This is a genomic window from Variovorax sp. CCNWLW235 (assembly GCF_037204085.1).
Classification (GTDB): domain Bacteria; phylum Pseudomonadota; class Gammaproteobacteria; order Burkholderiales; family Burkholderiaceae_C; genus Variovorax.
In genome coordinates this window covers 57,672-113,436 of the sequence record NZ_JBBCBW010000019.1, presented here as the reverse complement: position 1 = coordinate 113,436, position 55,765 = coordinate 57,672, and the positions used below count along the sequence as shown (strand labels likewise).

53 protein-coding genes and 2 riboswitches (1 of these 55 running past the window's edge) are annotated in these 55,765 nt (G+C 65.1%); of the genes, 15 read left to right on the top strand and 38 right to left on the bottom strand.

All coding sequences use genetic code 11. The annotated features are described in order from the left end of the window. Window positions 1-102: 102 nt before the first annotated feature. From V9L21_RS19900 to V9L21_RS19870, 7 genes are all read right to left on the bottom strand, one after another. The gene (locus V9L21_RS19900) at window positions 103-3,756 is read right to left on the bottom strand and encodes a hydantoinase B/oxoprolinase family protein (protein ID WP_337314663.1); all 3,654 of its coding nucleotides are present in this window, start codon (window positions 3,754-3,756) and stop codon (window positions 103-105) included. A gap of 72 nt (window positions 3,757-3,828) precedes the next feature. Further along, window positions 3,829-4,791, bottom strand: a complete 963-nt coding sequence (locus tag V9L21_RS19895) for a TRAP transporter substrate-binding protein (protein ID WP_337314662.1) — start codon at window positions 4,789-4,791, stop codon at window positions 3,829-3,831. A gap of 36 nt (window positions 4,792-4,827) precedes the next feature. Then, complete coding sequence (locus V9L21_RS19890) at window positions 4,828-6,126, bottom strand: TRAP transporter large permease (protein ID WP_337314661.1); 1,299 nt, start codon at window positions 6,124-6,126, stop codon at window positions 4,828-4,830. Window positions 6,127-6,147: 21 nt separating this feature from the next. Then, window positions 6,148-6,657, bottom strand: a complete 510-nt coding sequence (locus tag V9L21_RS19885; RefSeq protein ID WP_337314660.1) for a TRAP transporter small permease — start codon at window positions 6,655-6,657, stop codon at window positions 6,148-6,150. Between the two features lie 89 nt (window positions 6,658-6,746). Next, the gene (locus tag V9L21_RS19880; protein ID WP_337314659.1) at window positions 6,747-7,724 is read right to left on the bottom strand and encodes a TRAP transporter substrate-binding protein; all 978 of its coding nucleotides are present in this window, start codon (window positions 7,722-7,724) and stop codon (window positions 6,747-6,749) included. A 77-nt stretch (window positions 7,725-7,801) separates the two neighbouring features. Then, the gene (locus V9L21_RS19875; protein ID WP_337314658.1) at window positions 7,802-8,617 is read right to left on the bottom strand and encodes a putative hydro-lyase; all 816 of its coding nucleotides are present in this window, start codon (window positions 8,615-8,617) and stop codon (window positions 7,802-7,804) included. 91 nt (window positions 8,618-8,708) lie between these two features. Then, entirely contained in the window at window positions 8,709-9,614 is a 906-nt protein-coding gene (locus V9L21_RS19870; RefSeq protein ID WP_337314657.1) for a LysR family transcriptional regulator, read from the bottom strand. A 100-nt stretch (window positions 9,615-9,714) separates the two neighbouring features. Between V9L21_RS19870 and denD the strand changes: the two genes are divergently transcribed. From denD to gcvP, 8 genes are all read left to right on the top strand, one after another. Continuing rightward, window positions 9,715-10,731 (top strand): D-erythronate dehydrogenase, encoded by a 1,017-nt coding sequence (gene denD, locus V9L21_RS19865; RefSeq protein WP_337314656.1) that lies wholly within the window; start codon window positions 9,715-9,717, stop codon window positions 10,729-10,731. A gap of 70 nt (window positions 10,732-10,801) precedes the next feature. Further along, on the top strand, window positions 10,802-11,773 hold the full coding sequence (locus tag V9L21_RS19860) for a TRAP transporter substrate-binding protein (RefSeq protein ID WP_337314655.1): 972 nt from the start codon (window positions 10,802-10,804) through the stop codon (window positions 11,771-11,773). Between the two features lie 87 nt (window positions 11,774-11,860). Continuing rightward, on the top strand, window positions 11,861-12,355 hold the full coding sequence (locus V9L21_RS19855; protein WP_258507572.1) for a TRAP transporter small permease: 495 nt from the start codon (window positions 11,861-11,863) through the stop codon (window positions 12,353-12,355). Next, entirely contained in the window at window positions 12,352-13,629 is a 1,278-nt protein-coding gene (locus tag V9L21_RS19850; RefSeq protein WP_337314654.1) for a TRAP transporter large permease, read from the top strand. The genes V9L21_RS19855 and V9L21_RS19850 overlap by 4 nt, the downstream gene beginning before the upstream one ends. 158 nt (window positions 13,630-13,787) lie before the next feature. Then, window positions 13,788-14,351 (top strand): hypothetical protein, encoded by a 564-nt coding sequence (locus V9L21_RS19845; RefSeq protein WP_337314653.1) that lies wholly within the window; start codon window positions 13,788-13,790, stop codon window positions 14,349-14,351. Between the two features lie 22 nt (window positions 14,352-14,373). Next, a riboswitch (glycine riboswitch) is annotated at window positions 14,374-14,464 on the top strand. 12 nt (window positions 14,465-14,476) lie between these two features. Then, a riboswitch (glycine riboswitch) is annotated at window positions 14,477-14,588 on the top strand. 45 nt (window positions 14,589-14,633) lie between these two features. Next, a complete protein-coding gene (gene gcvT, locus V9L21_RS19840) occupies window positions 14,634-15,809 on the top strand; it encodes a glycine cleavage system aminomethyltransferase GcvT (RefSeq protein WP_337314652.1) in 1,176 nt (391 codons plus the stop codon). 49 nt (window positions 15,810-15,858) lie between these two features. Then, entirely contained in the window at window positions 15,859-16,230 is a 372-nt protein-coding gene (gene gcvH, locus V9L21_RS19835; RefSeq protein ID WP_055805573.1) for a glycine cleavage system protein GcvH, read from the top strand. Window positions 16,231-16,280: 50 nt separating this feature from the next. Next, complete coding sequence (gene gcvP, locus V9L21_RS19830) at window positions 16,281-19,187, top strand: aminomethyl-transferring glycine dehydrogenase (RefSeq protein ID WP_337314651.1); 2,907 nt, start codon at window positions 16,281-16,283, stop codon at window positions 19,185-19,187. Window positions 19,188-19,204: 17 nt separating this feature from the next. Here gcvP and V9L21_RS19825 read toward each other — a convergent pair whose 3' ends face one another. From V9L21_RS19825 to V9L21_RS19810, 4 genes are all read right to left on the bottom strand, one after another. Further along, complete coding sequence (locus tag V9L21_RS19825; RefSeq protein WP_126746783.1) at window positions 19,205-19,453, bottom strand: hypothetical protein; 249 nt, start codon at window positions 19,451-19,453, stop codon at window positions 19,205-19,207. Window positions 19,454-19,562: 109 nt separating this feature from the next. After that, window positions 19,563-20,471: a DUF3014 domain-containing protein gene (locus V9L21_RS19820; protein ID WP_337314650.1), complete on the bottom strand. Its 909-nt coding sequence runs from the start codon at window positions 20,469-20,471 to the stop codon at window positions 19,563-19,565. 135 nt (window positions 20,472-20,606) lie between these two features. Next, on the bottom strand, window positions 20,607-21,296 hold the full coding sequence (locus V9L21_RS19815) for an alpha/beta hydrolase (RefSeq protein WP_337314649.1): 690 nt from the start codon (window positions 21,294-21,296) through the stop codon (window positions 20,607-20,609). A gap of 15 nt (window positions 21,297-21,311) precedes the next feature. After that, on the bottom strand, window positions 21,312-22,364 hold the full coding sequence (locus V9L21_RS19810) for an NAD(P)H-dependent flavin oxidoreductase (protein WP_337314648.1): 1,053 nt from the start codon (window positions 22,362-22,364) through the stop codon (window positions 21,312-21,314). Between the two features lie 109 nt (window positions 22,365-22,473). Here V9L21_RS19810 and V9L21_RS19805 point away from each other — a divergent pair, with 109 nt between their 5' ends. Continuing rightward, complete coding sequence (locus tag V9L21_RS19805) at window positions 22,474-23,943, top strand: sensor domain-containing diguanylate cyclase (RefSeq protein ID WP_337314647.1); 1,470 nt, start codon at window positions 22,474-22,476, stop codon at window positions 23,941-23,943. An 18-nt stretch (window positions 23,944-23,961) separates the two neighbouring features. Here V9L21_RS19805 and V9L21_RS19800 read toward each other — a convergent pair whose 3' ends face one another. The 4 genes from V9L21_RS19800 to V9L21_RS19785 form a co-directional block, all read right to left on the bottom strand. Further along, entirely contained in the window at window positions 23,962-24,813 is an 852-nt protein-coding gene (locus V9L21_RS19800; RefSeq protein ID WP_337314646.1) for a hypothetical protein, read from the bottom strand. Between the two features lie 101 nt (window positions 24,814-24,914). Then, on the bottom strand, window positions 24,915-26,252 hold the full coding sequence (locus V9L21_RS19795; protein WP_337314645.1) for a glycosyltransferase: 1,338 nt from the start codon (window positions 26,250-26,252) through the stop codon (window positions 24,915-24,917). Window positions 26,253-26,495: 243 nt separating this feature from the next. Then, window positions 26,496-27,365, bottom strand: coding sequence for an NmrA/HSCARG family protein (locus V9L21_RS19790; RefSeq protein ID WP_337314644.1), 870 nt, complete (start codon window positions 27,363-27,365; stop codon window positions 26,496-26,498). A 37-nt stretch (window positions 27,366-27,402) separates the two neighbouring features. Beyond that, on the bottom strand, window positions 27,403-28,332 hold the full coding sequence (locus tag V9L21_RS19785; RefSeq protein ID WP_337314643.1) for an NADP-dependent oxidoreductase: 930 nt from the start codon (window positions 28,330-28,332) through the stop codon (window positions 27,403-27,405). Between the two features lie 104 nt (window positions 28,333-28,436). Between V9L21_RS19785 and V9L21_RS19780 the strand changes: the two genes are divergently transcribed. Then, a complete protein-coding gene (locus tag V9L21_RS19780; protein ID WP_337314642.1) occupies window positions 28,437-29,312 on the top strand; it encodes a LysR substrate-binding domain-containing protein in 876 nt (291 codons plus the stop codon). Between the two features lie 8 nt (window positions 29,313-29,320). Here V9L21_RS19780 and V9L21_RS19775 read toward each other — a convergent pair whose 3' ends face one another. Beyond that, window positions 29,321-29,980: a TetR/AcrR family transcriptional regulator gene (locus V9L21_RS19775; protein WP_337314641.1), complete on the bottom strand. Its 660-nt coding sequence runs from the start codon at window positions 29,978-29,980 to the stop codon at window positions 29,321-29,323. 97 nt (window positions 29,981-30,077) lie between these two features. Here V9L21_RS19775 and V9L21_RS19770 point away from each other — a divergent pair, with 97 nt between their 5' ends. Then, window positions 30,078-30,674: an NAD(P)H-dependent oxidoreductase gene (locus tag V9L21_RS19770; protein WP_337314640.1), complete on the top strand. Its 597-nt coding sequence runs from the start codon at window positions 30,078-30,080 to the stop codon at window positions 30,672-30,674. Between the two features lie 30 nt (window positions 30,675-30,704). Here the strand turns inward: V9L21_RS19770 and V9L21_RS19765 are convergent, their stop codons facing one another. Next, a complete protein-coding gene (locus tag V9L21_RS19765) occupies window positions 30,705-31,100 on the bottom strand; it encodes a RidA family protein (RefSeq protein WP_337296275.1) in 396 nt (131 codons plus the stop codon). A 149-nt stretch (window positions 31,101-31,249) separates the two neighbouring features. Here V9L21_RS19765 and V9L21_RS19760 point away from each other — a divergent pair, with 149 nt between their 5' ends. Beyond that, window positions 31,250-32,182 (top strand): LysR substrate-binding domain-containing protein, encoded by a 933-nt coding sequence (locus tag V9L21_RS19760; protein ID WP_337314639.1) that lies wholly within the window; start codon window positions 31,250-31,252, stop codon window positions 32,180-32,182. On the opposite strand, the gene V9L21_RS19755 is transcribed toward V9L21_RS19760, so the two are convergent. The 12 genes from V9L21_RS19755 to V9L21_RS19700 all read right to left on the bottom strand — a co-directional run bounded on the left by V9L21_RS19755 (window position 32,172) and on the right by V9L21_RS19700 (window position 44,901). Beyond that, window positions 32,172-32,855 (bottom strand): DsbA family oxidoreductase, encoded by a 684-nt coding sequence (locus V9L21_RS19755; RefSeq protein ID WP_337314638.1) that lies wholly within the window; start codon window positions 32,853-32,855, stop codon window positions 32,172-32,174. The genes V9L21_RS19760 and V9L21_RS19755 overlap by 11 nt on opposite strands. Window positions 32,856-32,912: 57 nt before the next feature. Further along, window positions 32,913-34,322, bottom strand: coding sequence for an MFS transporter (locus V9L21_RS19750; protein ID WP_337314637.1), 1,410 nt, complete (start codon window positions 34,320-34,322; stop codon window positions 32,913-32,915). A 29-nt stretch (window positions 34,323-34,351) separates the two neighbouring features. Then, window positions 34,352-36,250, bottom strand: a complete 1,899-nt coding sequence (locus V9L21_RS19745) for a bifunctional sugar phosphate isomerase/epimerase/4-hydroxyphenylpyruvate dioxygenase family protein (protein ID WP_337314636.1) — start codon at window positions 36,248-36,250, stop codon at window positions 34,352-34,354. Window positions 36,251-36,392: 142 nt separating this feature from the next. Then, entirely contained in the window at window positions 36,393-37,157 is a 765-nt protein-coding gene (locus V9L21_RS19740; protein WP_337314635.1) for an alpha/beta fold hydrolase, read from the bottom strand. After that, window positions 37,154-38,374, bottom strand: coding sequence for a multidrug effflux MFS transporter (locus V9L21_RS19735; protein WP_337314634.1), 1,221 nt, complete (start codon window positions 38,372-38,374; stop codon window positions 37,154-37,156). The genes V9L21_RS19740 and V9L21_RS19735 overlap by 4 nt, the downstream gene beginning before the upstream one ends. Further along, window positions 38,371-38,799: a carboxymuconolactone decarboxylase family protein gene (locus V9L21_RS19730; protein ID WP_281148614.1), complete on the bottom strand. Its 429-nt coding sequence runs from the start codon at window positions 38,797-38,799 to the stop codon at window positions 38,371-38,373. Before V9L21_RS19730 ends, V9L21_RS19735 begins: the two co-directional genes overlap by 4 nt. Beyond that, a complete protein-coding gene (pcaB, locus tag V9L21_RS19725) occupies window positions 38,796-40,007 on the bottom strand; it encodes a 3-carboxy-cis,cis-muconate cycloisomerase (protein ID WP_337314633.1) in 1,212 nt (403 codons plus the stop codon). Before pcaB ends, V9L21_RS19730 begins: the two co-directional genes overlap by 4 nt. A 99-nt stretch (window positions 40,008-40,106) precedes the next feature. Continuing rightward, window positions 40,107-40,940: a shikimate dehydrogenase family protein gene (locus tag V9L21_RS19720; protein WP_337314664.1), complete on the bottom strand. Its 834-nt coding sequence runs from the start codon at window positions 40,938-40,940 to the stop codon at window positions 40,107-40,109. Between the two features lie 28 nt (window positions 40,941-40,968). Further along, window positions 40,969-41,973: a TRAP transporter substrate-binding protein gene (locus V9L21_RS19715; protein WP_337314632.1), complete on the bottom strand. Its 1,005-nt coding sequence runs from the start codon at window positions 41,971-41,973 to the stop codon at window positions 40,969-40,971. 64 nt (window positions 41,974-42,037) lie between these two features. After that, window positions 42,038-43,318, bottom strand: coding sequence for a TRAP transporter large permease subunit (locus tag V9L21_RS19710; RefSeq protein WP_337314631.1), 1,281 nt, complete (start codon window positions 43,316-43,318; stop codon window positions 42,038-42,040). A gap of 1 nt (window position 43,319) precedes the next feature. Next, complete coding sequence (locus V9L21_RS19705; protein WP_337314630.1) at window positions 43,320-43,922, bottom strand: TRAP transporter small permease; 603 nt, start codon at window positions 43,920-43,922, stop codon at window positions 43,320-43,322. Window positions 43,923-43,977: 55 nt separating this feature from the next. Then, window positions 43,978-44,901 (bottom strand): shikimate dehydrogenase family protein, encoded by a 924-nt coding sequence (locus tag V9L21_RS19700; protein WP_337314629.1) that lies wholly within the window; start codon window positions 44,899-44,901, stop codon window positions 43,978-43,980. Window positions 44,902-45,101: 200 nt separating this feature from the next. On the opposite strand from V9L21_RS19700, the gene V9L21_RS19695 reads away from it, so the two are divergent. Both V9L21_RS19695 and V9L21_RS19690 read left to right on the top strand, forming a co-directional pair. Then, window positions 45,102-45,896: an IclR family transcriptional regulator domain-containing protein gene (locus tag V9L21_RS19695; protein WP_157614602.1), complete on the top strand. Its 795-nt coding sequence runs from the start codon at window positions 45,102-45,104 to the stop codon at window positions 45,894-45,896. A gap of 69 nt (window positions 45,897-45,965) precedes the next feature. Then, entirely contained in the window at window positions 45,966-46,976 is a 1,011-nt protein-coding gene (locus tag V9L21_RS19690) for a Bug family tripartite tricarboxylate transporter substrate binding protein (protein ID WP_337314628.1), read from the top strand. A gap of 30 nt (window positions 46,977-47,006) precedes the next feature. On the opposite strand, the gene V9L21_RS19685 is transcribed toward V9L21_RS19690, so the two are convergent. Further along, window positions 47,007-47,750, bottom strand: a complete 744-nt coding sequence (locus tag V9L21_RS19685) for a hypothetical protein (protein ID WP_337314627.1) — start codon at window positions 47,748-47,750, stop codon at window positions 47,007-47,009. Window positions 47,751-47,847: 97 nt separating this feature from the next. On the opposite strand from V9L21_RS19685, the gene V9L21_RS19680 reads away from it, so the two are divergent. Then, window positions 47,848-48,345 (top strand): hypothetical protein, encoded by a 498-nt coding sequence (locus V9L21_RS19680; RefSeq protein ID WP_337314626.1) that lies wholly within the window; start codon window positions 47,848-47,850, stop codon window positions 48,343-48,345. A gap of 20 nt (window positions 48,346-48,365) precedes the next feature. On the opposite strand, the gene V9L21_RS19675 is transcribed toward V9L21_RS19680, so the two are convergent. The 8 genes from V9L21_RS19675 to V9L21_RS19645 form a co-directional block, all read right to left on the bottom strand. Further along, window positions 48,366-49,601, bottom strand: a complete 1,236-nt coding sequence (locus V9L21_RS19675; RefSeq protein ID WP_337314625.1) for an ROK family transcriptional regulator — start codon at window positions 49,599-49,601, stop codon at window positions 48,366-48,368. Continuing rightward, a complete protein-coding gene (locus V9L21_RS19670) occupies window positions 49,594-50,400 on the bottom strand; it encodes an ATP-binding cassette domain-containing protein (protein ID WP_126746754.1) in 807 nt (268 codons plus the stop codon). Before V9L21_RS19670 ends, V9L21_RS19675 begins: the two co-directional genes overlap by 8 nt. After that, window positions 50,400-51,365 (bottom strand): ABC transporter permease, encoded by a 966-nt coding sequence (locus V9L21_RS19665; protein ID WP_337314624.1) that lies wholly within the window; start codon window positions 51,363-51,365, stop codon window positions 50,400-50,402. Before V9L21_RS19665 ends, V9L21_RS19670 begins: the two co-directional genes overlap by 1 nt. A gap of 20 nt (window positions 51,366-51,385) precedes the next feature. Beyond that, window positions 51,386-52,390, bottom strand: coding sequence for a sugar ABC transporter substrate-binding protein (locus V9L21_RS19660; protein ID WP_337314623.1), 1,005 nt, complete (start codon window positions 52,388-52,390; stop codon window positions 51,386-51,388). A 336-nt stretch (window positions 52,391-52,726) separates the two neighbouring features. Continuing rightward, window positions 52,727-52,870 carry a DUF7710 domain-containing protein gene (locus V9L21_RS26390; RefSeq protein WP_443305228.1) on the bottom strand — a complete coding sequence of 48 codons (144 nt, stop codon included), beginning with the start codon at window positions 52,868-52,870 and terminating at the stop codon, window positions 52,727-52,729. Continuing rightward, window positions 52,830-52,997 carry a DUF7710 domain-containing protein gene (locus tag V9L21_RS19655; protein WP_337314622.1) on the bottom strand — a complete coding sequence of 56 codons (168 nt, stop codon included), beginning with the start codon at window positions 52,995-52,997 and terminating at the stop codon, window positions 52,830-52,832. Before V9L21_RS19655 ends, V9L21_RS26390 begins: the two co-directional genes overlap by 41 nt. 113 nt (window positions 52,998-53,110) lie before the next feature. Then, entirely contained in the window at window positions 53,111-53,770 is a 660-nt protein-coding gene (locus tag V9L21_RS19650; protein WP_337314621.1) for a hypothetical protein, read from the bottom strand. Beyond that, a protein-coding gene (locus V9L21_RS19645) for an RHS repeat-associated core domain-containing protein (RefSeq protein ID WP_337314620.1) crosses the window boundary here: on the bottom strand, window positions 53,767-55,765 show its final stretch. The gene runs 2,684 nt beyond the window's last position; the window shows 1,999 of its 4,683 coding nt (coding positions 2,685-4,683); the start codon falls outside the window, past its right edge; the stop codon is at window positions 53,767-53,769. The genes V9L21_RS19650 and V9L21_RS19645 overlap by 4 nt, the downstream gene beginning before the upstream one ends.

Below are 55,765 nucleotides of genomic sequence, written 5' to 3'. Positions count from 1 at the left end.
CTTGCGCAGCGAAATAAAGGAGGAGGCCGCAGGCCGGGGGACATTCGCGGAGAAAGGTACCCCGTCGGCGGGGGCGCCCCCCCGCCCGCGAACACGCGCAATTCAGCGCTGACCTTCGCCCCACCCGCCCCCGCCAGGCGTCTCGATCACGAACACGTCCCCTGGTGCCATCTGCACCTGCCCGATGTGGTCCAGCCGCTCGACAGTGCCATCGGCCCGCTCCACGCGGTTGATACCGACTGCACCTGGCTCGCCACCTGCGCCACCGAACGCTCCGTAGAGCCGGCCATTGCTGAGGATCGATGCCGTCATCGGCGCCAGGAAGCGCACGCGCCGCACGCCGCCCTCGCCGCCGCGCCAGCGCCCTGCCCCGCCTGAGCCGGCGCGCAGGCGATAGCTGTCGAGCCGCACCGGGTAGCGGAACTCCAGCACCTCTGGGTCGGTGAGCCGCGAGTTGGTCATGTGGGTCTGCACCACGCTCGTGCCGTCGAAGCCGGGGCCGGCGCCAGAGCCGCCCGAAATGGTTTCGTAGTACTGGTGCTCGCCGTCGCCGAAGGTGAAGTTGTTCATGGTGCACTGGCTTGCGGCCATGACGCCGAGCGCACCGTAGAGCGCGTTGGTCACGCAGCTCGATGTTTCGACATTGCCCGCCACCACCGCGGCCGGCGGCAGTGGGTTGAGCATGCAGCCGCTTGGCACGATCACTTCGATGGGCTTCAGGCAGCCGGCGTTGAGCGGAATGTCATCGTCGACCAGCGTGCGGAACACGTAGAGCACGGCCGCCATGGTGATGGCGCGCGGGGCGTTGAAGTTGTTGGGCAGTTGCGCACTGGTGCCGGTGAATTCGACCTTGGCCGAGCGCTTGATCGCATCGACCGTGACGCGCACGCAAATCTGCGCGCCGTTGTCCAGCGGCAGCGTGAACTCGCCGTTCTTCAGTGCCGTGATCACGCGCCGCACCGATTCTTCTGCGTTGTCCTGCACATGGCCCATGTAGGCGGCGACGGTCTCGCGGCCGAACTGCGCCACCATGGCCTGCAGCTCTTGCACGCCCTTCTCGTTGGCAGCGATCTGCGCGCGCAGGTCGGCCAGGTTCTGCTCGATGTTGCGCGACGGATGAGGCCCGCTTCCCAGCAGCGCGCGAAGCTCGGCCTCGCGCAGGCGGCCGCCTTCCACCAGCTTGAAGTTGTCGATCAGCACCCCCTCGTCGCCGATGCTCCTGGAGAACGGCGGCATCGACCCCGGCGTGATGCCGCCCACGTCGGCATGGTGGCCGCGCGAGGCGACGTAGAACGAAGGCCGCGCATCGGCTGACGCCAGGTACACGGGCGTGACCACCGTGATGTCGGGCAGGTGCGTGCCGCCGTGGTACGGATCGTTCAGCACGAAGACGTCGCCGGGCTTCATGCCGGGGTTGCCGTCGATCACGGTCTTGATCGATTCGCTCATCGAGCCCAGGTGCACCGGCATGTGCGGCGCATTGGCGATCAAGTTGCCCTGCACGTCGAACAGCGCGCAAGAAAAGTCGAGCCGCTCCTTGATGTTGACCGAATAGGCGGTGTTCTGCAGCCGCAGGCCCATCTGCTCGGCAATGTTCATGAAGAGGTTGTTGAACACCTCGAGCATCACCGGGTCGGCGCTGGTGCCCATGGCCTGGGTGGCCATGCGGGGCCGCACGCGGTGCAGCTCGATGCCGGCGGCGGTGGCGCGCGCCTGCCAGCCGGGCTCGATCACCGTGGTGGCGTTCCGGCCCGCGAGAATGGCGGGGCCGTCGATGGACGCGCCGGGCTGAAGGGCCGCCTCGTCGAACAGCGAGGCTTCGCGCCAGCCGGCGGCTTTTTCGTCGGCCTCGCAGTACATGCGGACGGCTGCCAGCGGCTCGGGTGCGTATGACGCTGCATCGGCCGGGGTGGCCGGCGGTGCGCGGCGTTCGCCGGCGCCCACGGCTTCGACCGTCACTGCCTCGATGACGAGTGCCCGTTCTGCCATCAGGAAGGCGAAGCGGCGGCGATAGCCGGCCTCGAACTCCTCGCGCATCGCGGCGATGGACTCTTCGGCTGAACCCGCCATGGGCAGCGCACAGGCCAGCGCGGTGTCGGTGCCTTCGTAGCGAAGCTGCACGCGGTGCACCGCGCCGATGGCCGCATCAGCCACGCCCTGCTCGCGCAGTTCTGCTTTTGCCTGGTCCGCGAGCGCGCCGGCGGCATCGCGCGCCGCCGCCAGCCCCTGCGCATCGAGCCGGCGCTCCAGCGCCAGCTCGCGCATGGTCAGCTGGTCGGCCAGCCCCATGCCAAAAGCCGAGAGCACGCCCGCCAGCGGATGCAGGTAGACGCTGCGCATGCCCAGCGCATCGGCCACCAGGCAGGCATGCTGGCCGCCCGCTCCGCCGAAGCACTGCAGCGTGTACTGCGTGACGTCGTAGCCGCGCGCCACCGAAATGCGCTTGATGGCATTGGCCATGCTTGCCACGGCGATGCGTAGCGCGCCGCTCGCCACTTCTTCGGCATTCACGGTACGGCCCGTCGCTTCCGACATGCGGTGCGCCATGGCGTCGAAGCCTCTGCGCGCCGCAGCAAGGTCGAGCGGCTCGTCGGCATTCGGGCCGAACACGTGCGGAAAGTGGGTGGGCTGGATCTTGCCGAGCAGCACGTTCGCGTCGGTGGTGGTGAGCGGCCCGCCGCGCCGGTAGCTGGCCGGCCCCGGATTGGCGCCCGCCGACTCCGGGCCCACGCGCAGCCGCGCGCCGTCGAAGGCAATGACCGAGCCGCCGCCCGCTGCCACGGTGTGAATGCTCATCATTGGCGCGCGCATGCGCACGCCGGCCACTTGGGTTTCGAACGAACGCTCGAACTCGCCGGCATAGTGCGACACGTCAGTGGAGGTGCCGCCCATGTCGAAGCCGATCACGCGCGCATGGCCGGCATCGAGCGCGGTGCGCACCATGCCGACGATGCCGCCCGCGGGGCCCGAAAGAATCGCGTCCTTGCCCTGGAAGCGATCGGCCTGCGTGAGCCCGCCCGAGCTCTGCATGAAGAACAGCGGCACGCCCGGCATCTGCCGCGACACCTGCTCCACGTAGCGCCGGAGAATCGGGCTCAGGTAGGCATCGACCACCGTGGTGTCGCCGCGCGGCACCAGCTTCATGAGCGGGCTGGTCTTGTGCGACACCGACACCTGCGTGAAGCCGATGGCCCTGGCGATGCGCTCGGCCGCAAGTTCGTGTGCGGTGTAGCGCCAGCCATGCATGAAGACGATGGCGCAGGCGCGCAGCCCGGCATCGAAGGCCTCTTTCAGCGATGAGCGCAGCGCGCCTTCATCGAGCGGCTGCACGGTGGCGCCTTGCGCATCCATGCGCTCGCCGGCCTCGATCACTCGCTCGTACAGCTGCTCCGGCAGCACGATGCGGCGGTCGAACAGGCGGGGCCTTGCCTGCGTGGCGATGCGCAGCGCATCGCGAAAGCCTTGCGTGGTGACCAGCACTGTGGGCTCACCCTTGCGCTCCAGCAGCGCATTGGTCGCCACCGTCGTGCCCATCTTCACGCACTCGACGCGCTCCGGGGTAACGGCCTCGCCAGGCTTGAGCTTCAGCAGCCGGCGGATGCCTTCGACGGCGGCGTCCTTGTATTGCTCGGGGTTCTCGGACAGCAGCTTGAGTGTGTGCAGGCCGCCCTCGGGGTCGCGGCCGACCAGGTCGGTGAATGTGCCGCCGCGGTCGATCCAGAACTGCCAGCGCGGGGGAGAGATGTTGTCTTGCATAGGTGTTTCAGCTTGTGGTCTTGAATGAATCCCGCCTTGTCCGAACCGGCGGGACAGTGCATGGGATGGCAGCTAACGTTGGAAGTAGTACGGCACAAAGATGTGATTGGCTTCATTGCCGACCGAGCGCACCCATTCGCGGGAGAAGCGCTCGCCCAATCGCTTGAGCTCGGCGTCGAATCCTGCCGAGATGCGGTCCACCTGCATGCCTTCGGCCTTGAGCTTGCGAGTGGAGCCGGCGGCCTCGTCCTGGCTCATGGCCCAGCCACGCAACTCGGCTTCGCCGGCGGCGCTCAACACCGCCTGCCTGACGGCGGGCTGCAGTGCATCGAACGCCTGCAGGTTGACGAACACGATGTTCTTCGGAAACCATGCGTTGATCTCGTAGTAATGCCGGAACTGGCTCCAGACCTGGTTCTCCACACCGGTCACGGCCGAGGTGATCATGCTGTCCAGTTGGCCGCTGGCCAACGCCCTTTTGACGTCCACCATCGGCACGTCCACGGGCGTGGCGCCCAGCATCTCGGCAATGCGCACGGTGGCCTGGTTGTAGGTGCGCATGCGCGTGCCCTTGAAATCGGCCGCCGATCGCACCGGCGCAGCCGTGTAAAGGCCCTGCGGCGGCCAGGGCACGGCGTACAAGGCCTTCAGGCCTCGTGCGGCAAAGTGCTTGTCGATCAGCGGTCGCTGCAGCTCCCACAGCCTCTTCGCATCGGCATGGTTGGCCACCACGAACGGAATGGCGTCGGCACCGGCAATCGGAATCGCCTCGACCAGGCTGCTCATGATGGCCTCGCCCGCCTGCACCTGGGCCGTCTGCACCGCATGGTGGATGTCGCCCAGCTTGAACAGCGTGTTGTTCGGCCGCACCTCGATGCGCAGCGCACCCGCGGTGGTCCGCTCCACCTCTCCGGCGAACCACACGATGTTCTGCGTATGGAAGGACTCGGCGCGGTAGCCGGTGGCCAGTTGCCAGCGCGTCTGGGCATGCGTCACCGTCGCTGCGAACAGGAGGGCGATCAATAACGGTTTCATGAGGATCTCCTGCGCGATGCGTGCTCGTATCCGGCCTCAGCCCTGCATCCGGCGCGGCAGCCACAGCACCACATCCGGAAAGAAATAGGTCGTCATCACGGCTGCGATCATCAGGAAGAACAGCGGCATTGCGGTGCGTGCGATCCAGGTCACGTCCCGCCGGGTGAGGCCCTGCAGCACGAACAGGTTGAAGCCCACTGGCGGCGTGATCTGCGCCATTTCGACCACCAACACGATAAAGATGCCGAACCAGATCAGGTCGAAGCCGGCGGCCTCCACCGTGGGCAGCAGCACCGCAATGGTCAGCACCACCATCGAGATGCCGTCGAGAAAGCAGCCCAGGATGATGAAGAAAACGATCAGCAGCAGCATCAGGTTGAACGGCGCCAGGTGCAGCGCGCCGATGAACTCCGCCAGGTGCCGCGGCAGGCCGATGAAGCCCATGGCCAGCGTGAGGAAGGCCGCACCCGCCAGGATCAGGCCGATCATGCAGTAGACGCGGCAGGCGGCGACCAGCCCTTCCTTGAAGCGCGCCCAATCGAGCGATCCTTCGATCTTCGCCAGGATCAACGCGCCGCCCACTCCGAGCGCGGCTGCCTCGGTGGCGGTGGCAATGCCGCTGTAGATGCCGCCGAGAACCAGCGCGATCAGCGACACCACCGGAATCAAGTGCCGCGAGGCATACAGCTTCTCGCCGAACGTCATGGCCGCATCGGCGGCGGGGACCTTGTCCTTGTTGAACAGCGCCCACACGACGATGTAGCCCATGAACAGCGCGGCCAGCAGCAGACCGGGAATGACACCGGCCAGGAACAGCTTGGCGATCGACACGTTGGCCGCGACGCCGTAGACGATCATGATGATGGACGGCGGAATGAGCAGGCCCAGCGTGCCCGCGCCGGCCAAGGTGCCGACCGCGATATCGTCGGGGTAGCCGCGCTTCTTGAGCTCGGGGAGCGTGATCTTGCCGATCGTGGCGCAGGTGGCCGCGCTGGAGCCCGAGATCGCAGCAAAGATGGTGCAGCCGACCACGTTGGTGTGCAGCAGCCGGCCCGGCAAGCGGTCCAGCCAGGGGGCGAGGCCCTTGAACATGTCGTCCGAGAGCTTGCTGCGAAACAGGATCTCGCCCATCCACAGGAAAAGCGGCAAGGCGGTGAGCGTCCAGCTGGACGTGGAGCCCCAGATGGTGAGCATCATGCTGTCGCCGACCGGCCGCTGGGTGAACACCTCCATGCCGATCAACGCCACCGCGAGCAGCGACAGGCCGATCCAAAGGCCCGAGCCCAGCACCGCAAACAGCAGCACGATCAGGGCAAATGCAATGACAAGGTCCATTTTTGTCTCTGAAGTTCTTGGTTATTCGACGTGAGCCGTTTCGTCGCTGGCCGCGATGAAGCTGCCGCCGCGCCAGCGCGCGAGCAGCGCATGGCCGAACGACAGTGCAAAACCGATGCAGCCCAGCGCCATGCTGATCTGCGGAATCCATAGGGGCGAAGCGTCGGCCGAGGGCGAGATGTCATGGGTTGCGTACGACACCCAGACCAGCCGGCCCGCATACCAGGCGATGTACACAGCCAGCAAGAAAGCGGAGGCCAGGCACCACCATTCGAGAATGCCGCGCAGCTTTGCCGGCATGCGGTCCAGCAGCAGCGTTACCCGGATGTGATCCCCATGCCTGAGCGTGGCCGGCAGCGCGAGGAACAAGGCAGCGGCAATGGCGTAGCCGGCATAGGCATCCAGGCCAGGAATGTCCCACTGCGCCTCGCGGGCCACCACGCCGAGCAGCACGGTGCCGAAAGCGGCCAACATGGCCACGCAGGCCAGCGCCATCAGCAGTTTGTAGAAATTCAGAACGAGCTTGTCCACCGTACGCTCCTGGTTCGGGATCACAAAGAAAGGAAGAAAGCGGCGGGAGTGCGGAAACAGCCTCGGCCGTCACGCCGCGAAGAACGACGTCAGGGCTTGCGGTAGGCGTCGATCACGGCCTGGCCTTCGGCGCCGGCGGTCTTGAGCCATTCGGCGGTCATGGTCTCGCCGATGGCGGTCAGCGCGGCTTTGACGCTGTCCGACGGTGCGGCAATCGTCATGCCCTTGGCGCCCAGTTCCTTGATGTACTCGGCATCCGCCTTTTCGCTGGTGGCCCAGCCCCGCACTTCGGCGGCAGCAGCGGCTTTGAGCACCGCCTCCTGCGTGGGCTTGTCGAGCGCGTCGAATGCCTTCTGGCTAACCACCGTCGCGTTGCGCGGCAACCAGGCGCTGACCGGGTAGAAATACTTCACCTGCTCATGCAGCTTGCTCTCCACACCGCTGGCACTGGAGGTGAGAAAGTTCTGCACGCCGCCGGTCGCGAGAGCCTGGCCCAGTTCGGCCAGCTGGATGGTTACCGGCTGCGCCTTGAGCAGTTGCGCAATGCGTGCCGTGGCCGGGTTGTAGGCGCGCATCTTGGTGCCCACCAGATCGGCCGGCGTGTTGACCGGCTTGATGGAATAGAGCGACTGGCCCGGCCACGGCACCGAGAACAGCACCTTGATGCCCTGGGACGCCAGGAGCTTGTCTTGCGCCGGCTTTGCTGCCTCATACAGCCGCCTGGCGGCGGGGTAGCTGGTGGCCAGGAAGGGAATGGAATCGGCGCCGAACAGCGGATTCTCGTTTGCCGCGCTGGAGAGAATGAATTCGGCCGCCTGCACCTGGCCGCTCTGCACCGCGCGCTTGATCTCGTTGGCCTTGTAGAGCGAGCCGCCCGGATGCAGCGTGATCTTGAGCTTGCCGTCCGTGAGCTTTTCCACGTCGCTGGCAAACTGCTGCACGTTCCGGGTCTGGAAACTGTTGGCTCCGTAGCCGGTGGGCAGGTCCCACTTGGTCTGGGCCGAGGCGGCGCCGGCGAAGAAGACAGTGGAGAAGGCGGCGGAGAGGCAGAACACGAAGTTTTTCATTGGAAGCACCTGTTCAGAAGCTGACGAGTCGGTCGTTGATGAAGGCAAGGGTCTCGGGTCGGTTCCGGCGCGGGCCGCTAGAACGCAGCCAAGCGGTGATGCAGCAGGTCGGTCACGAGCATCGAGCCCGGCGCATGCGTGATGGCGAACGGCAGCCTGGCGGCGGCCAGCGCGGCTTGGGGCGTGACGCCGCAGGCCCAGAACACCGGGAGTTCGTCCGGCATGACCTCGACTGCATCGCCGTAGTCGGGATCGGCAATCGACCGGATGCCGATCAGCGCCGGATCGCCGATGTGGACCGGCGCGCCGTGCACGGCCGGAAAGCGCGAGGTGATCTGCACTGCGCGAATCGCATCGGCCGCGCGCAGCGGACGCATCGACACCACCATCGGTCCATGGAAAAGGCCTGCCGGCGTGGTCGCCACCGACGTGCGGTACATCGCCACGTTGCGGCCTTGCTCCACATGGCGCAGCACAATGCCTTCGGCCATCAGCGCGTGCTCGAAGGTGAAGGAGCAACCGATGACAAAGCTCACCATGTCGTCGGTCCACAGGGCTCGCACGTCGGTGGGTTCGTCCACCAGCACGCCGTCCTGCCACACGCGATAGCGCGGCAGGTCGGTGCGAATGTCGATGTCCTCGCCGAGGGCGGGCAACGCCGGGTCACCGGCTTCCGACACGCCGAGCAACGGGCACGGCTTCGGGTTGGCTTGGCAAAAGCGCAGGAAGTCGGCAGCGTGCGCCTTGGGCAGGACGACCAGGTTGCCCTGCACATGGGCGCTGGCCAGCCCGCTGGTGTGGGCGGCCAGTGCGCCGCTGCGGCAGGCCTGGCGCACGGCCAGCGCACTGCTCGCTGCGCCGGGTTGCTCTACGAAGGATTGGCGGTTCGACATTTGGCGTTCTCGATGCCCGATGCATCGCTTTGGTGTGGTGCGACGGATTGTGGGAATCCGCGCTCACAAACGCCAACGCAAAGTTTCTCGCTCAGCTCATCGATTTTTTCGATGACCCCAAGCGGTGCGATGCATGCACCACGGCTGAGCCGAGCGCGGCCTCCGGCAGCGGCGAAGAGGGATCGTCGCGGTAGCTCGCGTAGATGGGCAGCGGCTCCAGCGTGTCGTCGCAGGGCAGCACGCGCAGCGGCAGGCGACGGGCCAGCGGCTCGACCACCGCGCGCGGCAACGTGGCCACGCCGAAGCCCGCCTCCACCAGCTGCGCCATCGCCGAGATCGACGAGATTGCATGCACGCGCGGCGGCGGGCTGCCGGCATCGCGGAACAACTCGAGCAGCGCCACGTGCGGTTGCGAGCCGCGCTGAAAGGTCAGCAGATCGAGCGACAGCAGGTCCGGCAATCGGTAGCGGCGCTTCAGGTGCAGCTCGCGGTGGCCGACAAAGCACATGGGCATGGGCGGCACGGCGCGGGTTCGCACGCCGTCGCCGGCGGCGGGCAGCGCGGCAAACACCAGGTCCTGCTTGCCGCGCTGCAACTGGTCGACCAGCACCGGCGTGGTTTCGACGGTGAGCTCCAGTTCGAAGTCCGGATGCGTCGCCTGCATGTGCTTGAGCCAGCCGGTGAGCCAGCTGTGCACCACCGACTCGATGGCGCCCACGCGCAGCACGGCTTCGCGCACGGCGCCCGAGCCCATCTCGGCCTTGATGTGCATCTGCATCTCGAGCAGCTTCTGCGCGAAGGCGTGAAAGCGCTGCCCCGCCACCGTGAGGCGGAACTGCTTGTCGCGCCGGTCGAGCAGCAGCACGCCCAGCTCGCGCTCGAGCGCCGCAATGCGGCTGGAGAGCGCCGATTGGGTGAGGTGCAGCTTCTCGGCCGCACGGGTCACGCTCTTGAGCGCCACGGCCCAGTGAAAGGCTTCAACGAATCGCAGGTTCATCGTTTTCCGGTCGTCCGGTTTCTTGTTTGCGCGAGCCGCGAGTGTGCCTGTAGCGGGTGCTCCGCTGCGCTATGCTCATTGCGAAGGAGACAAGACAACCATGCAGATCGTCATTACCGGCGGCGCCGGCTTCGTTGGCGCCCGCCTTGCCCGCACGCTGCTGAAGCAGGGGCAGCTCTCGCTTGCCGGCGCCCCGGCGCGCGACATTTCCCGCATCACCCTGGTCGACCGCGTCGCACCGCCAGCCGACCTTGCGGCCGACCCTCGCATTGCCGCCGCGCTTGGCGACCTGAACGAGCAACTGGCTTCGCCGGAAGAAGCGCTCTGGCGCGAAGCCGACGCCATCTTTCACCTGGCCGCCGCGGTCAGCGGCGAATGCGAGGCCGATTTCGACCTGGGCATGCGCAGCAACTTTGCCGCGACGCATGCCTTGCTCGAAAAAGCGCGCGCCGTGGGCACCCGGCCACTGGTGGTGTTTGCCAGTTCGCTCGCAGTGTTCGGCGATTCGCCCGAGCAGCCGCTGCCGCCAGTGATTGAAGACCACACACTGCCCACACCGCAGACCAGCTACGGCATCCAGAAATTCATCGGCGAGCAGCTGGTGGCCGACTACACGCGCAAGGGCTTCATCCGCGGGCGCAGCGTGCGCCTGATGACCGTGAGCGTGCGCCCGGGCAAGCCGAACGGCGCGGCATCGGGCTTCTTCAGCGGCATGATCCGCGAGCCGCTCGCAGGCATTCGCGCCGCTTGCCCGGTGCCCGACGAAACACCCGTGGCCATTGCATCGCCGGCCCGCACCGTCGAAGGCATCATTCGCGCCGCGGAGGCAAGCGATGCCGAATGGGGCCCGCGCACTGCGCTGAACCTGCCCTCGCTTTCCACCACGGTGGGTGAAATGGCGGCGGCGCTCGAACGCGTGGCCGGCAAGGCCGCCACCGCCCTGCTCGACCGAACACCCGATCCGGCCATCCAGCGCATCGTGAAAACCTGGCCCGGACGCATCGAAACCGCCCGCGCCAAGCGCCTGGGGCTTTCGGCGGACGCCGATTTCGAAGTAGTTATTCGTGATTACGTCCGTGAAAATCCCGACGCGGTGAAGCTCCCCGTTACGGCATAGTCGGCGGCTGCCCGCGGAGTTTGCTTTTTCTGCTTTTTCTTCGCGCCTTCTTTTCTCTGGAGACAACACAATGAAATTGACCCGACTGGCCGCCGGCCTGGTTCTGGGCATGGGCATGGCTTGCGCCGCCTTCGCGCAGACCACCATGAAGATCAGCATTTCGACCGCGCAGAACTCGCACCAGGGTGTTGCGATCGACGTCTTTGCCAAGGAAGTCGAAAAGCGCACCGGCGGACGCTACAAGGTCCAGACCTTCTACAACGGCTCGTTGGGCGGCGAGCGCGAGTCGATCGAGGCTGTGCAGCTCGGCACCCAGGAACTGGCGCTCTCCTCGACCGGGCCCGTGCCCAACTTCGTGCCGGAGACGAAGATCCTCGACGTGCCGTTCCTGTTCCGCGACAAGGCCCATGCGCGCGCCGTGCTCGACGGCCCCATCGGCCAGGACCTTCTGACCAAGTTCGACGCCAAGGGCTTCAAGGCGCTGGCATGGGCCGAGAACGGCTTCCGCCACATGACCAACAGCAAGCGTGACGTGAAGGCGCCGGAAGACCTCAAGGGCCTGAAGATGCGCACCATGGAAAACCCGGTGCACATTGCGGCCTACAAGACCTTCGGCATCGTCACCACGCCGATGGCCTTTCCCGAAGTGTTCACGGCCTTGCAGCAGGGCACGGTCGACGGCCAGGAGAACCCGCTGTCGGTCATCATCGCGGCCAAGTTCGACCAGGTGCAAAAGCACCTGTCGCTCACCGGCCACGTCTACTCGCCCTGCATCTTCGTGATGAACAAGGCGTCGTTCGACAAGCTGAGCGCGGCCGACAAGCAGGCCTTCCTCGAGGCCGCCAAAGAAGGCACCAAGGCCAATCGCGCACGCGTGGACGAAGACGATGCCAAGGGCGTGGCCGACCTGCGCGCCAAGGGCATGACGGTGATCGACAACGTCGACAAGACCAAGTTCGTGGCCGCACTGGCGCCGGTGAATGCCCAGTTCGAAAAGGACTTCGGCAAGGCCAACCTCGACAAGATCCGCGACTTCAAGTGATCTTCATGATGCTATCTTCTTGATAGCACCGAGCGCCCGCTCAGTTCCATCTGGCGGGCTTTTTTGTTTTCAACATCACGACTGCAGATGAAAGAAAAATTTCTCGGCATCGAGCGCTGGACCACCGGCTTCTCGATGATTGCCGCCTGCGTGATGCTGGTCATCGCCTCCGGGTTGGGCGTGTTCCAGATCGTCACGCGCTTCGTGCTCGAGCAACCGGCCGAATGGAGCGAGATCCTGATCCGCATGAGCCTGATCTGGATGGTGTTCCTCGGCATTCCGATGGCTTTCCGGCAAGGCGCGATGGTGAGCGTGGATGTGCTGTACCGTTGGAGCCCGCCGCGGGTCAAGCGCGTGCTCGATGCCGCGGTCAGCATCGCGGCACTGGCGCTGATGCTGGTCATTCTGTGGTGGGGCTGGGACTACGCCATGCGCGGGCGCGTGCAGTCGATGGCCGGGCTCGAAAGCGTGTCGATGATGTGGTCGTACCTGGCGCTGCCGGTCGGTTCCGTTTTTTGCCTTTTCGGCATCGTTGGTAATTTTCTCGATCCCAAGCGGCTCGAACTGGAGACCGCGCAATGACCCCCGTAATGGTTGCAACGATGGTGCTGTGTTTTGCACTGTCGGTTTCAGTGGCGGTGTCCATCGGGCTCGCATCGATCCTTGGCATTCAGGTGGCCAACGTCAACATGCTCATCTCCGTGAAGGAGATGTTCAATTCGATCAACAAGTTTCCGCTGGCGGCCATTCCGTTCTTCATCCTGGCCGGCAACCTGATGGAAACCGGCGGCATCTCGCGCCGGCTGGTCGAGTTTGCCAAGAGCATCGTGGGCGGTGTGCAGGGCGGCCTGCCCATGACCTGCGTGCTCACCTGCATGATCTTTGCGGCAGTGTCGGGCTCTTCGGTGGCCACCACCTTCGCCATCGGCGCCATCCTGATTCCGGCGCTCATCAAGCACGGCTATCCCACCGCGTACGCGGCCGCGCTCCAGGCCACGAGCGCCGAGCTGGGCGTGATCATTCCGCCCTCCATTCCGATGATCCTGTACGGCGTGAGCGCCGAGGTGTCGATCGGCGAGCTGTTCATTGCGGGCTTTGGCCCCGGCATTCTCATCAGCCTGGCGCTGATGCTGTTCGTCTGGGCGTATTGCAAGTGGAAGGGCTGGGGCAAGAATGACGGCGACGGCCGCATGTCTTTTGGCAAGGCGACATGGCAGGCCGGCTGGGCGCTGCTGATGCCGGTGATCATTCTGGGCGGCATCTACGGCGGCATCTTCACGCCGACGGAGGCCTCGGCGGTGGCGGTGTTCTATGCGCTGGTGGTCGGCGTGGTGATCTACCGCGAGATCAAGCTCCAGGATCTTTACCTCATCCTGCGCAAGTCGGTGCTGTCGTCGGCGGTGATCATGTTCATCATCGCCAACGCGGGCCTGTTCGCCTTCCTGATCACGCGCGCGGGCGTGCCCGACGCCATCGGCCATTGGCTGCAGGAGGTGCTGAAGTCGCCGACCATGTTCCTCTTGGGCGTGAACGCTGCGCTCTTCGTCATCGGCATGTTCATCGAGACCAGCGCGGCCATCATCGTGCTCGCGCCCATCCTGGCGCCTGTGGCGGTGCACTTCGGTGTCGACCCGGTTCACTTCGGGCTCATCATGGTGGTGAACCTCGCGCTCGGCATGATCACCCCGCCCTTCGGCGTGAACCTGTTTGCGGCGTGCACGGTAGCGCGCATCTCGCTCGACCGGATCGTGAAGTACCTCATTCCCTTCGTGCTGGTGATCCTGGCCTGCCTGATGGTGATTACCTACGTGCCGTGGATATCGCTCGCGCTGCGCGACCTGGTGTACGCCAAGTAGCAGGCGGCGCAAAAACCAGAGAGAACCAGAGAGAAAACGGGCAGCCTTCGCGGGCTGCCTTTTTTTATGCGGCAAATGCCCCTGTAAGGCAAACGTTTCACAAAGATGTCACCAGCCGCAACGATGCTGCAGCCTTCGATTCCGAAAGCTGTGGCGCCATGTTTCCCACCAAGACCGACAAGGCACGCGACGAACTCCAAGGCGGGCAGCGCACGCTGAGCCAGCGCGAGCGCGCATTGCTGCTGATGGCCGACGGCCGGCGTTCGCTGACCGACTTCAGCCCGCTGTTCGCAAGCCGCGACGAAGCCGAACAGACGCTGCGGGCGCTGATGAACCGCGGATACCTGCACGACGCGCAGGGCGCAGCGCCGAAAACCGCCGCACCAGTTACGGCGGGCCCGACACACACGCCGATTCCGGCTCCTGCGGCCGAGCCCATCCGAGTAGAAACCTCGACCGACAACTTCGACGGCAAGCGCTCCCTGGCCACTACGCGCATGTTCCTGTTCGACATTTGCGAGCGCATGTTCGTGCGGCGCGACCCCAAGTTTGCGCTGCAGATGCGCGATGCACTGCGCGAAGCCCGCGACCGCGACGCCATGCTGACGATTGCCGCGCTGATGCTCACCGAAGTCGAAAAAGCGGCGGGCGCCGAGCGGGCCGAATCGCTGCGCGAGCGTATCGAAAGGTTGCTGCCGCCCGCTTCGGAAACCGTGCACTGAGGCTTTCCGCGATCCACTACACTTCGAAGGGTCAGGAGAGAGCTTCGCCACGCGAGGCCGCCGAAGGCGCAGGGGTTCCCCGAACGCTCAGGCAAAAGGACTGACAAGGCGCTGGCGCATGCCGGCGTTTCCTTGCTGGAGAGAGGCCCTTGCATCTTGACGATGCGGCGGCCCACCGAAGGAGCAAACCCCGATCGTGGGGCGAATCTCTCAGGTAAAGCGGACAGCAGGGGTGGCCCATGGCTCGCGCCATGGAGTTCGACTGCCCCTTTGGAGTGCCCCGTGGCCGCTTCCGCTTCATCACCCGACGCCCCATTGCTCAAGACGCCCCTGCACGACCTGCATGTGGAACTGGGCGCCCGCATGGTGCCCTTTGCCGGCTACTCCATGCCCGTGCAATACCCCGCCGGCCTCATGGCCGAGCACAAGCACACGCGCGACGCGGCCGGCCTGTTCGACATTTCCCACATGGGCCAGTTGCGCCTGGTGGGGCCAGACGCCGCCGCCGCATTCGAAACCCTGATGCCGGTCGACGTGATCGACCTCGCGCCCGGCAAGCAGCGCTATGGCCTGCTGCTGAACGACGAAGGCGGCATCCTCGACGACCTGATGTTCTTCAACGAAGGGCACGGCTCGATCTTCGTGATCGTGAACGGCGCCTGCAAGGTGGCCGATCTCGCCCACATCCAGCAGAAGATCGGCGCGCGCTGCGACGTGCAGCCCATGCCCGACCACGCACTGCTCGCACTGCAAGGCCCGCAGGCCGCCGCGGCGCTGGCCCGCTTGTCGCCGGGCATCGAGCGCTTTGTGTTCATGACGGGCGGCGCGGTGCAGATCGGCGGGATTCCGGCCTTTGCCACGCGCAGCGGATACACGGGCGAAGACGGCTTCGAGATTTCGGTCGCCGGCAAGGATGCGGACGCCCTCGCCCGCCTGCTGCTGGCGCAGCCCGAGGTCAAGCCCATCGGCCTGGGCGCGCGCAATTCGCTGCGGCTTGAAGCCGGGCTCTGCCTTTACGGCAACGACATCGACACCACCACCACGCCCGTCGAGGCTTCGCTCAACTGGGCGATCCAGAAGGTGCGCCGCACCGGTGGCGCGCGCGAAGGCGGTTTTCCGGGCGCGGCCAAGGTGCTGGCGCAACTGGCCGCCGCCACCGCCGGCGCCGCGGGCCGCACCGACCACGACACCCTGAAGCGCAAGCGTGTCGGCCTTGTGGCGCTGGAACGCATTCCGGTACGCGACGGCACATTGTTGCAATCTTTCGAAGGCCAGGACATCGGCATCGTGACCAGCGGCCTGCTCGGCCCGACGGCCGACCGCCCCGTTGCCATGGGCTATGTGGCTACCGCGTTTTCGGAGCCCGGCACCCGCGTGCAGGCCATCGTGCGCGGCAAGCCGGTGCCGATGGAAGTCTCGACCCTGCCCTTCGTGCCGGCCCGCTACTACCGCGGCTAGGCTCTGCGCTACCCGAATCAGTCATTTTTTCCACGAGGAGTTTTTCACCATGAGCATCAAGTACACCAAGGACCATGAATGGGTCTCGGCCGAAGGCGGCGCGGCCACTGTCGGCATCACCGTTCACGCGCAGGACGCGCTGGGCGACGTGGTCTTTGTCGATCTGCCCGAAGTGGGCAAGACCTTTGCCCAGGGTGAAGTGGCCGGTGTCGTCGAATCGGTCAAGGCCGCGGCCGACGTGTTCATGCCCGTGTCGGGCGAGATCACCGAAGTGAACGAAGCCCTGCGCGCCGACCCGTCGCTCGCCAACACCGACCCGCTGGCCGCCGGCTGGTTCTTCAAGGTCAAGCTCAGCGAGCCGGCGCAACTCGACGCGCTGCTCGACGCCGCCAGCTACGACAAGTTCGCCGCCGAATCCTGATCCGCCGGGTTCTTCAGCCGCCCTTCCTCATTCCCCGAGCCTTTACCGCCATGCCGATTCCCGCCCAGCCTTCCCTGCAACAACTAGAGAACGCCGAAGAATTTCTCGCCCGCCACATCGGCATCGATGCGGAAGACGAGGCGCGCATGCTGCCGGTGATCGGCTCGGAAACGCGGGCGGAGCTCATCGACGGCATCGTGCCCGCGGCCATTCGCCGCGCCAAGCCGATGCGGCTGCCCGCGCCGGTGACCGAGGCGGATGCGCTGGCCGAACTGAAGGCCATCGCGGCGAAGAACAAGGTGTTCAAGAGCTTCATCGGCCAGGGCTACTACGGCACGCACACGCCGGGCGTCATCTTGCGCAACGTGCTCGAGAACCCCGCCTGGTACACCGCCTACACGCCCTACCAGGCCGAAATTTCGCAGGGCCGCATGGAAGCCCTGCTCAACTTCCAGACCATGGTGTGCGACCTGACGGGCATGGCCATTGCCAACGCCTCGATGCTCGACGAAGCCACGGCCGCCGCCGAGGCAATGACGCTGGCCAAGCGCAGCGTGAAGAGCAAGAGCAACGTGTTCCTGGTGTCGGGCGACTGCCACCCGCAGACCATCGAGGTCATCAAGACGCGCGCCGCGCCGCTGGGCATCGAGGTGAAGGTAAGCACCGTGTCGGAGACGCTGCCGCACCTGATGGCGAGCTGCGAATTCTTCGGCGTGCTCGCGCAGTACCCCGCCACCACCGGCCACGTGCACGACCTGCGTCCGCTCGCGGGCCATGCGCACCAGTGCGACGCCGCCTTCTGCGTGGCCGCCGACCTGCTGGCGCTCACCCTGCTCGCGCCTCCGGGCGAATGGGACGCCGACATCGTCTGCGGCACCACGCAGCGCTTCGGCATGCCGCTGTGCAACGGCGGCCCGCACGCGGCCTACCTGGCCTGCCGCGACGAGTTCAAGCGTTCGCTGCCGGGCCGCCTGGTCGGCGTGAGCGTCGACACGCACGGCCAGCCCGCCTACCGCCTTGCGCTGCAGACGCGCGAACAGCACATCCGCCGCGAGAAGGCCACGTCGAACATCTGTACCGCACAGGTGCTGCCGGCCGTCGTCGCCAGCATGTACGCCGTGTACCACGGGCCCGACGGCCTGACGCGCATCGCGCAGCGCGTGGCGGCGCTCACCGCCATCCTTGCGCAGGGCCTGGCGCAAATGGGCCGCGAGCCGGTCAACGGCACGGCCTTCGATTCGCTCACCATCCGCACGGGCGACGACACGCCGAAGATCATCGAGCGCGCCACCGCGGCCGGCGTCAACCTGCGCCAGCGGCTGCAGCAGCACCTGGGCATTTCGCTTGACGAAACCACCACGCGCGCCGACATCGAAACGCTCTGGGCCCTGTTCGTGCCCGCGGGCACGCCGATGCCGCGCTTCGACGACCTGGCCAACACCGCGCCGCGCCTGCCCGAAGACCTGCGCCGCACCAGCGCCTTTCTGACGCACCCGGTGTTCAACACGCACAAGAGCGAGACGGCCATGCTGCGCTACATCCGCAGCCTCTCCGACAAGGACCTGGCGCTCGACCGCAGCATGATCCCGCTGGGCAGCTGCACGATGAAGCTCAACGCGACCAGCGAGATGATCCCCATCACCTGGCCCGAGTTTGCGAACATCCACCCCTTCGCGCCCGCCGAGCAGCAGCAAGGCTATGCGCAGCTCGACGCGCAGCTGCGCGCATGGCTCTGCGAAGCCACCGGCTACGCGGGCATCAGCCTGCAGCCCAACGCCGGCTCGCAGGGCGAATACGCGGGCCTGCTGGCGATCAAGTCCTTCCATGAGGCCAAGGGCCAGGGCCATCGCAACATCTGCCTGATTCCCTCGTCGGCGCACGGCACCAACCCGGCAAGCGCGCAAATGGTCGGCCTGCAGGTGGTGGTGACGGCGTGCGACGCGCAGGGCAACGTCGACATGGATGACCTGAAGCGCGCCTGCGAAAAGCACAGCGACAAGCTGGCCGCGGTAATGATCACCTACCCCAGCACGCACGGCGTGTTCGAAACCCGCGTAAAGGAACTCTGCGAACTGGTGCACGAGCACGGCGGCCGCGTGTATGTCGATGGCGCCAACATGAACGCACTGGTCGGCGTGGCCGCGCCGGGCGAGTTCGGCGGCGACGTGAGCCACCTGAACCTGCACAAGACCTTCTGCATTCCACACGGCGGCGGCGGCCCGGGCGTGGGCCCGGTGTGCGTGGTGGAAGACCTGGTGCCATACCTGCCGGGCCATGCGACGGCCGGCATTGCATCGAACGGCGTCGGTGCCGTTTCCGCTGCGCCGCTGGGCAATGCGGCGGTGCTGCCGATCAGCTGGATGTACTGCCGCATGATGGGCGCCAAGGGCCTGCAGGCCGCAACCGAAACCGCCATCTTGAGCGCCAACTACATCAGCGCGCGCCTGAAGGACCACTACCCCACGCTGTACGCAAGCCCCAACGGCCACGTTGCGCACGAGTGCATCCTGGACCTGCGCCCGCTCAAGGACACCAGCGGCGTCACCGCGGAAGACGTGGCCAAGCGCCTGATCGACTACGGCTTTCATGCGCCGACGCTGAGCTTTCCGGTGCCGGGCACGCTGATGGTCGAGCCCACCGAGAGCGAGCCGCTGGCCGAGCTGGACCGCTTCGTCGACGCGATGATCGCCATTCGCGGCGAGATCCGCCGGGTGGAAGAAGGCGTCTGGCCCAAGGACGACAACCCCCTGAAGCACGCGCCCCACACCGCAGCGAGCCTGCTCGGCACCGAATGGTCGCACCCCTACTCGCGTGAGCTCGGCGCGTTTCCGCTGGCCGAGCTCAAGCAGGCCAAGTACTGGCCGCCCATCGGCCGGGTCGACAACGTGTACGGCGACCGCAACCTGTTCTGCAGCTGCGTGCCAGTGGGCGAATACCAGGAAACCGAAGAGGCCTGATCAGGGGGCCTTCTTCTCTAGCCTTCGCGCTGATACATCGCCCACTTCACGGTGAGGATGTCCGCCGCGATCTTCGCGGCGTTAACACCCGCGTAAGGGACGGACGGATCGAATTCGAAGGCTTCCTGGTAGCGCTTGATGTGCGCGTAGTCCCGGTCGAAGGTCATCGGCCCCATGAGGTCGGCGGGGTCGGTGCCGGCGGGCAATGCCAGAAACTTCTCGGGATCGGTGGCACTCTGGTAGAGGTCGACGCTCATCAGGTTCATACGGTTGTCCTCGAAAACTTGAGGGCAAATCATCCACGGCATCCGCAGCGCGCGCAATCGGCCCGCGCCTACACGGCGCGCAATTGGCACGCGCCTACGGCCCGATGGGTCAGCGCTGCTTCTTCTTCCCCATGTCGCCGGTGGCAATCTGCTCGCGGAAGCCGCGCAGGCTGGCCTTGAGCTTGCGCTCGTTTTCCAGCCCCACCCGCACCATGATCTTCTGGCCGGACGAGAGCGACTCGAGCTGCGGGTCGGCGTATTCATAGCGCACCCAGGGCCGCTGCGACGACACGTTGCCCTTGACCTCGACGAGCCGGACCTGCACCGGGCCGGCGGGTTCGGGCGCCTGCAGCAGATGGTCGATCACGGCAATGAGCCGGTCGTTGAAATAGCGGCCGGGATAGCCAAGCTCTTCATATGCCTTCTGAAAGAGGGGGTAGAGCCGCGCATACGCCTTGGCTGCCTTGGCCGGGTCGACCGACTCCGCAAACAGCACGATGGGTTTGTAGCGCGCGGCGTTGTTGGCGGCGATGGTCTGGGCATCGCCCTTGCCTTCCGTGGCAAAGCGCTGCTTGGTGGGCTGCACCGGCCATGCGCTCGCGGGCGCCTGCTCGCGCGCCAGGTTGTCGATGGTGGCCACGAAGCGGCGCACCACGCCGTCGAACTGCACGAATTCCGCCACGTTCTTGCTGCCCAGCAGATCGACCAGCGCCGACATCACGCGCGTGTCGGAATCGGCCACCGTGGGCAGGCCCGAGGCGGGCAGCGCGATCGCATCGATGGGGTTCTTGGGCTCCAGCGATTCGGGCAACGGGGCTGGCGGCGGCGCGGGCGCGGGCCCGTCGTTCGGCGCGGTGGCCACGGGCGCCGGCTCGAATGACTGCGGCTGCGGCTGTTGCTGCTGGTACCAGCGCCAGCCCAGGAAAGCGGCCGCGATCGCGAGCAGGCCGATGATGATGACGGTGCCGGCCGAGCTCTCGCGGCGCGGCCTGTATTCGGAGGTGTCGCTGTCGGACATGTCGGCAATATTCCTTTTGCGAGGATTGCAGTGGGAGGCGAACGGCTATGGTGCACCAGTTCGGCGGCCCTTCCCGGTGTCATCCCTCCTCATCCCGTAACGCCCTGTGACGCGCCGATGGCGCGAAAACCGATGCTACGGCTGTTGCTGGGGCGTACCCGGCGCGGCGCTGAGCGCCTGAAGCCAAGCCAGCGTGCCCTGCAGCTCGGCCGGGCGAATCTCATGCCCACCGGGAAAGTCGGCACCCGACAGCGCCAGCGGCAGGCCCCGCGCGAGCTCACGCGTGGCTTGTGCGGCGCCTGGCGCAATCACGTTGTCGGCGCTGCCGTGGCTCACCCACAGGGCCTTGCCTTCGAAGGCCTCCGGCGGCGCAATGTGCGGCACCACCTGCGGCAGCAGGCGGCTGTGCCACACCATCGCGGCGCGCACCTTCGCGGGCTGCGTCAGCAGCAGCGACAGCGCCATGATGCCGCCCTGGCTGAAGCCGCCGACCACCACGCGTTCCGGCGGCACGCCGAGCTGCTGCGATGCCGACGCGATCATCTCGCCGACGAGAAAGCGGCTTTCGCGCTCCTGCTCTTCATTGATGTGCCGCTCGCCGCCGGGCAGCACCTGGAATTCGAACCACGCATACGCATCGGGCGACAGCACATAGGGCGCGCGCAGGCTCAGCACGTGAAACTGCGGCGGCATGAGCCGCGCAAGGCCGAACAGGTCTTGCTCGTTGCTGCCGACGCCGTGCATCAGCACCAGCAGCCACGGCTCGCGCACGCCGGCGTTGGAGGGCTGCTCGAGAAACTTGAAGGGCAGATGGAGTTGCGGCATGGGTCTGGCGAGGGTTTAGGCAGTGAGGTGAAAGCCCTGCGCCAGCGCTCGGGTGATCTCGGCGGACGGGAGCTCGCGGCAGCCCGTCGCGTTCTGCCCCGACCACAGTGGTGAAAAATCGCCGCGGCCCTGCGCCTCGGCCTTGGCGCGCAGCGGTGCAATGCCTGAAGTGGCAAGCGGAAACTCCGGCGCCACCGCGGCAATGGGCCCCAGCTCGCGCATCAGCCGGTTCATGATGCCGCGCGCCGGGCGGCCGGTGAAAAGGTTGGTGAGTGCGGTGTGGCGCGCTGCATCGCTCTTCAGCGCCGCACGGTGCAAGGCGCTGGTGAAGGCTTCGGGCGCGAGCATGTAGGCGGTGCCGACTTGCACCCCCGCGGCGCCAAGCGCCATGGCGGCGGCCACGCCGTTTGCATCGGCAATGCCGCCGGCCGCGATGACCGGCAGCCTTACGGCGCGCACCACTTGCGGCAGCAACGCAAAGGTGCCGAGCTGCGCCGTGAGGTCGTGCGAGAGAAAGTGACCGCGATGGCCGCCCGCCTCCAGCCCCTGGGCAATGATGGCGTCGACACCCTGCGCCTCCAGCCACAGCGCCTCGTCGACCGTGGTGGCCGAGGCGAGGATCTTCGAACCCCATCCGCGCACTTGCGCCAGTAGCGGCTCGGGCGGCAGCCCGAAATGAAAACTCACCACCGGCGGACGGAACTCGGCCAGCACCTCGGCCACCGCTTCGCTGAACGGGTTGCGGCCCGGGCCCGTGGGAATGGAGGCCGCATCTATGTCGTGCTCGCGGTAATACGGCGCCAGCGCGTTGCGCCATGTCGCCTCGCGCTCGGTGCTCGGCTGCGGCGACACGTGGCAGAAGAAGTTGACGTTGTAGGGCTTGCCTGTGCCCGCGCGGATGGCGGCTATTTCGGTGCGGATGGCGTCGTTGCCCAGCATGGCGCACGGCAGCGAGCCGAGCCCGCCCTCGTTGCTGACCGCAATGGCCATTGCACTGCCTTGAATGCCCGCCATGGGCGCCTGGATCAACGGAAGTTCGGTACCTAGAAGTTGCTGCAGCGTGGTCATGCGGAATTCCTTGTGTTTCGTGCCCCGGCCATTGTCCAACGACTGGAAAACGCCTACTACCAAATGGTGCATCATCCGGAGCAAGATCCCACCCGCCCAGGAGCTGCACATGCCGTCTTCCACCGACTACGAGTCGATGTTCGAGTTTGCGCCCATGTCGCTCTGGATCGAAGACTACAGCGGGCTGCTCCGGCTGTTCGAATCGTGGCGCGGCGCGGGCGTGGTGGACCTGGTGGCCCACCTGAACGCCGAGCCGAGCCGGGTGAGCGAATGCATGGCGCAACTGCGGGTGTTGAGCGTCAACCAGAGCACACTCAACCTCTTTGGTGCGCAAAGCCAGGCCGAGCTGCTTTCGCGGCTGGACACCGTCTTTCGGGACGACATGACCGCGCCCGTGATCTACGAGCTGGACCAGCTCTGGCGTGGAAATCTCTGCTTCGACAACCAGACGGTGAACTATGCGCTCGACGGCCGCAGGCTCGACGTGCACGTGCGGGTGCAGGTGCTGCCCGGCCATGAGGCGTCCTGGGACCGTGTGCTGGTTTCGCTCGACGACATTACCGCGCGCGTGCGCGCCGAAGAGCTGCGCCTGGAAAGCGAACGCTACGCACGCGAACTGTTCGAACGCTCGCCCGTTTCCTTGTGGGTGGAAGACTTCAGCGCGGTGAAGGTCCTGCTCGACGACATACGAAAACGCGGCATCAGCGACTTCACGACCTTCATCAAGGTGCACCCGGAGTTCGTCACCCGCTGCATGCGCGAGATTCGCGTGATCGACGTCAACCGCGAAACCCTGCGCATGTTCGGTGCGGCCGACAAGGGCATGCTGCTGGACAACCTCTCGGACATCTTCCGCGACGAGATGCAGGACTCCTTCGCCGAGCAGCTGCTGGACCTCTGGAACGGCAAGATGCTGCAGCAGCGGGAGGTGATCAACTACGCGCTGACGGGCGACCTGCTGAACATCCACATGCAGTTTGCGGTGCTCGAAGACCAGCTCGCCACATGGGACCTGGTGCTGGTGTCGCTCATCGACATCACCGCCCGGAAAAAGGCCGAGGCCTACCTCGAGTACCTGGGCAAGCACGACGTGCTGACCCAACTGCGCAACCGCACCTTCTTCACGGAAGAAGTGAACCGGCTGACACGCAAGGGGCCATGGCCGGTGTCGGTGCTGGTGATCGACATGAACGGCCTGAAGCCCGTCAACGACGAGGAAGGACACGCCGCCGGCGACGCGCTGCTCAGGCGCGTGGGCGAGGTGCTGAGCAAGGCCGTCGATGAACCCGGCTGGCCGGCGCGCATCGGCGGCGACGAATTTGCCGTCGTCCTCCCCAAGACGGACGAGCGCGGTGCGGAGGCGATGCGCGACCGCATTGCCTCCATGGTCGAACTGAACAACCAGTTCTACGCCGGGCAGAGCGGACGGATGCTGAACCTTGCAATGGGCGTGGCAACCTGCGAGGCCGGCGACCAGCTCGACGCGGCCCTGCAGCGCGCGGACCGCGCAATGTACGAGGAGAAGGCCCGCTACTACCGCGAAAGCAAAGCCGACCGCCGAGGCGACCAGGCGAGGTGAAGAGGCGACCCCGGCATCCTAGAAAAGGATGATCCACTCGCCGCGTATGTACCGGTACTGGTAGCTGGGCCCCGAAAAGGTGGTGCTGCGGCTGTAGCCGGCATTGAAGCGAAAGACCTGCGACCCCCTCACGGGGCTCTGCAGGCTCACGTCCAGCAGTCTCGTGGGCTGGCTCAGGTCGTGGTTGATCTTCTCGTTGCCGAGCCCGGCCGTTACTGCGGCAGTCCAGCCCTGGAAGCGCTGCCGCCAGCTGACCGCCAGCATCGATTCGCTGTAGCTCTTCGGATTGAAGTAGGCCCTGTCCACATCTTCGTGGGTGCTGCGGTACGTGCGGTAGCGCGCTTGCAGGGTCAGCCCCAGGTCGAGCGAGGGTTGGTAAATGAAGCGGATGCGCCCGTGGTCCCGACGATTGCCGTCGGAGAAGTACTGCTGTGCCAGCAGCCCCACCAGCGTGACGTGGCTTCCCAAGCCTTGATCGACCGCAACACCGACGAATGAAAAATCGATTCCTCGGTCGAGGGACTTGGGCGTTTCCACCCAGTCGCGCGTAACCAGAAACTCCACCGCCGTGCTTTTCGTCGGCGCAATGCGATAGCTGCCGTCGAGCGTCAGCAGCGTATGGCCGCCCTGCTCGAACGCGCCGACCTCCATCTGTCCGCCATTGGCCGTTCTGGTTTCGATTGAACGCGCGAGGAACGAGACCTTTTTTCCCGCTCTTCGCCAGCTGTCTTGCTGGTACTTGTAGTCGCCGAGCCGGAACCCGAGGTAGCGGTCGGCGTTTTCAAAAGCCGGAAAAAACTCGACCGATACCCGGCGGGATTCGAAGTTGTCGCTGTCACTGGTCAGCAGGGCTTCCGTCCCGAAAGCCATGCCGGAAGTTTTTCTCTCGGCCGCTTCTTCCTGCGCATGGCAGGAGGCACTCAACACCATAAGGCCTGAAACGGCGGCCGCTGCATATGCCGGCGCCCTGGTCATTTGGTGCCCCAGGCCTTGGGCTTTCGGAACAGTTCGTCCAGATAGCCGAGCACGCTGGCGGGTTGCAGGAGCAAGCTGTACAGCAGCACGTAGACAAAAAACCCTTGAATATTTTTTCGCACGACCAGGCCGGTTTTCTTGAACATCCGGCGCTCGATCGAGAACATCAGGAAACTCAGCGCAAATGCCGCCGGTATCAGCGCCAAGGTCATTGGCCCCACGATCCAGTAATAGCCGAACAAGGCAAATATTATTCCGGGAATGAAGCCGATGGTGAATGCCAGGTCCAGCCACGGGAACAACAGGTTCCAGTGAATGAAAAAGGTCGACAGCCGCATCTTGAAAAGAATGCGGGGGTGTTTGACAAAGGCTTCCGTCATGCCCCGGGCCCAACGCTGGCGCTGCTTGACCAGTTGCTTGAGCGTGCTGGGCACATTGGTGAAGAGGCACGCGTCCTCGCAGTGCCCCACCCTGTACCCGGCATTCAACAGCGCCCATGTGAGCACAATGTCTTCCCCCACGCACTCAGGCCAGCCGCCAACCTCGGTCAGCGCGGCCCGGTCGTAAACGGAAAAAGCGCCCTGCGCAACCAGGGTGCCCTGGAACAGCGACTGCACTCGCTTGACTGCAGAAATACCGTGAAAGTAGTCCCACTCCTGGCAACGGGTAATCCAGTTCTGCCGCGAGTTTCGAACCAAGATTTTTCCGGCAACCGCGCGCGTATTGGGCGGGTCGGCGTGATAGCGCTCGACAATGCTGGCGAGCGCGCCGCGGTACAAGAAAGAATCCGCGTCGACGGTCACGACCAGATCGTGCAAAACCTCCTTGAACCCGATGTTCAGGGCGCGAGCTTTGCCACCATTCTTTTTCAGGTCGACAAAGCTGAGCCAGCTATATCGCTCGAGGGCACGCTGAACCACCCGCGCAGTGCCATCCGCCGAGCCGTCATTGATTACGATGACCTGCAATTCGCCCGGGTACTTCTGCTGGTCAATGCTGACCAGCGTCTCTTCGATGGAAGCTTCTTCGTTGTACGCGGCAATCAATATGGATATTGGCGGATAAACCGACAGCGGGCGATGCGGCGGCCTTTTATCCAGAATGAGGCTGATTGCCATGAACGCATTCATGAACCCCGGAATGATGGCAATGCCATACACCAGGAAAATGGCAAACGCGGTTCCTACGTAGCTTTTTAGATCGGCCAGCCACGGCCCGGCGGCCCAAATCGAAAAAATCATCCACGCGATCGCCCCGATCAATGCGATCAAAAATTTGGCTGACACCGGCAGGTAAATTGCCGAACGCTTCGCCTCTCGGCCATCTACTTTCATGTGCATCCTCGGGGGTCACAAGAATGTAATGCCGCAGCAATGCTATGAACAGTTTGTTTACATTTTTCGATGCGTGCTAACAACTGCGGGCAACCCGAAGACTCACTTTCTGCTGCGGCGGCGCACAGTCATGCGGGGTGCTGTGAACTGGGCTTGCCTTTGGACTGCCGAAAGCTCGAGTGCTCGACGCGAGCGACGCTGAAGGCGGCGACCAGAGGGCTTATCTGACCGGGCTTGGGCAGCCTACGACGCAGCAATCGCCTCGTTGACGAAGTCGCCGTACTTGCGCAGCGGACGCCCGATGACCGCCTGCAGGCGATCCACTGCTCCGGCTGCACCGTGCATGCCAAACTTCTGAATCCCGGCCATCATGAGGCGCATGTCGTAGGCAAGCCACGAGGGCCCCTGCCCGGCCATCTGCGCTTCGAAGGCGGCCACGTCGTCTCCGCCGTAAGCCACGTCGCGGCCGAGCGCAGCGCTCCAGATCTTGGCCACCGACTCTCCTGTCAGCAACTCGGGCCCGACGAGTTCCAGCGTTGTGCGCGGCAGCGGCGCGGGCGCCCCGTCCCGACGCAGCAATTCGGCGACGGCGGCATCCGCAATGTCTCGCGCATCGATCATGGCCACGCCCGTGGAGCCGATCGGCATCGGGTAGACGCCGTAGCCCTGGATCACCTGCTGGACCATGCGCTCGTTCTGCATGAAGTAGGCGGGCCGAAGGACGGTCGCGGGAATGTCGAGGCTTTCGATCATTCGCTCGACCGTGTGCTTGCCGGTGAAGTGCGGCACGTTGGTGAACTTGTCCGCATGGATGACCGACAGGTAGACAACGCGCTCGATGCCGGCCTCGCGCGCCAGGTTCAGCGCGACCAGGGCTTGCGTCACTTCGTCGGGCGTGACGGCGTTGAGCAGAAACAGCGTGCGCACCGACGACAGTGCCGCGCGCAATGAGGGCACGTCGGTCAGGTCGCCGACGACCTCCTTGACTCCCGCCGGGAAGCTTTGCTTTCCGGGTGTGCGAACGAATGCGCTGACTTGGGCGCCGGCGCTGGCCAGGCCTTGGACGACGAGGGAACCGATGGTGCCGGTGGCACCGGTGACGAGAATGCTCATGAAAATCTCCAGAGAGTCAGAGGGGAAAAAAGATCGATCAACGCGAGAAGTCCGCAACCACCTTGCCGATGCGAGAGTCGGTGCGGTTGCGTTCGATGGCCGCCGGGATTTCGGCGAAGCCCACGGCTTCGCCGAGCTTCGAGACCAGCGAGCCTTGGGCGACCTCCGCTGCCAGCTGTGCCAGCAGGGCTGTGTCCGGCTTGTTCATGAACCACAGTCCGCGGCGGCCGGGCGGCGTGCGCGCAAGGATGTCGGGCGAGGAGGTGCCGACAATCGCGCCCTCCTTCTTCAGCACCTGCCAAGAGCGGTCGAGCACTTCGCCGCCGACGTAGTCGAGCACGAGGTCGATGTCCTGCGCGACCGACTCGAAGCGTTGGGCCCGGTAGTCGATGACGTGGTCCGCGCCCAGGCTGCGCACATGGTCGACGTGCGCGGCCGACGCGGTTGCGAAGACTTCGGCGCCCGCCCGCTTAGCGTATTGCACGGCATAGCCGCCCAGCCCTCCCGCTGCACCGTGGATCAGGATCCGCCGGCCCGCGGCGATCGGCCCCGCATGGTGCAAGCTCTGCCAGGCTGCCACGGCCGCGACCGGAATGGCGGCCGCATGAACGTCGTCCAGCCCTTGCGGCGTGCGCACCAGGTTCGCCTCGTCGACCGCCACGAAGTCGGCATAGGCACCCAGCCCGCCAAGCGGCCCCATGACGCGGTCGCCCACATGAAAGCGCAAGGCACCGGGGCCGACCGCCTCGACGACACCCGCAAGCTCGATACCCAGCACCGCGGGCAGTTGCAACGGAAAAGCCTGCTGGACCAAGCCGTCACGAACTTTCCAGTCGATGCCGTTCACGCCGGCGGCCCGAACGCGAACCAGAACCTGGCCCTGCCCTGCCACGGGCCTCGTGATTTCGGCGACCTCTGCGGCACCGCCATAGGCCCGGATCAGCACAGCACGTTGAGTGGTGGTCATTTCAATTTCCTCGTTTCGAAGTTGCGATGAGGAGAAGATAGGCCGTTGCATTGATAAAACGAAGACTAGAAAATAAAGACACCTCGTCTCAATTTCGAAACACCATGGACCTGAACGCACTGAGCGACTTCGCGCTCGTCGCAACGAACGGCGGCCTCGGAAAAGCAAGCCGCGCCAGCGGCAGATCGAAGGCGACGCTGTCCCGGCGCATCGCGGACCTGGAAGAGCAACTCGGCGTGCGGCTCATCGAGCGCAGCGCCCGCGGTCTCAAGCTCACGGAAGCCGGCCAGCTGCTGATGAATCGCACCGAAGGGCCGATGCACGAGGTGGCCGACGCGATGACTTCCGCGCGCGAAGGCTTGTCGGTGCCGCGCGGGCGCTTGCGTATCGCTTCGCCGGTGCTGTTCTCCCAGCTTGCGATGGGCCACATCTCCGCCCGCTTCTGCGCGGCCTACCCTGAGGTGACGTGCGAGGTGGTGGCGGACGATCGCTTGGTCGATCTCGTCGAAGAGCAGTTCGACGCCGCGATCCGGATCAATCCCAGCCCCGACAGCAGCCTGGTGGGCCGGTGCTTCGCCAAGGACCGGCTCGTGGTGGTGGCCGCGCCTTCCGTGTCGGTGCCAAAGCCAGGCAAGGTCAGCGCCGTTCCCGGCATCGTTTCAACAAACTTTCAAGGCGGGAACTGGACGCTCGACGATGGGCGCCTTGTCATCGAGCCGATTCCAAGGCTGAGGCTTTCCTCGTTCCTGATGATCCGGGATGCGGCGGTCGCCGGCGCGGGCGTCGCCCTCATGCCGCAGTCCATCGCGTGGAACCAGCTGACGCGCGGAGAGCTGGTTCAGTGGGGCACGGTATCGGGCGTGGAGGTCGCGCTCTGGGTGCTCCATACATCCAGGCGGCTTCCTGCGCCGAAGGTGCGCGCGTTCGTCGACTTCATCTGCGAGCAATATCCGCAGGAGTCGCTTGTGCTGAACGGTTAGAAGACCGGTCAGTTCGCGGGGCGGCGCGAGGCCGGCCGCTGCTGCCGCGACACCATTCCCAGAATGGTCTCGAGCAGTTCATCCTTGGCCTGCGATGCGGAAATCTCGTCCATGGCTGCCGCATACGACAGGGCTTCGGCCGCGCCCAGCATGGCGCGCAGCCCGGCCACGCCGATGTCCTTGCCGGGGGCAAACGGTGCCAGCAGCGCGCGGCACTTCTGCAAAAAGGCCGTTTCCGATTCGCGCTTGAGGCTCTCGAGTTCAGGCGAGCCCGCCAGCGCCGCGCTCACGCCGGGCAACTCGCGTCCCTGCGCGAGCACGCAATCGACATACGAGCCGGCAATCACGGATGCGCGTTCGGCCAGGGTCGGTTCGCTGTTCTCGATTGCGGCATCGATCAGCGCGTTCTGCTGCATGTCGAACTCGCCGTAGAGCGCGGCCAGCAGCCGATTGCGGGTCGCGAAATGGTCATACACCACCGGCTTGGCGATGCCCGCCTGCTCGGCGAGCGAGCCGAGCGTCAAGGCGTCGGTGCCCGATTCACGCACGATGCGCCACGCCACTTCGATGAGCTGGCGGTAGCGGTCTTGCCGCGAGAGGCGGCGGCGCCTGGGCTCATCGGTATCGGCTGATGTGGCGCGTGCCTCTTTAACCCCGTGCTTGGGCATGGTTATGTACCAAAGGTAGGTTAATCAATATACTAAACGTAGGTTGCAACTGTAGCAGCCCTCTTCAACCTCAAGAAGCATGAAAGGAATGTCACGCATGCATGCGCTCATCGTTGTCGCCCACCCGAATCCGGAATCGCTCACCCACCACGTGGCGCGCAAGCTCGCGGAAGGCGTAGCCCTTGCCGACGACGGCCACACGGCGGAAATTGCCGACCTTGCAGCAGAAGGTTTCGATCCGCGCTTTACCGCGGGCGACCATGCCTCTCACAGGAAGCAGGCGCCGCCCGATGCCGACGTGACGCGTGAACAGCAAAGAATCGACCGCGCCGATGCGCTTGTGCTGGTGTATCCGGTGTACTGGTGGTCCTTCCCGGGGCTGCTGAAGGGCTGGATCGACCGCGTGTTCGCGAACGGATGGGCCTATGACGAGCGCGACGGCAAGCTCGTCAAGCGCCTCGGCCACTTGCCGGTGCACCTCGTCGCCATTGGCGGCGCCGACCCCGGAACCTACGACCGGCATGGCTACTTCGACGCGATGAAGACGCAGATCGACCATGGCATCTTCGGCTACTGCGGCGCACGCGTGGTGACGTCGGAGTTCCTGCTTGAGTCCGACCGGCCGGACGGCACCGCTCAACTGGAAGCCGCGCGCGACCTGGGGCGCGGGCTTTTCTCGGCCGTTGCCGCTTGAGCTGAAAGCCAGGGAGTCCTGGCCATCGCATCAGGCTTCAGGAAGCTTCGCAATCACCTTGATCTCGAACTTGAAGCCATAGAGCCACGTCACGCCTATGCCGGTGAGCGTCGGGTGCGGCGCATTGCCCCAGTACTCCGGCACCACCTTCCAGATCTTTTCGAAGTTCGCTTCCGGGTCGACGACGAAGACGGTCACATCGACCACGTCGTCGAACGTGCAGCCCGCGGCCGCCAGGATGGCGTTCAGGTTCTCGAAGGCAAGCCGAACCTGCGCTTCCAGGTCGGGTTCCGGCGAGCCGTCGGGGCGGCTGCCGACCTGGCCTGAAACGAACAGGAAGCCGTTGGACCGGACGGCCGGCGAATAGCGGTTCTTTTCATAAAGCGCCTGGCGCCCGGGCGGAAAAACGACGTCGCGTTGAGCCATGGATTGCTTCCTTTTTTCTCGAATGAGCCGTCGCCGGCCCGTCATCACGATGCAGGGACTCTAGGGAACCCGGCTCGTCGGATAAACAGGCAAAGCCAACAATCATTGTTTGGCAAACTCAAACAATCTTCGAACCAGCAGGAACAGACATGGACCGCTTCGATGCGATGCAGGCATTCGCGCGCGTGGTGGAAGCAGGCAGCTTTACCAAGGCGGCCGACACGCTGAGCATGAGCAAGACCACGGTGACGCAGCTGGTGCAGCAGCTCGAGGCAAGGCTGCGCGTCAAGCTGCTCAACCGCACCACGCGCAAGCTCAGCGTCACGGCCGATGGTGCCGCCTACTACGAGCGCGTGGTGCGCCTGCTGGCCGACATGGACGATGCCGAGACCAGCCTCTCGAGCGCCTCGGCGCTGCCGCGCGGCCATCTTCGGGTGGACGTGCCGAGCCCCCTGGCCCGCATGATCCTGGTGCCGGCATTGCCGGCGTTTTATGCGCGCTACCCGGACATCCAGCTCGACATGGGCGTGAGCGACCGCACAGTGGATGTGATCGGCGACAACGTGGATTGCGTGGTGCGCGGCGGCGAGCTCACCGACCGATCGCTGATGGCGCGCCGCGTGGGCGACCTGCAGCTGGGCGTCTATGCGGCCCCGCGCTACCTGGAACTTGCCGGCGCGCCGCAGCACCCGCGCGAGCTGGAAGACACGCACCACCGCATCGTCGGCTTCCTATGGTCGCGCAGCGGCAAGACCTTTCCGTATGCCATGTGGCTGGGCGAAGAGCGCATCGAGGTGCAAGGCCGCTACATGCTGTCGGTGGACGACGGCAATGCCTATCTCACGGCCGGGCTTGCCGGGCTGGGAATTCTCTGGCTGCCGGACTACATGGCCAAGGCGCACCTGGCGGGCGGCGAGCTGGTGCGGCTTTTCGACGGCTGGCAGCTCGATTCGATGCCGCTCTACGTCGCGTTTCCGCCGAACCGGCACGTCAGCGCCAAGCTGCGCGTGTTCATCGATTGGGTGGCCGAGCTGATGGCGCAGCACGCGCCTGTCGACGCCCGGCGCCAGCTCAGGCCGTGACCACCGTGCTGGGCTGCGCACCTGCAATCTGACGCAGCGCCCGCTCGAACACCTCGACCGGCTGCCCACCCGAAATCAGGTGCTGATCGTTGATGATGATCGCGGGCACCGAGTGGATGCCGGCATCGGTGTACATGCGTTCGCGCTCGCGGGTTTCGCGGGCGAACTCATCGCTTGCCAGGATTTCGCGCGCACGCGCCGCATCGAGCCCGGCCTCCGTGGCCGCGTGCACCAGCACCTCGGGGTCCGACGGGTTTTGCCGGTCGGTGAAGTAGGCCTTGAGCAGCAGCTTCTTCAGTGCCGCCTGCTTGGCCGGGCTTTCGAGCTCGGCCCAGTGCAGCAGCCGGTGGGCGTTGAAGGTGTTGTAGATGCGGGGACGGCCTTCGGGGCTGAACTCGAAGCCCACCTCGGCCCCGCGCTGGCGAATCATCTCGCGTGCCTGCGCCTGCTGTTCACGCGTGGAACCGTATTTCTGGTTCAGGTGCTCGAAGGTGTCCTGCCCTTCGGCCGGCATCTGCGGGTTCAGCTCGAAGGGCTGGAAATGCAGCTCGGCCGTGACGTCCGGCGCCAGGCGCCGGAGCGCCGCCTCGAGCGAACCCAGGCCGACGGCGCACCAGGGGCAAGAGACATCGGAAACAAAATCGATCTTCAGATGGGAGGTCATGGCCGCCATTCTTCATGGCGTCCGACTCCCTTGGTGCGCGCAAGGTCTTCAGGCGGCCCTGGGGATTCAGGCGGCTGCCTTGGCCATGCGTGCGTTCACCAGCGTCTCTTCGCGCAGCCGGTCGTATTCGGGCTTGTCGACCGGAATTGCATCGCGCTTGCCCAGGTCGTTCATGTGCACGCGATAGGTTTCGCGGGCGCTCCAGGCCGAGACGGCGGCAATGGCGCAGATCGCCAGCGTGATGGCACCCACGGTGAGCGGGATGTTGGCGGCACCGGGCGGCGCAACGGCAACAAACAGCGCCGGCAGCAGCGCGGTGATGGCGGTGCCGATGTTCTGCGAAATCGCCATGCCCGAGACCCGGGTGCGCGTGGGGAACATCTCCGGATAGAAGCTCGGGAACACGGCGTTGTAGCCCTGGTAGACCACGCCCCACATCAAGAGCGACATCACGATGGCAAGCGGCACGTTGTGGATGCTGATGGCGTACAAGTAGCCGAACGACAGCAGGCCCGATCCGAGCGCACCGACGACGATAGGCAGGCGGCGGCCGACCTTGTCCGACAGGTTGCCCACGAACGGGATCACGATCACGGCCAGGATGTTGCCCATCACCGGAATCCAGAGGTAGAGGTCTTTCTCGAAATTGATGCCGTAGCCCGGCTGCACCGCATAGGCCGCGCCGAAGATGGTGGCAACCACCGGAATCACGTTCATCAGCGAGCACAGCAGCACGCGCAGCATGTCGCCCCAGCTCTCGGTCACGGCCTGGATCACCGGCGCCTTGGGCACGGTTGCGCTCTTCTCCACTTCGGTGAAGGCGGGCGTCTCGTCAACTTCCTTGCGGATGATGTAGCCGGCCACGATGACGATGAAGCTCAGCAGGAACGGAATGCGCCAGCCCCAGGAGTTGAAGGCGTCCTTGTCCATGTAGTGCGCGAGCGGCAGGAACACGGCGGCCGCCATGATCTGGCCGGCCTGCACGCCCTGCAGCGTAAAGCTCGCAAAGAAGCCGCGGCGCCCGAACGGCGCGTGCTCCAGAATCATCGAGCTCGCGCCCGAAATCTCGCCGGCCACCGCAAAGCCCTGGATCAGGCGCAGCACCACCAGCATGGCGGGTGCCCACAGGCCGACTTGGTCATAGGTCGGCAGCAGGCCGACGGAAATGGTCGAAAAGCCCATCAGGAACATGCAGAGAATCAGCACGGTCTTGCGGCCGTGCGTGTCACCCCAGTGGCCCAGCAGCAGTGCGCCGATCGGCCGTGCGACATAACCCACGCCGTAGGTCGCAAGCGACGCGATGATCGCGATCTGCGGATCGCCCTTGGGAAAGAATATCTGCGGAAAGATCAACGCCGCGGCGGTGGCGTAGATGAAGAAGTCGTAGTACTCCAGCGCTGAGCCGATCCAGCCGCTGGCTGTGGCCTTCTTCGACTGGTGCTTGCCTTTCGGCTCTTGGGCCGCGGTGTTTGCCATGGTTTGTCTCCGGGGTTGACTAGAAAAACTTATTCCTGCGCCTGCGATGCCATGCGCGCGGGTGCATTGAGGGCACCGTAGGCGTCGTAGCCCGCGGTGCGTTGTGCCAGTTCGAAGAAGAGCCCGCCTTCGATGCTCTCGGTGTAGATGTGCAGGTAGTCGCCGGCCGCCGAGCGGTCGAACAGCACCCCCGCCGCACGCATGCGTGCCAAGAGCGCCGGGTCGAGGTCGATGCGGGTCGCCAGGTCGTCGTAGTAGTTGCCTGAAATGGGCACGAAGCGCGTGCCGTTGGCGCGCAGCCGCTCCACGCTTTCGAAGATGTCTTTGCAGCGCAAGGCAATGTGGTGCACCGCGCCGCCGCCCGTCACGCTCAGCGTGCGCGCGGTGCGGGTGCGCTGGCTCAGCGACACGTTGAGCACCAGCCGCACGCTCCGCGCCGCGTCGGCCACGCCGCGGCTTCGAATGAGCCCGAACGGATCGGCCAGCTCCAGGCTTTCGCCCGGCTCCAGCCCCAGCACGGCGCGCGTGAACAGCACCCAGGTGTCGAGCTGGTCCACCGCCAGGCCAAGGGCCACGTGGTCGATCTGCGTCAGGCCGGCGCCGCCGGCTTCGGATGCATCTTCTTCGAGGATGAAATCCGCCTCGTACAGGCCATTGGCGCCCAATGCTTCCGACACGAAGTGAATGAGGTTGCCGCCTGGTGCCACGATGGCGGGCACGCGCAATTCGTTGGGGCCGACGGGACTGTCGTGCCGCTGCGATCGCATGGCGGTGGCGCGATCGACCGCGGCCAGCGGGTCGGCGCAGCGCACGCCCAGCGCGCACACCGAGGTGCCGTGCGCTTCGAAGCGGCTGCGCGCGAACGAATCCGGCTGCGCGTTGACGATCATGTTGATCTCACCCTGCCGGTACAGCACCACGGCCTTGGAGCGGTGCCGGCCGACGCGGCGGAAGCCGAGTTGCCCGAGCAATGCGCCGAGCGTGCCGGCCGAGCTTTCGTCGGCCGCGAACTCGATGAACGACAGGCCCGACAGCGCCGGCACGGGCGGCGGGCTGAAAAGCTCGACGCGCTGCGGCGGCACGGGCGCAGCCGCGGTATCGGCCGCCGCTGCAAGGCGCCGCTGCGCCTCGCTTTCGAGATACAGCAGCGAGCGCATCGCATCCACCGCGGTGCGGCGGTTGGGCGTCTCGCGGAAGATGTCGTTGAAGATCTCAAGCGACAGCGGCCCCGTGTAGCCCGCGCGCAGCACCTGCTCGAAGAACCCGATCACGGCAAGGTCGCCCTGCCCCGGAAACGAACGGTGATGGCGGGCCCACTGCAGCACGTCCATCGAAAGCAGCGGCGCATCGGCCATCTGCAAAAAGAAGATCTTGTCGCCCGGAATGCGGGCGATGCCCGCGGGATCGTCCTTCAGCGACAGCGTGTGAAAGCTGTCCAGGATCAAGCCGAGGTTCGGATGATCGGCCTCGCGCACGATGCTCCAGGCCTGGCCGTAGAGCGAAGTGAAGCGGCCCCAGGCCAGGGCCTCGAAACCCACGCGCAGGTTGCGACGCGCGGCGCGCTCCGCCAGTTCGTGCAGCTGGGCCGCAGCAAGTACCCGGTCATCGATGGCGAGCGGCGATGTGTTCGAGCAGCACAGCATCATCGGCGCGCCCATCGCCTCCATCAGGTCGAACTTGCGTTCGGCGCGCTCCAGGCTGCGCCGGAACTGCGCCTCGGGCATGGCCTCGAAATCGCGGAACGGCTGGTACAGGTCGATCGAAAGGCCAAGGTCGGCGGCAATGCGGCCGAGCTCGCCGGCACTGCCCTTGAAGTTGACGAAGTCGCTCTCGAACAGTTCGATGCCGTCAAAGCCCGCGGCCGAAACGGCTTCGAGCTTCTGGCGAAGCGTGCCGCTGAGAGAAACGGTGGCAATGGAGCGATGCATGGGAACCGACTTTAGGAAGACGGCGCCCTGCCCACAATGCTCCACGCTCACCTGTCGTTCGATAATCGAACGCCTACGTGCAGTGTTCGCACGAAATAGGGGTTAGACCTAGCCCGGCCCGCTATGCCGGGCGGCCGCTTTTTCAGAGACTGCGCCAGTAATCGATCAGCAGCTGCGTAAATTCGACCGGCCGCTCCACCGCGCTCAGGTGCGCCGCATCGATGGTGGCCAGCCGCGCGCCAGGAATTGCGGCCACCATGGCTTCGGACATTGCCAGGGGCGTGGCCTCGTCCTGCAAGCCGGCAATGACCAGCGTGGGCACGGTGACGCGGCGGTTGCTCTCGCGAAAATCGATGGCGGCCACGGCATTGCAGCTTTCGATGTAGGCCTGTGCGTCCGTGCGCACCAGCACCTCGTTCAGCGCCTGTGCGGCCGCCTTGCCTTCTTGCGTGGTGACATAGCCGTGCGTCAGCCAGCGCGACACGGCGCCCGGCGCAATGGCCTCCACGCCTTTGGCGGCCACCGTTTCAGCGCGCGCGCGCCACGGCGACTGGTCGGGATAGTGAGCCGACGAATTCGCAATGACCACGCTGCGCAGCAGCTCGGGGTGCCGCACCGCCAGCGCCTGCGCCGTCATGCCGCCCATCGAAAGGCCGACGAAATGCACCGGCTCCCCGCCGGTCTCGCGCTGGATGAGTTCAGCCACGTCCTGCGCCAGTGTTTCGATGCGCAGCGCACCGGGCACCACCTCGGAGCCGCCATGGTTGCGGTGGTCGTAGCGAATCACGGTGTGGCCGCGCGCAAGCTGCTCGGCCACGCCGTCCCACATGTGCAGGTCGCAACCCAGCGCATGGCTCAGCACGACGAAGGGGCCGCTGCCTTCGCGGACGACGTTCAAACGGGTCATGTGGATTCCTTCCTTATCGGGTGTTGAAGACGCGGCAGCCAGAGGAACGCGATGGCCAGCAGCACGCAGCCTGCGAGCAGCATCGGCACGACCATCGGCCAGGCGCCGTTCGAGTAACCGGTGTCGACAAACTGTGCCGCAATTTGCCCGACGCTGAATGCAACCATCATCATGCCGAAACCCGACCACGACACGGCGCGACCGGCCAGGTGCGGCAAGTCGCCCACCGCGCCGGCCTGGCCGCAGGGCTGGTGGATGCCGTGGCCAAGGCAATAGACGGCGTGGCCCGCAAGCAGCGGCACCGCGCTGTGCGGCGCCAGCCAGCAGCCCAGCGCCTGGATCGTGGCCCCGGCAATGCTCAGCGTAGCGCCAAGCTGAACGGTGTGCACGGGCCCGTATTTGCGAAGCAGGCGCCGGCACATCGTGGTGCTGAAAATGTAGACCAGCGAGCCACCGGCCGGAATCCAGCCGTACATGGCGGGCGACCAGCCCAGATAGCCGATGTAGACCATCGGCGACAGCAGCAGAAAGCAGAACAGGCCGCCGTAGGTGGTTGCGGCCACCGAAGCCCAGGCGCGAAAGCTGCGACTCGCGAACACGGCGCGCGCACTGCCGCGCGGCGCGGAAACATCGCCCACCAGCGGCCGCCGCGTTTCGCCGAACGAACGCCAGCAGAGCGCAAAGAGCACCAGCGCGTAGAGCGACATCGACGCCATCACCCAGCGCCAGCCGGCCCCCTGCACCAGCCACGCGCCCACCAGCGGCGCGAGCAGCCCCACCACCCCCAGCCCGGTGAGCCCGCGCGCCATGACGTGCGGCCCTTCGTGCGCGGGGTACAAGTCGCGCACCGCGGCGCGCGCGCAAACCAGAATGGCCGCCATCGAAAAGCCCTGCAGCGTGCGCCAGCCCGCAAGCACCGCCACGCTGCCCGCAAAGGCACCGCCGAGTGCCGCAATCACGTAGCAGCCAAGCCCCGCCAGCAACACCGGCCGGCGCCCGAAGCGATCGGCCAGCGGCCCGCACAGCAATTGCGCAAACCCAAAGGCCAGCACAAACAGCGTGAGGCTGGTGCTGGCCGAGCCCAGCTCATTGGCAATGGCGGGCAGCGCGGGCAGGTAGCTGTCGGTGGCCACAGGCTGGGCCGCCAGGAGCAGCGGCAGCAGCAAGCCAAAGCCGACGTCGAAACGCCCTTTGCGAATATCCGTGGGACCGGTCACTGCGGGGCTGCTGCCAGCAGGCCCTTCTCCCGCAAGATGCCGGTCGCAATGCCGAAGGCATGGTTGGCCACCGGCACGCCGCAATAGATGGCGGCCATCATGATCACTTCCTTGATGTCGTCCGGCGTCAGGCGCGATTCGGGTGGGCCGTCGAGCGCCGCGCGCACATGCATGGCGAATTCTTCATACGCATGGATGCCCAGCATCATCGACAGCACCATGTAGCGGCGCGTCTTGTCGCCCAGCGCGGGCCGGCCCCAGATGTCGTTCCACGCGTGGCGCGTGATGAGCTCCTGGAACTCTGCGTTGAACTCGTTGCGGTTGGCCAGCGACTTGTCGACCCAGGCATCGCCGAGCACGCGCCGGCGGTTGACGAGGCCCGCTTCGTAGTCGCCGGCGGGAGGTGTGCTTTTCGGATCGGTCATCGGGATGTGTCTTTCGCAATCAGTTGGTCGCGCAGCGCCGCCACCTGGCGCAGCGCGGTTTCGCCTGCCGGCCCGGCCAGGGCCGGGCTGAACCATTCGTCGGCTGCCTCGCGCGGCAGTTCCGCGCGCAGGGTGTCGATGTTGGCGCGCATGCGCGTCGCGTCGATCTGCAGGCCCGGCAGCGCACCGGCCAGGGCGCGTGCGCTGCCGTGCGCGGACATCAGCAGTTGCGGCCACTCGGCCAATTCGGCCTGCCAGCCGCCGAGGGCACGCTCGTGTTCCTGCGGCATGGCGGCCAGCAGCGCGGCCACGCGCTGCGGGGCACGCTGCGCCGCGGCCAGCGCCACCATCGAGGCCACGGGGTTGCGCTTGTGCGGCATCGCCGAAGAGCCGCCACGGCCCGGCTCGGTGGGTTCGGCCACTTCGCCGACTTCGTACTGGCCCATGAGCGAGATGTCGCGCGCGATCTTGCCCAGGCTGCCTGTAAGCAGACCCAGCTCGCAACCGAGCGCAATCCATTCGTCGCGTTGCGTGTGCCACGTGGTACCGGCGTTGCCGAGGCCAAGCTCGTCCGCCACGCGCTGCACCACGGCCGGGCCCTGCCCCTTCATCTGCGCGAGCGTGCCGACGGCCCCGCCAAGCTGCACGTTCAGGGCATGGCGCGCGGCCGTGCGCAAACGCACGCGGCTGCGCACCAGCGGCGCAGCCCAGCCCGCGCACTTGAGGCCGAAGCTCGTGACCGAGGCCGGCTGCATCAGCGTGCGCGCAAGAATGGGCGTGGCGGCATGCTGCGTGGCGTGCTGCAGCAGTGCCTCGATCGCGCGGTCGAGGTCCTTCTCGATGAGCGCCATGCCCTCGCGCGTGACCAATGCCATGGCCGTGTCGATCACGTCCTGGCTGGTGCTGCCGAAATGCACGAAAGGCACGGCCTCCGCATTGAACAGGCCCACGGCCTCTTTCAATGCCTTGACCAGCGGAATTGCAACGCTGCCCGCGCGGCCGCTGTCGCGCACGATCTTCGACACGTCGAACAGCTCGACCTTGCAGCTGCCGACAATCGAATGCGCAGCCGATTCAGGCACCAGCCCGACGGCAGCCTGCGCCCGCGTGAGCGCCGCCTCGAAGCGCAGCATGGCGTCGACAAAGTTGCGGTCGCTGAAGGCTGAAAGCGTTTCGGAAGTGGAAAGAAAGCCTTCGAAAATACTCATGGTGAACGCCTCTTGCATCAAAAAATCGGGCGGGCGAAGCGGCATTACACCGCGTTTGCACCCCGCCCGTGGCCCGTAGGCGTTTGCGTCGGTTGCAACTCAGTAGCTGATCTTCGCCTCGGCGCGCAGTTCGTCGGCCGTGGCGGTGCCAAAGCCGAAGAATTCGAGGTACGCGGGAATCATCTCGAACAGCATGTCAGTGCCGACCTGCACCGCGCAGCCCTTGTCCAGTGCGGCACGCAGCAGCGGCGTGTATTCGGACTTCATGACCACCTCGCCGACGAAGGTTGACCGCGCAATGCGGGCCACGTCGAAAGGCATTGGATCGTCTTCCTTCATGCCCAACGGCGTGGCGTTGACAACCAGGTCGAAACCCGCCGGATCATTCGAGCCCGTCGACACGGCCAGCGCCGGATAGTGCGCGCGCAGCCGTCCGGCAAGCGCATCGGCCGACGGCGCGTGGGCATCGAAGAGCGCAATCTGCGCGACGCCGGCCGCCGCCAGCGAGGCCGCAATGGCCGAGCCGACGCCACCGCTTCCCGAAACCAGCACGCGCGCGCCCTCGAGCGCGCAGCCCTTGCGCAGAACGCCGCGGACAAAACCCGCGCCATCGAACTGGTCGCCCACCAGCGTGCCGTCGGCGCGCTTGAGCACCGCGTTGCAGGCCCCGGCGATCTTCGCGGTCGGCGTGACCTCGTCGACCAGGCCCATGGTCGTGATCTTGTGCGGCATGGTCACCAGCGCACCCTGGATGTTGGTAAGCCGGAACAGCGCGGCAAACGCCGCGGGATAGTCCTCTGGCTTCACGCCCATCGGCACCACGACCGCGTCGATGCCCTGCTTCTCGAACCAGGGGTTGTAGATCATCGGCGCCTTGAAGCTCTCGGTGGGAAAGCCCAGGTGCGCGACGAGGGTGGTCTTGCCGGTGATCATGCTGTCCTTCATTCGCCTGTGGTTGAACTTACTTGCGGACCTTTGCGATCTCGGCCATCAGTTCCTTCACGGTCGCCTCGCCCACAGTGGCCGTGTACTTGTCGATCACTGGCTTGACCTTGTCGCGCAGCTTGGCCATTTCGGCGGGCGGGAGTTCGGTCACGGTCATGCCGGCCTTCTTGAGCGTGTCGAGCGCGGTATCGGCCGCGGCACGGGACGCCTCGCGCTGGAACTTGGTGGCTTCGGCAGCGGCGTCGCTGATGATCTTCTTTTCTTCGGCGCTCATGCCGTCCCAAGCCTTCTTGCTGATGATCAGCGCCTGCGGGTTGTAGATGTGGCGCGTTTGCGTGATGTGCTTCTGCACCTCGGCAAACTTCGACGATGCGATCACGGTGTTGGGGTTCTCCTGGCCGTCGACCGCCTTCTGGTCCAGCGCCGAATACAGCTCCGGGAAGGGCATCGGCGTGGCGTTGGCGCCCAGCGTGTTGAACAGGTCGATGTAGATCGGCGACTGGATCACGCGGATCTTCAGGCCCGCGATGTCCTCGGCCTTGGCGATCGGGCGCTTGCTGTTGGTCAGGTTGCGGAAGCCCAGGTCCCAGTAGCCGAGGCCGTGCAGGTTCTTCTCGTCCAGCTTGGCGAGCATCTTCTGGCCGAAGGGGCCGTCGGTCACCGCATCGGCTTCCTGCGCGTTGTTGAACAGGAACGGAAAGTCGTAGGCGGCAAATTCCTTCACCTGCGCGGTCAGGATGCCGGCGTTGAGCACCGTCATCTCGATGGTGCCGCCCTGCATGGCCGAAACGGTCTGCAGGTCGCCGCCGAGCGTGCCGCCCGGAAAGAGCTTGACGGTGATCTTCTTGCCCGACTTCTCGGCGACGAGGTCTGCGAACTTCTGCGCACCCTGTGCCTGCGGATGGCCTGTCTGGTTCTGGAACGCGAACTTGAGCGTGCGTTCCTTCACCTGGGCGGCGGCGCCGCCCATGGCAGCGACCGCGACCAGGGCGACCAGCGTCTTGCTGAAAAATTTGTTCATGGTGAAAGTCTCCTCGGGTTGAAATAAGAAAAGCGAATTGGGGAAAGGTCAGCTGGCCAGCGCCTCAGCCGCTCAGCAGCCGGGCCGGCCAGATGACGAGCTGCGGGAACATGACCATCAGGAACATCATTCCGAACTCTGCGAGCGCAAAGGGCCACACGCCGCGCGTGAGCTCATCCATCTTCATGCGCCCGACGCCGGCCACCACGTTGAGCACCGTGCCCACCGGCGGCGTGATGAGACCGATCGAGTTGTTGATGATGAACAGCACGCCGAAGTAGATCGGATCGATGCCCGCCGCCTTGACCACCGGCATCAGCACCGGCGTGAGGATCAGGATGGTGGGCGTCATGTCCATTGCGGTGCCCACCGCCATCACCAGCACCATGATCACGATCATCAGCAGCATCGGGCTTGCGATCAGCGGTTCGAGCAGCGCCACCAGCTTGGCCGGCAGGTCGGCCACGGTGATGAGCCAAGCCGAAACCATGGCCGCCGCAACCAGGAACATCACGATCGCGCTGGTCTTCGCGGCCGACACGAACATGGCGTAGAACTGCGAGGGCTTGAGCTCGCGGTAGACCACCGTGGCCACGAAGATCGCGTAGACCGCGGCCACCACGGCCGCCTCCGTGGGCGTGAAGATGCCGAAGCGCAAGCCCACGAGAATGATCAGCGGCAGCAGCAGCGCCCAGGTCGCTTCGCGCAGCGCGGCGAGCATCTCGCCTTTGGACTTGCGCGGCGGCGGCAGCACCTTTTCCTTGCGCACCAGCCACCACCACGTGAACCAGAGCGAGGCGCCGATCAAAATGCCCGGGAAGATGCCCGCCAGGAACAGCTTGGAGATCGACACGTTGGCGGCAACACCGAAGATGACGAACCCGATAGAGGGCGGGATGATCGGGCCGATGACGCCGGAGGCCGCAATGAGGCCGCCCGAGCGCGCCTTGTCGTGCCCGGCGGCCACCATCATCGGGATCAGCAGCGCCGAGAGCGCAGCCGCGTCAGCCACCGCGGAGCCCGACAGCGCCGAGAGAATGCAGGCCGCCACGATGGCCACGTAGCCGAGCCCGCCGCGCACATGGCCCACCACCGCCAGCGCCAGGTTCACGATGCGCCGCGACAGGCCGCCCTGGTTCATGGCCTCGCCGGCCAGCATGAAGAAGGGCACCGCCAAAAGCGGAAAGCTGTCGGCGCCGTTGATCACGTTCTGCGCGAGGATCTGCGCATCGAACAGGTCGAGGTGCCACATCAGCGCAACGCCGCATAGCAGCAGCGAATAGGCGATCGGCACGCCGATGGCCATGGCACCCAGCAGGGCACCGAGAAAGATTGCGATCGTCATGTCAGTTGCCTCGTGTGCCGTTGCCGCCGGGCTGGAGGGCCGAGGCCTCTTCGGCATCGCGCCGCGCAAGCTCGGCGTTGATGCGGTCGATGTCGCCCTGCTCTTCCGACTCGTGCACCATGACCAGTTCGGCGTCGCTGAGCTTTCCGGTCACTGCCAGCCACAGGTCGTAAAGCAAAAACACGATGGCCGAGACGCCGAACACCACGCCGACAAAATAGAAGATGCCGACCGAGGCGCCGGTGGTAGGTGCGCTCACGTCCCAGTTGATGAGCGTCTGCTGCCAGCTGCCGGTGAGCAGCAGGTACGAGGCGAACAGCATCAGCCCGTGCGACAGGTACAGGCACAGCTTCTTGCCCCAGGTGGGCAGCTTGGAGATCAGCATGTCGGTGCCCAGGTGGCCGTGCTCGCGCACCGCGACGATGGCACCCAGAAAGGTCATCCAGACGAAGAGCCAGCGCGACACCTCTTCCGACACGGTAATGCCCGAGTTGAAGCCGTAGCGCAGCACGACGTTGCCGAACACCATGAGCACCATGATGGCCAGCATCAGCGCCATGAGCCCTTCGAGCCCGCGGCAGTACCACGAGAAGATTCTTGTCATTGTTCTTTTGCCTCTTGTTGAAATTGTTCCGCTCGGCGCCGCTCCGCAAGCACCTTCAGGCGACGCTGTCGGAGCGATAGCGCAGAGGCGCGGCAATCTCGGCCTGCATGGCGGGCGGATAGATGATCTCGCGCAGAAAATCCGCGTCCTTGCGCAGGCCCTGCGCCGCCTCGGCATGGCCGAAGTACGCGAAGTAGTGCGGCATTTGCTGGATCAGCATTTCGAAGCCGGCCTGCGCGTTGAGCCCACGGGCACGCGCGGCGCGCACCAGCGGCGTCGGCTGGTTGCGCAGCAAGATGTCGAACAGCGCGGCGTGGCGCTCCATGCGGGCAACGTCGACTGGCAGCGCATCAGTTTCTTCCAGCCCCTGCGACGTGGCATTGATGACCAGGTCGTAGCCTTCGGGTGCATTGCTGTCGACCGCCACCACATTGGCATCGAAGAACGCGTCGAGCTTGGCCGCCACGCCAGCCGCCTTGCCCGCCGAGGTGTCGTACAGGGCGATGTGCTCCGCACCGTCGACAGTGCCACCTTCGGCCAGCGCAACGCCAATGGCCGCCGCGCTCACGCCGGCGCCGAGTATCAGCACCCGCTTGCCGCGGAACGGAATGTTGAAATGGTCCAGCGCGCCCAGCAGGCCCTCACCGTCGAACAGGTCGCCCTCGAGTTCGTTGTTCTCTATGCGGCGCACCACGTTGACCGAGCCCGCCACGCGGCCGAACAGGCCGCAGCCATCTAGCAGGTCGACCGCCAGCGGCTTGTGCGGCGGCGCAATGACCATGCCGCGCACGTTGCGGGCCAGGAAGCTCGACTTGAGGAACACCGCAAAGTCGCGCAGCGGCACCTGCATGGGCACCAGCACCGCGTCGATGCCGAAGCGCTCGAACACGGCGTTGAACATCCGCGGCAGGCGCACGTTGCGCACGGGGTCGCCGGGAATCAGGTACGCCAGGGTGCTGCCGGTGATGGAGGTGGTCATGTCTTGCCTCTTTTGTGCGGCAATCGCTCCAAAGCCATTGCCAGGGCGCACTTTATCCACCTTGACTCCCTAGCCTGCTCTGCCTGACATCAAAAATGCTCGTTTATCGTCTTGATGCGTTCGCTCATCGCACAAAAACAGGGTTAATCCCGATGAGAGCGTAACGCGGCAGCACCGTCGGCACGGCAAACTCCCCCACCATGAGCACCGATCTCACCGACCTTTCCCCCGCGCCGCCAGGGCTCGACAAGCGCGACTGGATCGCCGGCCTGGAGCGCGGCGTGAGCATCATCGAAGCCTTCGACGATGCCCACCCGCGCCTGACCGCCAGCCAGGCCGGCGAACGCACCGGCATGACGCGCACGGCCGCGCGCCGCTATCTGCTGACGCTGCAGCACATGGGTTACGTGGCCAGCGACGGCAAGCTGTTCTGGCTCACGCCGCGCGTGCTGCGGCTGGGCCAGTCGTACCTCGACTCGGCGCGGCTGCCGCGCATCGTCCAGCCGTTTCTGCAGCGCGTGGCCGCCGGCACCAACGAGATCGCCTACCTGAGCGTGATGGACGGCGACGAGGTCGTCTACATCGCCCGCAACGGCCCCAACCGCAGCATGAGCACCGGCTACGTGCTTGGCGCGCGCGTACCGGCGCAGGTTACGGCCGCGGGCATGCTGATGCTGGCGCTGCGCGGCGACGCGGAGCTGGCCGAATGGCTCGCCACGCGTGAGCTTCAGGTGTTCACCTCGCACACCATCGCGAGCAAGGAGCGCATGAAGCTCGAGCTGGCGCGCATCCGCGCACAAGGCTGGGCCCTGTCGGAGCAGCAGCTCGACCTGAACTCGCGCGGCATTGCGGTGCCGCTGCGCGACCGGCACGGCATGCTGCTGGGCGCGCTCAACATCACCATGCCCATGGGCCACGAAAGCTCCGAGGACGCGGTGGCGCGCGTGCTGCCGGTGCTGCGCGAGACGGCGCAGGCCATGCGCAACCTGATCTGACCGGGCAATTTGCGGCTGCATTCGTCGGGCAAGATGCTCCCCTCACACAAAAGCAACGGAGACAAATTCATGTCCGACAACTTCTTCCTGAACGATCCACAGTCCACGCGCCGCCAATGGCTGCAAGGCGGCGGCGCGCTGGCGCTTGGTGGCCTGCTGCCTTCGATGGCCTCCGCCCAGGCCGCCTGGCCCAGCAAGTCGATCCGCTTCGTGGTGCCCTTTGCGCCGGGCGGCAGTTCGGAGATCGTGGCGCGCTCCACGGCCGCCGAGCTTTCGCGCACGATGGGGCAAAGCGTGTTCGTCGACAACAAGCCCGGCGCGGCCGGCAACATTGCGATGAGCGAAGTGGCGCGCGCCACCGACCAGCACACACTGATCCTCGGGCACATCGGCACGCTGGCGGTCAACCCCTACATCTTTGCCAAGCTGCCCTACGACGCGAACAAGGACTTCAAGCCCGTGAGCCTGTTGGCCAAGGTGCCCAGCCTGTACGTGGTGCACCCCGACGTACCGGCCCAGAACCTGAAGGAGTTCATCGCCTACGCCAAGTCGAAGCCCGGCAAGCTGAGCTACGGCTCCGCGGGCAACGGCAGTGCAGGCCACCTGGCTTTCGAGTACCTGAAGATGACGGCCAACGTCTTCATGCTGCATGTGCCCTACCGCGGCACCGGCCCGATGGTGACCGACCTGCTCTCGGGCCGCCTCGATGCCTCGGCCATCGGTGCAGCAGCCATTCTTCCGTTCATCAAGAGCGGCAAGGTGCGCTGCATTGCCACGGGTTCGGCCAAGCGCCTGCCGCAACTGCCCGACGTGGGCACGGTGGCCGAGCAAGGCTTTCCGGGTTTCGAGATGACGCAGTGGTACGGCATGCTCGCGCCGGCCAGCATCGAGCCCGCCCAGCTGGCCAAGCTCTCTGCCGAGACGATGAAGGCCGTGAAATCGCCCGACTCCATGCAGCGGCTGACGGGCGATGCGGCCGAAGCTATCGGCGGCACGCCCGAACAGTTCGCGCAGTTCATTGCCGCCGAACAGGTGCGTTGGCAAAAGGTGATTGCAAGGGCCAACATCAAGCCGGACTGAGCCGGGCCTGAACGGCCTCGCGCTGCGCGCTTAAGCCGAAGGGCGCGCCAGCGTTGCGAGTTTCTTCTTTGCGCTTTGCAAAAGGCCGACCTTCTCCACCGGCGGCTGAGCCTTCGTATCCCCAAGCGCGATGATCTCGAGCGCGCCGGGCGCTGCCAGCTTCGACGCGAGCGAGTCGCGCGGCGTGAGGCTGTTGAACCTGATGCTCGAAATGACATGAACCTTCAGATGGCGGTGGATGTTCTTCGACAGCTTCTGGCATGCGGTCTTCATGGCGGATTCGTCGGGCATCAGCTGGCCGTGCACGACGAGGAGCTCCAGCGTGCCGTCCTGGTCCTCTTGCAGGATGAAGGCGCGCATGACCGAGTCCTTGAACTTGGTGCGCAGCATGGAGCGGACCGGCTCGGCTGCGGCAAAAGACTTGAGCGCGATGCTTCGCAACTCGTCGTGGAAGATGAACGCGCGGTCAACCGAGAGGGTCTCGGCCTCGTCTGCCTTCGGCTTGTTGCGCTTCAAAATGCCGCTGCCGACCAGATGCTCCAGCGTGCGCGCTGCATCGTCGGGTTCGAGTTTCGAGCGCTTGGCCAGCTCGCTGGAAGAAAACTGTTGGTCGGGCGCCGCGTAGGCAACCATCAGTAGCTTTTGTACTTCGGGGGCGAAGAGGAAATCTGCGGCACTCATTTTTGCGGTTCGGTTCTCTGCTTGACGAACTGCATTATCGAAACTCCCGCATCGAGGCGGTTCGAACCGTCGAACCGGCTTTCTCCGCGGCATTTTCGAGGCGTATTCCGTCGTGGCGCATGGCGCAGGCCTACAAGGGCCCCCAGTTCCGGTCAGTAGAAAGGCTGAACACAAGCAAGGAGCTTCAGCCATGGGCCTCGAACAGACGATCGGCACGACCGGGCAAACGGATCTTGCGCAAGGCTCCAGCCGTTACTGGGCGCCTTGCCTGGGTGTGGCACTGGTCGCGGTGTCGCTTTTCTATGTCACCTTGAAAGACCTGGTTCAAGAGAGCGCCGCACGCGCGCCCGGGTTGGCACCGGCAGTCATGCCGGCGCATGTCGAGCCGGCCACACCGGCCACTGGCACGCGAGCGTTGCCGAGTGAAGTGACCCGCTCGTCCCCTGAACCGGTCATGCCCATGTCGCCGTATGCGCCCGCTTATGCGCCGCTCGCAAACGCGAACTTCGGGGCCCCTGTAGTCGCTCCGGTGGAGGCGCCCGTCAAGGCCGCCCCGGCTGTGGTCGAGGTGCACAAGTGCGTCATGCCCGAAGGCGAAGCAAGCTATTCCGATGGACCTTGCCCCGAAGGCGCGCAAGCGAGCACGTTGCGGCTGCCGCGCGGCGTGCACGCATCCGCGAGCCTGTGAGCTTGAGGGCGCAAGCCCGCTCAGGCCGCCTTCAAGAACACATCGTGGTCGGGCGCGAAATTGGCGTGCAGCGGCAGCATCGCCCCGCCCAGCGCACAGGCCTGCGCGCCCAGCCTGCCCCCATGCAGCTGCGGCGGCCAGAGCCCTTCCCAGTTGCACTGGGCCAGCGCCGCGCGCGTCTGTTCGAGCAGCGCCTGCAGCAGCGAGCGTGACATCGAACCGTCCATCACCACATCGGCGAGGTCGAGCACAGCCGTGCTGCTCACGATGGCATGCGCCAAGGCCAGCGACGCGGAGCCCAGCCACGCCTGCGTGACTGCGGCATGCGGCGGCTGCAGCGCGCGGTCGTCGTAGGCCGCGGTGGCATCCAGCCCTTCGGCCTGCAGACGCTGCTCCAGCTCCCAGAGCGAAGCCTCGGCCATCACCTGCGGCGGCAGCGCGCCACCGGCCCGCACCGACTGCATCGGCAACGAGGCCAATGCTCCCGCGTTGCCGTGCGCACCGGTGTGCAGGTGCGAATCGATGACCAGCCCGCCGCCCACGAAGGTGTCGACGAAGATGTACAGAAAGCTCTTCAGGTCGTGCCCGCGCCCGCCGACCAGTTCGGCCACGCAGGCGGCGACCGTGTCGCGCGCAAAGCTCACCGGCACATCGGTGCGCGCCCTCACCTCGGCCAGCAGGTCCATCTGGTTCCACTCGTCCGACTGGGCCTTCGACAGGCCCAGCGTGCGGTGCCAACCGCCAAGCAGAAAAGGCGCGGCCAGCCCTACGCCCACGTTGCGCACAGCCAGCGGCCCCAGCCCGTCGCGCAGGCGGTGGATGTGCTCGGCAATGGCGGGCAGCAGCGCCTGCGCATCCGGAAAGTCGTAGCTCATGGCATGCCGTTCGCGCACCTGTGCGGCAAAGTCGATCAGCAACCATTCGGCGCCGCGCCGCCCTACCTTGATGCCGATGGCAAACGCACCGTCGGGGTTCAGCGCCAGCGGCACCGAAGGCTGCCCGATGCGGCCGCGCACGCGCCCCTGCTTCACGATGAGCTGGTCTTCCTCGAGCCGGGCGGTAATGAGCCCGATGGTCTGCGCACTCAGTCCGGTCAGCCGCGCAAGGTCGGCCTTCGGCAGGCTGGTGTGAACGCGCAGGGCCTGCAGCACCACGCGCTCGTTGAACTGGCGCATGCCCACCTGGTTGGAGCCGCGCGGGCGCAACAGGTCGGGCGGGCGCAAACCGGCGGCAGCAGAGGCATGTGCATCAGGCATGCGCCTCCGCGGGCAGTTGGTCGGCCGTCATGGCGCCGGTCATCACGGCCACTGTATCGCTCATGCTGATGTTCTTCGGGTTGAGCACCGCCGCGCGCTTGCCGAGCCGCGCCACATGAATGCGGTCGGCCACCTCGAACACATGCGGCATGTTGTGGCTGATGAGCACCACGGGCAGGCCGCGGTCGCGCACGCGGCGGATCAGCTCGAGCACCATGTTGCCCTCTTTCACGCCGAGCGCTGCGGTGGGCTCGTCCATGATGACCACATGCCGCGCGAAGGCTGCGCTGCGCGCCACGGCCACGCACTGGCGCTGTCCGCCGGAGAGCGTTTCGACCGCCTGCGTCATCGACTGGATGCCGACCTTCAGGTCTGCCATGCGCGCGGCGCTTTCCTGCAGCATCTTTTTCTTGTCGAGCATGCGCAGCACGTTGCCCATGAAGCCCGGGCGGCGCAACTCGCGGCCGAGAAAGAGGTTCTCGTAGATGGTCATGGCGGGTGCCACGGCCAGGTCTTGATAGACCGTCTCGATGCCCGCGCGGCGCGCGTCGAGCGGGTTCCGAAAATGCACCGGCGCACCGTCGAGCAGTATCTCGCCTTCGTCGGGCACCACCGCACCCGAGAGCGCCTTGATGAGCGACGACTTGCCCGCGCCGTTGTCGCCGATCACCGCGAGGATTTCTCCTTCGCGCAGCTCGAAATCGACACCGTCGAGCGCCGTCACCTGGCCGTAGCGCTTCACCAGGCCCTTGGCCTGCATCACGACCTTGGCGGATTGAGGATTGGCCACGGCGTTCATCAGCGTGCTCCCCGGCGCGAGAGTTGATCGGCCGCCACCGCAAGAATTACCAGCACGCCCGTTACCAGCACCTGGTAGATCGACGACACGCCCATGAGCGTGAGCCCGTTGCGGAACACCCCGACGATGAGCACGCCGATGAGCGAACCCAGCACGATGCCGCGCCCGCCGAACAGGCTGGTGCCGCCGAGCACCACCGCCGTGATCGCGTCGAGGTTCTCGGTCTGCCCCGCGTTCGGATCACCCACCCCGGTGCGCGCCACCGACAGCAGCGAGGCAACGCCATAGAGCACACCCGCCGCCACATACACGCCCAGCAGCACGCGCTGCGTGGGAATACCGACCAGGCGCGTGGCCTCGGCGTTGTTGCCCACGGCATAGATGTGCCGGCCCGCGGCCGTTTCGCGCAGCACGAACCATGCGAGCGCATACAGCACCAGCACCAGCATCAGCACCGCGCCCCACGCCACTTCGGCGCTGCCGACGGTGAAGGTGGTGCCCAGCCCCGTGAGGCCGGCGGGCAGATCGGTGATGGTCTGCGAGGACGAATACAGCTGCGTGATCGCGAACGCGATGTTCAGCGTGCCCAGCGTCACGATGAACGGCGGCAGCTTGATGCGCGTGACCAGCAAGCCGTTGAGCAAGCCGAACAGCGTCGTCACGCCGATGCCGCACAAGATGGCCACCGGCACCGGCAACCCGAGCTCGGTGGCGAACTTGGTCATGATGATGCTGCCCAGCGCCATCACCATGCCGCACGACAGGTCGATGCCCGCCGTGAGAATGATCAGCGTCTGGCCGATGGCGATCACGCCGACCACCATCACCTGCTGCATGATCAGCGAGAGGTTGCCGCCCGTCAGGAAGCGGTCGGACTGGGTCGCAAAGAAGATGCATGCGCCAAGCAGGGCCAGCCACGGCCCCAGGGCGCCCCACGGAATATGGTGCGTCGGAGATTTCGCCATCTAGATGCTCCGGGCTTCGATTACTTCTTGCCCCAGCACAACTCGGCGCCGGTCTTGGTGTCCTTGCTGTCGACGCCCGGCACGTTCTTGCCGGCGATGAGGGTCACGCCCGTGTCGACGTAGCCCGAGGCCTTCTTGCCCGTCTTGGCATATTCCACCCCCGCCGCCACGCCCATGGCCGCCATCTTGAGCGGGTACTGCTGCGAGGTTGCGGCGATCACGCCGGCGTTGGTGTCCTTGATGCCCTGGCAACCGCCGTCGACCGACACGATCATCACGCCCTTCTCCTTGCCTGCGCGCTTCAGCGCGTTGTAGGCACCGGCCGCGGCGGGCTCGTTGATGGTGTAGACCAGGTTCACGTCGGGCGCCCTCTGCAGGCAGTTTTCCATCGCCGTCTGCGCCTTGGCCTGGTCGCCGAAGCTGTCGGCCATGCACACGATTTCGGGCGCCTTCGAGAGCTCGTTCGACTTGGCATCGTTCGCCGCAAGCCCGAAGCCCTTCATGAAGCCGTTGTGCCGCTGCGCACCCACCGGGTGGCCCGGCAGCAGGTCGAGCGCGACGATCTTCGCCGGCTTGCCGGCCATCGCGGCCTTGGCGTATTCGCCGATCAGCACGCCGGCCGTGTAGTTGTTGGTGGCAAAGAGCGCATCGGTCGCCTCCGGCGGATCGGCCGGGCTGTCGAGCGCAATCACCATGATGCCCTTGTCGCGCGCCTTCTTGATCGCCGGCACGATGGCCTTGGCGTCGCTCGGCGTGATGAGGATGGTCTTGGCACCCGCGGCAATCATGTTTTCCATGGCCGTGATCTGGCCCGCGTTGTCGCCGTCGGCCTTGCCCGCGCCCGAAAGCAGCTTGGCGCCGAGCTTCTTGGCCTCTTCCTGCGCGCCCTCTTTCATCTTGACGAAGAAGGGGTTGGTTTCGGTCTTGGTGACGAGGCCGATGACCGGCTGGTCGGCGGCAAAGGCAGCGGACGATGCAGCCAGGGACATGGCCGCCAGGGCCAGGATGGAGCGGGAGCTGAGCATGTGTGTGTCTCCGTGGTCAGGCGGCGATGCGCCTGCGGTCTTGGGATCCGGATGCGAGCCGTGGAAGGCGTGGAGCATCCGGGCGCAGGGAGACTATCGAGCAGCAGAGGGACTAAATCAAGTGGATTTAGTTATCGAAAACCCGAGGGTGAACGTGAGGAGTGGTAACAGGCGGGCGGTAGCGTGACCCCTTACTTAATTCACAGCCACGCCAATCAGTTGCTCAACTAACTTCATTGGAAAAATCACTCACGAGCACTCTAGGTCGTAAAGATCATCGATGAAATATTGAGCCGGCGCGCCGAACAAGAACAGTCCCAATGCTCGCAACAGCCGCTAATCCGAGACCCCGTTTTCGTAGTGCACATGGTCTTGTGCAGCAGACGAAAAACTTTGAATGAATTCGGGCGATCTATCATTTTTGTCTTTTATCTTGAAATTACCGCTCTGGATCGCCCATTTGATAAACGGAAACTCCAACGGGGTATTTGGTAAGCATCCCGGTCAATTTGTTCGCCATGATCCACGCTTCCGCTTCTGCCTTTTCTTTAAAGACGGCGGATGGAGTCCGTGCACCTGCACCATTGAATATCCACACGTGGTTCATACGAGCAGCTCCATGCTTACCAAGCGACAAATCGCACTTTCTACCTCAGAGGTCTTGGGCCCTTTTATTCGCCGGGGCACTCCGTGTCGCCCCGCTACCTTGAGTCTATCTTTTCACTTTCCTACCTCATCCAAAATGGCGTGCGGGAGGTTGCCCCTAATGCACATCACAAGGTCCTTGACCGCCGGTTCTTCAGCGAATTTCAGAAGGGCGTGGCAAAAAGAAACCTTTTTTTTCATCTTTCGAGCGCCATGGGTATTGATTTTCCTTTCGGCCGACCCCAACGGGAGCTCATAGTCAGTAGAAATTCCAGTTAGATGAAATTTCTTTTTGCGCTTAGACCTTGTTGTTTTTCCGAATCGCAACTCAAGGAAATCATTAATCACCAAAGAACCAAAATCAAGTGATTCATCCAGGAGAAGCTCGATCGAGTAGATCAGCAAAGAATCGATTTTACTACTGCAAAACCTAGACAATTCGGTGCATATTCTGGCACCAGCCAAATCTACGCCATTTGAAATAAATTCTCCTTGACTGAAGTAGTTCTTCAAGTTCAAGCTTGAATCCAATCCTATCAAACGATAATCTTTCTCGTACAAGCAATAAAAATCGTCACCCGTCATTTGGTAAGAATTCTTCAACAACTCACCGACTGAAAAATCGCGCAACCCAAATAGATCAGGAGTCGATATATATTTTTCTGTCAGAAAAATTCGCAGCAGCTGACTTACAGAAGCGTTTAGCACTGGCAGATTATCGATATAATTTTTCATTTAACAAGAACCCCTCTTTCGGCGAGGTCGCGTACCTTTTCCAATTCTTTTGCTCTGTCAGTTCCAGGGAATCGATCTATCCCGCCTTGCGCCTGTTTTGCTATTTTTGAGTGATTCTTTGGTTTGCTTAAAAAATCGACAACGCACTGACAGGCCTTTGCCTGCTGAGATTCAGGCAGATTTCTAGTCGCCGCATCAACTGGCTTGGTGGTAAGTCCCTGACCATCATGAGTTGGAACAACTCCAATGTGTCCGCCTGCCCTCGGAAGGCCTGGTCCTTGGACATTGACGTGTACACCGCGCGCTAATGTGTCTTGAGCAGCGGTATTCCCCATTGATGCTTCATAACCAGCCAAACCTCGGGGATCAACCCACCGCACTGGATTCGGCGCGTACTGATGCATATTGGGGCCGCCGGCGAGCCTGATCGGGTCACTTGACACAAACCGCCCGCTATCTGGATCGTAATATCGATACCGGTTGTAATGCAGCCCCGTTTCCTCATCGAAATACTGCCCCTGGAACCGGATCGGATTCCTGAACCCCGCCCTTCTCCCCGCCTCGCTGATCGTCTCGCGCGCCTCGCCCCAGGCCTTGTGCTGCGCCGACCATGCAATGCTTCCTTCATGGTCCGTCAGCTCTTGCGGCGTACCGAGGTGGTCGCATTGGTAGAACGCCATCTCCTTCCTGTCGAAGGCGCTCGGCACGCTGCGCTGTTCGCCATTCCAGAGCGGATCCTGCTCGATGTCGTACGCGCCGCCGTTCGCCTCCATCAGCGCCTTCACGTCCGGCGTTTCGCTCAGCGCCATGGCGCGCGGCTGCCTGATCTGCATCAGCGGCACGAAGGAGTCGCGCTCGTGGATGTAGTGCACGCTCCATCCCTGCCCTTGCTGTTCGTTCAGCGCAGCGGTGCTTTGGGTGCTTTCGAACGCGAGCACGTCGCCGTCCCAACCGAATGAGGTGGTCGCGTCGCCTGATCGCTTGGCGATGCGGCGGCCCAGCGGGTCGTAGCTGAAAGCGGTGGTAATGCCATCGGGATCGGTAGCGGCCGCCATGCGGTTGAAGCCGTCCCAAGCAAAGACGGTCTTGCGCCCGTTCTTCACACGTTCGACGAGATTGCCGCGCGCGTCGTAACGGTAGCTGGTGCCTGCGTATTCCTTCAGCAGGTTGTCGAGCAGCTTGCTGGCAGTGCGCTGCACCGGACCGTTAGCCTGGGCAGGGTCGACGATGTTGCCCGCGGGGTCGAAGGCGAATACCTCGCGGCCGAGCCGGCTGTTGGCTTCGAGCAGCTGGCCGACCGGGTCGTAGCGGTAGTCCAGCCGGCCGCGGCGGCTGTCGCCAATGGCGGTGAGCTGGCCGGCCTTGTCGTAGGTGTAGCGGCGGCTGAGTTCCAGCGCATCGGCGGGGCCGCGGCCGGTTTGCGAAATGCGCTGCTCCAGCAGGCGGCCGGCGGGGTCGTACTTCTGGCGCTGGCTCAGACCGTTGCCCTGCTCCCTGGCCACTTCGCGGTGCAGGTCGTCGCGTTCGAACCCGAGAATGTCTTGCCCATCGACAAGAAGGCCGTGCACGTGGCCAGAACCATAGGTGAGCCATTGGGTCACGTGGCCATCAGGGCGGGTGGTGGCAATGCGCTCGTTGAGTTCGTCGTAGCGGTGTTGCCAGACCGCCGTGCGCGCATTTGCCAGGTAGTGGTGGTGCTCGCGCGTCAGGTTGCCGGCCGGGTCATAGAACCACTGCAGGCGCGCATCGCGATTGGCGGCCTCCACCAAGCGGCCATTGCGGTCGTACGCAAAGTGCTCCACCTGGCCTTCGCCCGCATTCCGCTCGACAAGGCGGCCGAGCGCATCGAACTGCAGTTGAGTCGCGTGGCCGGCTTCGACCACTTCGGCGAGCGTACCGGTGGTCGCCTCGTGGCGGTAGTGCGTGGTCTTGCGGTCGAAGCCGGTTTCTTCCAGCAGGCGGCCCACCGGGTCATAGCGAAAGTTGTAGTGGCTG

Bases quoted from the DNA above. Each gene is read 5' to 3' on its own strand.
- V9L21_RS19900 (WP_337314663.1), bottom strand. From the start codon at position 3,756: ATGCAAGACAACATCTCTCCCCCGCGCTGGCAGTTCTGGATCGACCGC.
- V9L21_RS19895 (WP_337314662.1), bottom strand. From the start codon at position 4,791: ATGAAACCGTTATTGATCGCCCTCCTGTTCGCAGCGACGGTGACGCAT.
- V9L21_RS19890 (WP_337314661.1), bottom strand. From the start codon at position 6,126: ATGGACCTTGTCATTGCATTTGCCCTGATCGTGCTGCTGTTTGCGGTG.
- V9L21_RS19880 (WP_337314659.1), bottom strand. From the start codon at position 7,724: ATGAAAAACTTCGTGTTCTGCCTCTCCGCCGCCTTCTCCACTGTCTTC.
- V9L21_RS19875 (WP_337314658.1), bottom strand. From the start codon at position 8,617: ATGTCGAACCGCCAATCCTTCGTAGAGCAACCCGGCGCAGCGAGCAGT.
- V9L21_RS19870 (WP_337314657.1), bottom strand. From the start codon at position 9,614: ATGAACCTGCGATTCGTTGAAGCCTTTCACTGGGCCGTGGCGCTCAAG.
- denD (WP_337314656.1), top strand. From the start codon at position 9,715: ATGCAGATCGTCATTACCGGCGGCGCCGGCTTCGTTGGCGCCCGCCTT.
- V9L21_RS19860 (WP_337314655.1), top strand. From the start codon at position 10,802: ATGAAATTGACCCGACTGGCCGCCGGCCTGGTTCTGGGCATGGGCATG.
- V9L21_RS19855 (WP_258507572.1), top strand. From the start codon at position 11,861: ATGAAAGAAAAATTTCTCGGCATCGAGCGCTGGACCACCGGCTTCTCG.
- V9L21_RS19850 (WP_337314654.1), top strand. From the start codon at position 12,352: ATGACCCCCGTAATGGTTGCAACGATGGTGCTGTGTTTTGCACTGTCG.
- V9L21_RS19845 (WP_337314653.1), top strand. From the start codon at position 13,788: ATGTTTCCCACCAAGACCGACAAGGCACGCGACGAACTCCAAGGCGGG.
- gcvH (WP_055805573.1), top strand. From the start codon at position 15,859: ATGAGCATCAAGTACACCAAGGACCATGAATGGGTCTCGGCCGAAGGC.
- gcvP (WP_337314651.1), top strand. From the start codon at position 16,281: ATGCCGATTCCCGCCCAGCCTTCCCTGCAACAACTAGAGAACGCCGAA.
- V9L21_RS19825 (WP_126746783.1), bottom strand. From the start codon at position 19,453: ATGAACCTGATGAGCGTCGACCTCTACCAGAGTGCCACCGATCCCGAG.
- V9L21_RS19820 (WP_337314650.1), bottom strand. From the start codon at position 20,471: ATGTCCGACAGCGACACCTCCGAATACAGGCCGCGCCGCGAGAGCTCG.
- V9L21_RS19815 (WP_337314649.1), bottom strand. From the start codon at position 21,296: ATGCCGCAACTCCATCTGCCCTTCAAGTTTCTCGAGCAGCCCTCCAAC.
- V9L21_RS19810 (WP_337314648.1), bottom strand. From the start codon at position 22,364: ATGACCACGCTGCAGCAACTTCTAGGTACCGAACTTCCGTTGATCCAG.
- V9L21_RS19805 (WP_337314647.1), top strand. From the start codon at position 22,474: ATGCCGTCTTCCACCGACTACGAGTCGATGTTCGAGTTTGCGCCCATG.
- V9L21_RS19800 (WP_337314646.1), bottom strand. From the start codon at position 24,813: ATGGCTTTCGGGACGGAAGCCCTGCTGACCAGTGACAGCGACAACTTC.
- V9L21_RS19795 (WP_337314645.1), bottom strand. From the start codon at position 26,252: ATGAAAGTAGATGGCCGAGAGGCGAAGCGTTCGGCAATTTACCTGCCG.
- V9L21_RS19790 (WP_337314644.1), bottom strand. From the start codon at position 27,365: ATGAGCATTCTCGTCACCGGTGCCACCGGCACCATCGGTTCCCTCGTC.
- V9L21_RS19785 (WP_337314643.1), bottom strand. From the start codon at position 28,332: ATGACCACCACTCAACGTGCTGTGCTGATCCGGGCCTATGGCGGTGCC.
- V9L21_RS19780 (WP_337314642.1), top strand. From the start codon at position 28,437: ATGGACCTGAACGCACTGAGCGACTTCGCGCTCGTCGCAACGAACGGC.
- V9L21_RS19775 (WP_337314641.1), bottom strand. From the start codon at position 29,980: ATGCCCAAGCACGGGGTTAAAGAGGCACGCGCCACATCAGCCGATACC.
- V9L21_RS19770 (WP_337314640.1), top strand. From the start codon at position 30,078: ATGCATGCGCTCATCGTTGTCGCCCACCCGAATCCGGAATCGCTCACC.
- V9L21_RS19765 (WP_337296275.1), bottom strand. From the start codon at position 31,100: ATGGCTCAACGCGACGTCGTTTTTCCGCCCGGGCGCCAGGCGCTTTAT.
- V9L21_RS19760 (WP_337314639.1), top strand. From the start codon at position 31,250: ATGGACCGCTTCGATGCGATGCAGGCATTCGCGCGCGTGGTGGAAGCA.
- V9L21_RS19755 (WP_337314638.1), bottom strand. From the start codon at position 32,855: ATGGCGGCCATGACCTCCCATCTGAAGATCGATTTTGTTTCCGATGTC.
- V9L21_RS19750 (WP_337314637.1), bottom strand. From the start codon at position 34,322: ATGGCAAACACCGCGGCCCAAGAGCCGAAAGGCAAGCACCAGTCGAAG.
- V9L21_RS19745 (WP_337314636.1), bottom strand. From the start codon at position 36,250: ATGCATCGCTCCATTGCCACCGTTTCTCTCAGCGGCACGCTTCGCCAG.
- V9L21_RS19740 (WP_337314635.1), bottom strand. From the start codon at position 37,157: ATGACCCGTTTGAACGTCGTCCGCGAAGGCAGCGGCCCCTTCGTCGTG.
- V9L21_RS19730 (WP_281148614.1), bottom strand. From the start codon at position 38,799: ATGACCGATCCGAAAAGCACACCTCCCGCCGGCGACTACGAAGCGGGC.
- pcaB (WP_337314633.1), bottom strand. From the start codon at position 40,007: ATGAGTATTTTCGAAGGCTTTCTTTCCACTTCCGAAACGCTTTCAGCC.
- V9L21_RS19720 (WP_337314664.1), bottom strand. From the start codon at position 40,940: ATGATCACCGGCAAGACCACCCTCGTCGCGCACCTGGGCTTTCCCACC.
- V9L21_RS19715 (WP_337314632.1), bottom strand. From the start codon at position 41,973: ATGAACAAATTTTTCAGCAAGACGCTGGTCGCCCTGGTCGCGGTCGCT.
- V9L21_RS19710 (WP_337314631.1), bottom strand. From the start codon at position 43,318: ATGACGATCGCAATCTTTCTCGGTGCCCTGCTGGGTGCCATGGCCATC.
- V9L21_RS19705 (WP_337314630.1), bottom strand. From the start codon at position 43,922: ATGACAAGAATCTTCTCGTGGTACTGCCGCGGGCTCGAAGGGCTCATG.
- V9L21_RS19700 (WP_337314629.1), bottom strand. From the start codon at position 44,901: ATGACCACCTCCATCACCGGCAGCACCCTGGCGTACCTGATTCCCGGC.
- V9L21_RS19695 (WP_157614602.1), top strand. From the start codon at position 45,102: ATGAGCACCGATCTCACCGACCTTTCCCCCGCGCCGCCAGGGCTCGAC.
- V9L21_RS19690 (WP_337314628.1), top strand. From the start codon at position 45,966: ATGTCCGACAACTTCTTCCTGAACGATCCACAGTCCACGCGCCGCCAA.
- V9L21_RS19685 (WP_337314627.1), bottom strand. From the start codon at position 47,750: ATGCCGCGGAGAAAGCCGGTTCGACGGTTCGAACCGCCTCGATGCGGG.
- V9L21_RS19680 (WP_337314626.1), top strand. From the start codon at position 47,848: ATGGGCCTCGAACAGACGATCGGCACGACCGGGCAAACGGATCTTGCG.
- V9L21_RS19675 (WP_337314625.1), bottom strand. From the start codon at position 49,601: ATGCCTGATGCACATGCCTCTGCTGCCGCCGGTTTGCGCCCGCCCGAC.
- V9L21_RS19670 (WP_126746754.1), bottom strand. From the start codon at position 50,400: ATGAACGCCGTGGCCAATCCTCAATCCGCCAAGGTCGTGATGCAGGCC.
- V9L21_RS19665 (WP_337314624.1), bottom strand. From the start codon at position 51,365: ATGGCGAAATCTCCGACGCACCATATTCCGTGGGGCGCCCTGGGGCCG.
- V9L21_RS19660 (WP_337314623.1), bottom strand. From the start codon at position 52,390: ATGCTCAGCTCCCGCTCCATCCTGGCCCTGGCGGCCATGTCCCTGGCT.
- V9L21_RS19655 (WP_337314622.1), bottom strand. From the start codon at position 52,997: ATGAACCACGTGTGGATATTCAATGGTGCAGGTGCACGGACTCCATCC.
- V9L21_RS19650 (WP_337314621.1), bottom strand. From the start codon at position 53,770: ATGAAAAATTATATCGATAATCTGCCAGTGCTAAACGCTTCTGTAAGT.